The sequence below is a fragment of the Gemella haemolysans genome (assembly GCF_001553035.1).
Lineage (GTDB): Bacteria > Bacillota > Bacilli > Staphylococcales > Gemellaceae > Gemella > Gemella haemolysans_B.
The window spans coordinates 1-48,286 of sequence record NZ_KQ959917.1; the positions used below are offsets into that span (position 1 = coordinate 1).

At 30.1% G+C, this 48,286-nt stretch carries 44 protein-coding genes, 1 tRNA gene and 1 other annotated feature; of the genes, 31 read left to right on the forward strand and 14 right to left on the reverse strand.

Annotated features, from left to right (window positions below; genetic code table 11):
* Positions 1-2: 2 nt before the first annotated feature.
* From HMPREF3186_RS00065 to dnaA, 6 genes are all read right to left on the reverse strand, one after another.
* Positions 3-76: transfer RNA gene (locus tag HMPREF3186_RS00065), tRNA-Gly, on the reverse strand.
* Between the two features lie 352 nt (positions 77-428).
* Complete coding sequence (locus HMPREF3186_RS00070; RefSeq protein WP_060913355.1) at positions 429-1,469, reverse strand: LacI family DNA-binding transcriptional regulator; 1,041 nt, start codon at positions 1,467-1,469, stop codon at positions 429-431.
* A gap of 260 nt (positions 1,470-1,729) precedes the next feature.
* Positions 1,730-2,683, reverse strand: coding sequence for an L-lactate dehydrogenase (locus HMPREF3186_RS00075; RefSeq protein WP_060913356.1), 954 nt, complete (start codon positions 2,681-2,683; stop codon positions 1,730-1,732).
* A gap of 570 nt (positions 2,684-3,253) precedes the next feature.
* On the reverse strand, positions 3,254-4,444 hold the full coding sequence (locus HMPREF3186_RS00080) for an MFS transporter (protein WP_060913357.1): 1,191 nt from the start codon (positions 4,442-4,444) through the stop codon (positions 3,254-3,256).
* Between the two features lie 368 nt (positions 4,445-4,812).
* Positions 4,813-5,952 (reverse strand): DNA polymerase III subunit beta, encoded by a 1,140-nt coding sequence (dnaN, locus tag HMPREF3186_RS00085; protein ID WP_060913358.1) that lies wholly within the window; start codon positions 5,950-5,952, stop codon positions 4,813-4,815.
* A gap of 157 nt (positions 5,953-6,109) precedes the next feature.
* Positions 6,110-7,594: a chromosomal replication initiator protein DnaA gene (gene dnaA / locus HMPREF3186_RS00090; RefSeq protein ID WP_060913359.1), complete on the reverse strand. Its 1,485-nt coding sequence runs from the start codon at positions 7,592-7,594 to the stop codon at positions 6,110-6,112.
* A gap of 827 nt (positions 7,595-8,421) precedes the next feature.
* Here dnaA and rpmH point away from each other — a divergent pair.
* The 10 genes from rpmH to HMPREF3186_RS00140 all read left to right on the forward strand — a co-directional run bounded on the left by rpmH (position 8,422) and on the right by HMPREF3186_RS00140 (position 15,753).
* Positions 8,422-8,556, forward strand: coding sequence for a 50S ribosomal protein L34 (gene rpmH, locus HMPREF3186_RS00095; protein ID WP_003144116.1), 135 nt, complete (start codon positions 8,422-8,424; stop codon positions 8,554-8,556).
* A 125-nt stretch (positions 8,557-8,681) separates the two neighbouring features.
* Positions 8,682-9,026 (forward strand): ribonuclease P protein component, encoded by a 345-nt coding sequence (rnpA, locus tag HMPREF3186_RS00100; RefSeq protein WP_060913360.1) that lies wholly within the window; start codon positions 8,682-8,684, stop codon positions 9,024-9,026.
* Between the two features lie 2 nt (positions 9,027-9,028).
* Complete coding sequence (gene jag, locus HMPREF3186_RS00105; RefSeq protein ID WP_060913361.1) at positions 9,029-9,910, forward strand: RNA-binding cell elongation regulator Jag/EloR; 882 nt, start codon at positions 9,029-9,031, stop codon at positions 9,908-9,910.
* Positions 9,911-9,918: 8 nt separating this feature from the next.
* Positions 9,919-10,284 carry a response regulator gene (locus tag HMPREF3186_RS00110; protein ID WP_003144242.1) on the forward strand — a complete coding sequence of 122 codons (366 nt, stop codon included), beginning with the start codon at positions 9,919-9,921 and terminating at the stop codon, positions 10,282-10,284.
* Between the two features lie 391 nt (positions 10,285-10,675).
* A complete protein-coding gene (locus tag HMPREF3186_RS00115) occupies positions 10,676-10,939 on the forward strand; it encodes a SemiSWEET family transporter (RefSeq protein WP_060913362.1) in 264 nt (87 codons plus the stop codon).
* 294 nt (positions 10,940-11,233) lie between these two features.
* Positions 11,234-12,616, forward strand: coding sequence for a tRNA uridine-5-carboxymethylaminomethyl(34) synthesis GTPase MnmE (mnmE, locus tag HMPREF3186_RS00120; protein ID WP_060913363.1), 1,383 nt, complete (start codon positions 11,234-11,236; stop codon positions 12,614-12,616).
* A 39-nt stretch (positions 12,617-12,655) separates the two neighbouring features.
* Positions 12,656-13,420: an exodeoxyribonuclease III gene (locus HMPREF3186_RS00125; protein ID WP_060913364.1), complete on the forward strand. Its 765-nt coding sequence runs from the start codon at positions 12,656-12,658 to the stop codon at positions 13,418-13,420.
* Between the two features lie 208 nt (positions 13,421-13,628).
* Positions 13,629-14,120 carry a hypothetical protein gene (locus HMPREF3186_RS00130; RefSeq protein ID WP_060913365.1) on the forward strand — a complete coding sequence of 164 codons (492 nt, stop codon included), beginning with the start codon at positions 13,629-13,631 and terminating at the stop codon, positions 14,118-14,120.
* Between the two features lie 539 nt (positions 14,121-14,659).
* Positions 14,660-15,121 carry a DUF3290 family protein gene (locus tag HMPREF3186_RS00135; protein WP_231724124.1) on the forward strand — a complete coding sequence of 154 codons (462 nt, stop codon included), beginning with the start codon at positions 14,660-14,662 and terminating at the stop codon, positions 15,119-15,121.
* Positions 15,121-15,753 carry a DUF421 domain-containing protein gene (locus HMPREF3186_RS00140; RefSeq protein ID WP_060913367.1) on the forward strand — a complete coding sequence of 211 codons (633 nt, stop codon included), beginning with the start codon at positions 15,121-15,123 and terminating at the stop codon, positions 15,751-15,753. The genes HMPREF3186_RS00135 and HMPREF3186_RS00140 overlap by 1 nt, the downstream gene beginning before the upstream one ends.
* A gap of 140 nt (positions 15,754-15,893) precedes the next feature.
* Here HMPREF3186_RS00140 and HMPREF3186_RS00145 read toward each other — a convergent pair whose 3' ends face one another.
* Entirely contained in the window at positions 15,894-16,175 is a 282-nt protein-coding gene (locus HMPREF3186_RS00145) for a GNAT family N-acetyltransferase (protein WP_060913368.1), read from the reverse strand.
* A 713-nt stretch (positions 16,176-16,888) separates the two neighbouring features.
* Positions 16,889-17,126: a binding site (T-box leader), on the forward strand.
* Between the two features lie 75 nt (positions 17,127-17,201).
* Here HMPREF3186_RS00145 and HMPREF3186_RS00150 point away from each other — a divergent pair.
* The 3 genes from HMPREF3186_RS00150 to HMPREF3186_RS00160 all read left to right on the forward strand — a co-directional run bounded on the left by HMPREF3186_RS00150 (position 17,202) and on the right by HMPREF3186_RS00160 (position 20,511).
* A complete protein-coding gene (locus HMPREF3186_RS00150; protein WP_060913369.1) occupies positions 17,202-18,479 on the forward strand; it encodes an O-acetylhomoserine aminocarboxypropyltransferase/cysteine synthase family protein in 1,278 nt (425 codons plus the stop codon).
* A 377-nt stretch (positions 18,480-18,856) separates the two neighbouring features.
* Positions 18,857-19,525: a response regulator transcription factor gene (locus HMPREF3186_RS00155; protein ID WP_060913370.1), complete on the forward strand. Its 669-nt coding sequence runs from the start codon at positions 18,857-18,859 to the stop codon at positions 19,523-19,525.
* A complete protein-coding gene (locus tag HMPREF3186_RS00160; RefSeq protein ID WP_060913371.1) occupies positions 19,525-20,511 on the forward strand; it encodes a sensor histidine kinase in 987 nt (328 codons plus the stop codon). The genes HMPREF3186_RS00155 and HMPREF3186_RS00160 overlap by 1 nt, the downstream gene beginning before the upstream one ends.
* 101 nt (positions 20,512-20,612) lie before the next feature.
* Here HMPREF3186_RS00160 and HMPREF3186_RS00165 read toward each other — a convergent pair whose 3' ends face one another.
* Positions 20,613-21,029, reverse strand: coding sequence for an Lrp/AsnC family transcriptional regulator (locus tag HMPREF3186_RS00165; RefSeq protein WP_060913372.1), 417 nt, complete (start codon positions 21,027-21,029; stop codon positions 20,613-20,615).
* A gap of 263 nt (positions 21,030-21,292) precedes the next feature.
* Between HMPREF3186_RS00165 and HMPREF3186_RS00170 the strand changes: the two genes are divergently transcribed.
* From HMPREF3186_RS00170 to HMPREF3186_RS00205, 8 genes are all read left to right on the forward strand, one after another.
* Complete coding sequence (locus HMPREF3186_RS00170; protein WP_060913373.1) at positions 21,293-22,078, forward strand: MBL fold metallo-hydrolase; 786 nt, start codon at positions 21,293-21,295, stop codon at positions 22,076-22,078.
* A 519-nt stretch (positions 22,079-22,597) separates the two neighbouring features.
* Positions 22,598-24,205: an ATP-binding cassette domain-containing protein gene (locus HMPREF3186_RS00175; protein WP_060913374.1), complete on the forward strand. Its 1,608-nt coding sequence runs from the start codon at positions 22,598-22,600 to the stop codon at positions 24,203-24,205.
* A 214-nt stretch (positions 24,206-24,419) separates the two neighbouring features.
* Positions 24,420-25,172 carry an ABC transporter ATP-binding protein gene (locus HMPREF3186_RS00180; RefSeq protein WP_003147441.1) on the forward strand — a complete coding sequence of 251 codons (753 nt, stop codon included), beginning with the start codon at positions 24,420-24,422 and terminating at the stop codon, positions 25,170-25,172.
* A gap of 1 nt (position 25,173) precedes the next feature.
* Positions 25,174-27,186, forward strand: coding sequence for an ABC transporter permease (locus HMPREF3186_RS00185; protein ID WP_060913375.1), 2,013 nt, complete (start codon positions 25,174-25,176; stop codon positions 27,184-27,186).
* 198 nt (positions 27,187-27,384) lie between these two features.
* The gene (locus HMPREF3186_RS00190) at positions 27,385-28,377 is read left to right on the forward strand and encodes a PD-(D/E)XK nuclease family transposase (protein WP_060913376.1); all 993 of its coding nucleotides are present in this window, start codon (positions 27,385-27,387) and stop codon (positions 28,375-28,377) included.
* A 604-nt stretch (positions 28,378-28,981) separates the two neighbouring features.
* The gene (locus tag HMPREF3186_RS00195) at positions 28,982-30,553 is read left to right on the forward strand and encodes an ATP-binding cassette domain-containing protein (protein WP_060913377.1); all 1,572 of its coding nucleotides are present in this window, start codon (positions 28,982-28,984) and stop codon (positions 30,551-30,553) included.
* A gap of 966 nt (positions 30,554-31,519) precedes the next feature.
* Positions 31,520-33,241, forward strand: a complete 1,722-nt coding sequence (locus HMPREF3186_RS00200; protein WP_060913378.1) for an ABC transporter ATP-binding protein/permease — start codon at positions 31,520-31,522, stop codon at positions 33,239-33,241.
* Positions 33,241-34,851, forward strand: a complete 1,611-nt coding sequence (locus HMPREF3186_RS00205; protein ID WP_060913379.1) for an ABC transporter ATP-binding protein — start codon at positions 33,241-33,243, stop codon at positions 34,849-34,851. Before HMPREF3186_RS00200 ends, HMPREF3186_RS00205 begins: the two co-directional genes overlap by 1 nt.
* A gap of 40 nt (positions 34,852-34,891) precedes the next feature.
* On the opposite strand, the gene HMPREF3186_RS00210 is transcribed toward HMPREF3186_RS00205, so the two are convergent.
* Genes HMPREF3186_RS00210 through HMPREF3186_RS00220 form a run of 3 tightly spaced genes read right to left on the reverse strand, consistent with a single transcriptional unit; the run spans position 34,892 to position 37,351 of the window.
* Entirely contained in the window at positions 34,892-35,530 is a 639-nt protein-coding gene (locus HMPREF3186_RS00210) for a TetR/AcrR family transcriptional regulator (protein ID WP_060913380.1), read from the reverse strand.
* A gap of 20 nt (positions 35,531-35,550) precedes the next feature.
* Positions 35,551-36,633: an ABC transporter permease gene (locus tag HMPREF3186_RS00215; RefSeq protein ID WP_060913381.1), complete on the reverse strand. Its 1,083-nt coding sequence runs from the start codon at positions 36,631-36,633 to the stop codon at positions 35,551-35,553.
* 1 nt (position 36,634) lies between these two features.
* Entirely contained in the window at positions 36,635-37,351 is a 717-nt protein-coding gene (locus HMPREF3186_RS00220; protein ID WP_060913382.1) for an ABC transporter ATP-binding protein, read from the reverse strand.
* 376 nt (positions 37,352-37,727) lie between these two features.
* On the opposite strand from HMPREF3186_RS00220, the gene HMPREF3186_RS00225 reads away from it, so the two are divergent.
* From HMPREF3186_RS00225 to HMPREF3186_RS09575, 6 genes are all read left to right on the forward strand, one after another.
* Positions 37,728-38,078 carry a PBECR3 domain-containing polyvalent protein gene (locus tag HMPREF3186_RS00225; RefSeq protein WP_060913383.1) on the forward strand — a complete coding sequence of 117 codons (351 nt, stop codon included), beginning with the start codon at positions 37,728-37,730 and terminating at the stop codon, positions 38,076-38,078.
* Positions 38,079-38,675: 597 nt separating this feature from the next.
* The gene (locus tag HMPREF3186_RS00230; protein WP_060913384.1) at positions 38,676-39,110 is read left to right on the forward strand and encodes a MepB family protein; all 435 of its coding nucleotides are present in this window, start codon (positions 38,676-38,678) and stop codon (positions 39,108-39,110) included.
* 263 nt (positions 39,111-39,373) lie between these two features.
* Positions 39,374-39,664, forward strand: a complete 291-nt coding sequence (locus HMPREF3186_RS00235; protein ID WP_060913385.1) for a PspC domain-containing protein — start codon at positions 39,374-39,376, stop codon at positions 39,662-39,664.
* A gap of 114 nt (positions 39,665-39,778) precedes the next feature.
* Positions 39,779-40,021 carry a type II toxin-antitoxin system Phd/YefM family antitoxin gene (locus tag HMPREF3186_RS00240; RefSeq protein ID WP_060913386.1) on the forward strand — a complete coding sequence of 81 codons (243 nt, stop codon included), beginning with the start codon at positions 39,779-39,781 and terminating at the stop codon, positions 40,019-40,021.
* Positions 40,018-40,140 carry a hypothetical protein gene (locus HMPREF3186_RS09485; RefSeq protein ID WP_269446623.1) on the forward strand — a complete coding sequence of 41 codons (123 nt, stop codon included), beginning with the start codon at positions 40,018-40,020 and terminating at the stop codon, positions 40,138-40,140. Before HMPREF3186_RS00240 ends, HMPREF3186_RS09485 begins: the two co-directional genes overlap by 4 nt.
* A gap of 18 nt (positions 40,141-40,158) precedes the next feature.
* Positions 40,159-40,296: a type II toxin-antitoxin system death-on-curing family toxin gene (locus HMPREF3186_RS09575; protein ID WP_197415003.1), complete on the forward strand. Its 138-nt coding sequence runs from the start codon at positions 40,159-40,161 to the stop codon at positions 40,294-40,296.
* Between the two features lie 149 nt (positions 40,297-40,445).
* Here HMPREF3186_RS09575 and HMPREF3186_RS00250 read toward each other — a convergent pair whose 3' ends face one another.
* The 3 genes from HMPREF3186_RS00250 to HMPREF3186_RS00260 form a co-directional block, all read right to left on the reverse strand.
* On the reverse strand, positions 40,446-41,144 hold the full coding sequence (locus HMPREF3186_RS00250; protein ID WP_060913387.1) for an N-acetylmannosamine-6-phosphate 2-epimerase: 699 nt from the start codon (positions 41,142-41,144) through the stop codon (positions 40,446-40,448).
* Between the two features lie 20 nt (positions 41,145-41,164).
* Positions 41,165-41,869, reverse strand: coding sequence for a GntR family transcriptional regulator (locus tag HMPREF3186_RS00255; protein WP_060913388.1), 705 nt, complete (start codon positions 41,867-41,869; stop codon positions 41,165-41,167).
* Positions 41,870-42,101: 232 nt separating this feature from the next.
* On the reverse strand, positions 42,102-42,965 hold the full coding sequence (locus HMPREF3186_RS00260; RefSeq protein WP_060913389.1) for an ROK family protein: 864 nt from the start codon (positions 42,963-42,965) through the stop codon (positions 42,102-42,104).
* 197 nt (positions 42,966-43,162) lie between these two features.
* Between HMPREF3186_RS00260 and manA the strand changes: the two genes are divergently transcribed.
* From manA to HMPREF3186_RS00280, 4 genes are all read left to right on the forward strand, one after another.
* A complete protein-coding gene (manA, locus tag HMPREF3186_RS00265; RefSeq protein WP_060913390.1) occupies positions 43,163-44,110 on the forward strand; it encodes a mannose-6-phosphate isomerase, class I in 948 nt (315 codons plus the stop codon).
* 432 nt (positions 44,111-44,542) lie between these two features.
* On the forward strand, positions 44,543-45,421 hold the full coding sequence (locus HMPREF3186_RS00270; RefSeq protein ID WP_060913391.1) for an N-acetylneuraminate lyase: 879 nt from the start codon (positions 44,543-44,545) through the stop codon (positions 45,419-45,421).
* Positions 45,422-45,526: 105 nt separating this feature from the next.
* Positions 45,527-47,080: a sodium:solute symporter family protein gene (locus tag HMPREF3186_RS00275; protein ID WP_060913392.1), complete on the forward strand. Its 1,554-nt coding sequence runs from the start codon at positions 45,527-45,529 to the stop codon at positions 47,078-47,080.
* A gap of 237 nt (positions 47,081-47,317) precedes the next feature.
* Positions 47,318-48,154 (forward strand): acetylxylan esterase, encoded by an 837-nt coding sequence (locus HMPREF3186_RS00280; RefSeq protein ID WP_060913393.1) that lies wholly within the window; start codon positions 47,318-47,320, stop codon positions 48,152-48,154.
* Positions 48,155-48,286 lie beyond the last annotated feature (132 nt).

Genomic DNA, 48,286 nt, shown 5'->3' on the forward strand with positions numbered 1-48,286 from the left:
AATGGAGCGGGTGATGAGAATCGAACTCACAACATCAGTTTGGAAGACTGAGGTTTTACCACTAAACTACACCCGCGTTATTTAATTTTTAATCTTAAATGTTTCTTCAACACTTAAATTATTTTATCATTTTTAGATGTCTTTGTCAAGAACTTTTTTTATTTTTTTAAAAGTTTTTTTTGAAGCAGCGCTTCGTTTTAAGACTTTATTAGTTTAACATTATTGTTTTGTTTTGTCAAGAGTTATTTTTAAATTTCTTAACATTTCTTTTTAATTAATGTTTGATTGTTCGGCTTCTCTATCAGAAGACTTTTATTATTCTATCATCACTTATACATTATGTCAATAGAAAATGAAAAAAAAGTTTAGAAAATTTCATTTTTTCTATTTCTAAACTTTTTCTTCTATAAAATAGTGTTTTTTATTTTTTATTTTGTTGTTTGTCTATGAACTATTCTATAAGGTAAATTCATCTCTTTTTCTTGAGCTTTTAATTCTGCTAACTCTTCTTCATCAATTTCTTCACCTTTACGTTTTGCTTTTTCTATATCGATAATCTTAGTTAAGACACGCATAGAAACTGCACCTATATCAAAAATTGGTTGGAATACAGATGAAATTTTTGGTCTTGTCATATTTATTAGTTTTGTATTTTCTAATGAAAGAATTTGTAAATCACCTGGGATACTCATTCCAAGATCTAGTGCTTGTTGCATAGTTGCTAAAGCTACTTCATCGAACATTGTAATTACAACTTCTGCTTCAATATTACTAACAGCTTTATATAGTTTATTACTTTCTTTATATGTTCTATATCCATCAATTATATTTTGAGGTTTAAATTCAACTTTTGCTGATGCTAGGGCATCTTTGTAACCTTTGATTAATCTTTGAGTTTTTTGACTTTCGTATTTATCTATTATTAATGAGATATTCTTAGTACCTTTTGATAAAAATTCTTTCGTAATATCATATGTTGCTTTTTCATAATCAATATTTACTGAATAAAACTCAGAATCTGTTCCTAAATTCCCAGCTAGTACTACTGGTATTTGAATGTCTTGTAAATAATTTTTAGAACTATCTGATAATGAGTGTCCTAAATAGATGATTCCATCCACTTGTTTACTTACGAATGAAGCAAAAATATTTTTTTCGATTTCTTGATCATCACATGAATTTGCTAAAATGATATTGTATTTATACATATTAGCTACTGATTCAATACCACTTACTATTTCTGCAGAAGATAAGTCTGCTATATCTGGTAATACTATACCGATTGTTGTTGTTTTCTTACTAGCAAGTCCTCTGGCAACAGCGTTAGGTGTATATCTTAATTTCTTAATAACCTCTTGGACACGTAGTCTTGTATCTTCTTTTACATTAGGGTTATTGTTAACAACCCTAGATACAGTTGCCATCGATACTTTTGCTTCTTTTGCTACGTCATATATCGTTATTGTCATAGTCTATCTCCTCTATTTTTTATTGTTTATTTATTTTGATAACTTTTAAAACCTTTTCATCCTTTTATATTGTAACAAATTTTTTAATATAAGTCTAGTACTTGAAAACAAAATTATTCATATTTTTTTATTTTCAAAAAACGTTTACTTATTTATAAATATAGTATTTCCTTTACTTAAGTTTTACAAAAAAAAGAAGAATTAAATTCTTCTTTAAATTAAAGATTTGAATCTAATTCTTCTATAATTTTTTAATTGAATTAAGCTTCTAAAGCTGCGTATGCTTTTTCTAAAGTTTCTTTTAGAACTTTAGCTGAATGTTGCATTTTAGCTGTTTCTTCTTCAGTTAAGTCTAATTCTACCACTTCACGAACACCTTCGCGTCCAACGATAGCTGGAGTTCCGATGTATAATCCGTCGATTCCGTAGTGTCCATCACAGTATCCACTTACTGCTAATTCCACGTTTTCGTCACGTAAGATAGCTTTTACGATTGTGAATAATGCAAGTCCGATTGCGTAGTAAGTAGCACGTTTACGATTAATTACTTCGTATGCAGCACGCATAACTTTTTCTTCTACATCAGCGAAGTCTTCTTTAGTGTATTTAGAAGTTTCTAAGAATCTGTCGAATTGTTTTCCGTAAACATTTACGTTACTCCATGCAGCAAGTTGAGTGTCTCCGTGTTCCCCAATGATATATCCACGAACACTGCTTGGTGCTAATCCTAATTTTTCTCCTAAGATGTAACGGAATCTTGAAGAGTCAAGAGTAGTTCCTGATCCAACGATTTTGTTTCTTGGGAATCCAGTGAATTTTTGTAAAGCGTTAGTTAATACGTCTACTGGGTTAGATGCGATAACGATAACTCCATCAAATCCTGAAGCTACGATTTGCTCAGACATATCTTTAACTACTTTCATGTTTTTGTCAACTAAGTCAAGACGAGTTTCACCTGGTTTTTGTGGAAGACCTCCAGCGATTACGATTACGTCTGCATCAGCACATTGTTCGTATCCACCTGAAGTTACTTTAATAGGTGGTACTAAAGCTCCACCGTGGTTAAGGTCCATTGCTTCACCTTCTGCTTTTTCAGCGAAGAAGTCAATTAATCCTAGTTCTTCACAAAGTCCGCTTGAATATAATTGATAAGCAAAGCTCATCCCTACCATTCCTGCTCCTATTAAAACAACTTTTCTATTTTTCGCTTTCATAAGAAAACCTCCATATATTATATATAATTTTAGATATTTTAAAGTAATTATTTTTACTATTTTATATTTATGAAACAAAATACTATAATATTTAAATTAAAGTATAAATATCTCATTTCCTCTAGAATTATATCATATTATTGTAAAAAAAGAAAGTGTTTTTATTACTTTAAATTATACAATCTTGTTATTAATCTAAACAAATTTTCATATATTTTTTACAATTTATTATGTATTATTTCAATATTAGTTAAAACGTTTTCTTATTTTATTCTTAATTTTTACTTATAACTAATATTATAAGATAATTTTTCAATTTTATTTTAATTTTTTTTTAAGCACCTTAATTTTTTATTAAAATTCTTATTCTTGTACTATTATTTTTCTCTAAACTGTATTTATAATAGATTAACATATTATATATTATATCAATTACTTCTTCTTTCTGTATTATTCATATACTTATTTTTGTTTCTTTAAACTTTTCTTTATGAAAACTTGATATTATAAAAAAGGAGTAACTAATCTATACTATTTTCAGAGAAATAGCTAGTTAGTTACTCTTATTTATTATTTTTCTATAATATTTCCTTTTGAACTACAGTGAATTAATGTCACTAGTAATACAGCTGACGTCGCTATTAATACATATAGCGCTTTATTCCAATCAGAGATATCTCTGATATATCCTAATAATGGTGGGAATATTGCCGCTAACAAGTATCCCCCTGATTGTGCTAAACCTGAGATATCTGCCGCTTCACTTTCATTTCTTGATTTAGCTGAGAATAGATACATAACATATGAGAATGATCCTCCTCCAGCTAACGCGAAGATAACTATAAATGTTAGCATTAATACGAAGTTTCCACTTGTCGAAAGCATTCCAACAAGTGACACGATATATCCAATCGTAATTACTGTAGGAATAATTAATTTATTATGTAATTTATCAGCTAAAATCGGTACTATAAAAGTAGATGGAAATTGAGCGAATTGACTAATTGATAATAATAGTCCTGCTGTTTCAGGTGAGAAATCTTTACTAATCATAATTTCAGCAAACCATGAAACACTACAATAGAATAATGCAGATTGTAATCCCATACTCAACATAATCGTCCACATTTTAGAATGTTTAAAGTATCCATGGACTTTTTCATGAGTATCTTTAACATCACTTACTACGTTATTTTTTGACATAGCTGCGTAGATAAAGATATTGATAATCGCAATAACAATCCAAATATTAACCGCAAGTCCAGTTGAGAATTTCTCTCCACCTATATTTGTACTTAATAGTGGATAACTTACCCCAGCAGCAAACGCAGCCCCTACATTCATAACAACTGCATAAAAACCAGTCATAACTCCTAGTTTTTCTGGGTAGTATTTCTTAACTAATCCTGGTAATAATACATTACCTACTGTTATTCCTACTCCTACGATAAATGTCGTAAGGAAGAATACATAAGTATTAATGTAAAATCTAAAACCTAAACCTACAGTTATAATAACTGCAGCTAATAATATCGTCTTTTCTAAGCCTACTTTATTTGATAATTTTGCTACCATTGGACTGAATATTGCAAATGCAATTAATGGTATTGTTGTGATAAATCCAGCAACCGTGTTGTTAATATCTAAGATAGACTTTAATGGTCCAACGATTGCTCCTACTGCTGTAATAGGTGTTCTAAGAATAAGTCCTAAAAAGATAACACCTAATAAAATTAATATGCTAGTTTTTTTCTTTGTCATTGTTCCTCCTAAATTTAACCTTGAAAAGGGAGTAACTCAAAAATACTGATTTTATATAAATCATATTTACAAAGTCACCCCCGTATAGTTAATAGATATTCTAAAAATTATTGGGAGTGACTCAAAAATCATAATTTCGTAGAAATCGATTTTGTCGAGCCATCCCCGCACAGTTTATTAGATATCTAAAAAGCTTTTCTAAAGCGCATTTAGATATCAATAAACCACTGCGTCTATGAGTTTTCTTGTAAACTTTTTTTTAAATTTAGTACTTTTGGGTCATCCCCTTATCTATAAACCATTACGTTTTAAATTTAATAATTGATTTTACGGATCTTTTTATTTCAATCCGCTTACCCTATTTATTATTAGTAAGTTCTTACTGGTAAAATTAATTCAATAATTTCTCTGTGGTAATCACTTGGTTGAATAATAAACGCTGTTAGCTCACCTGAGAACTTAACGATAATTTCTTCCGCAGCAACCGCAGATACCGCGTCTTTTAGATATTTGCCAGATACAGAAATTTCGAATTTTTCATCTTCTAATGTAGAAGAAACTTTTAATTCCTCTACAGCACTTCCTAACTCTTTAGACTGAGAAGAAACTTCTAATAGATTATCAGTTACTACTAATTTAATAATATCATCTTTATCTTCTCTACTCATTAATGCAACCCTATCAACTGCACTAAAGAATTCTCTACTGTTCGCTACGAATGTACATTCAAAAACAGTAGGAATAAGTTTATTAGTATTTGGATAGTTTCCGCTAATTAATAATACTGTATAAACTACATTTTGGTAGTAAAGAACTATTCTATTATTTTCATAGAAGATTTCTACTTGATCTTTTCCATTTTCAATCATTCTTTGGAAGTAAGTCAGAGCTTTTCTAGGAATAATTAAGTTAAACTCTTTATTACTATCTTCATCATTTAGTGTAACTTGTCTTCTACTTAGACGATATGAGTCAGTTGCAGTAGCTGTTAAGATTTTGTTACTTAATGAGAAGTTAACCCCCTCAAGAATAGGTCTTTGATCGTTAGGTGCAGTACAGAATACTGTTTCTTTAATAATATCATTAAAAACATTAGCTTCTAATTTAAGACTGTTTTCTTTAGAGATAACTGGGAATTCTGGATAATCATTTGCATCATATCCTTTTACGTTAAATTCACTTTTACCTGATTTAACTAAAATATTGTTACCAATTGTTTCTATCTCTATTAAATCTGTTGGTGCTTTTCTAATTATTTCTATAAAATTACGAGAAGGTAATACTACTTGTCCTTCGTCTTCTATAGTAATAACTTCTTTATCATCTTCGTAACTATCTACAGAATATTCTACAGATACTAAAGAATCACTTGCTTTTAATATAAGTTTATCTTTTTCTAATTCTATTTTAATTCCTTTTAGAATTTCAAAAAGAGAATTAGGGGCAATAACTCTTGATACGTGATTTAAACCATCAAGAAAATTTGATTTAGTTATAGTAAATTTCATTTTTTCTCCTTATATATAATATATATTTAATAAAATAATAATAATAAGGCCTGTAAAAACTGTGGAAAACTAAAGAATACTCAAAAATAATGAATTTTTCCTTGTTAATAACTTGTGAAAAAACATAGTAATATCTTTAGTAGATTTTAACAGCCTCTTATATTTTTCCTAAACGTTCTTTTATTACTTCTATATCTTCAAAAATCTCAGGATTTTCATCTTTACTTAGTTTTGCTATTTTATTGAATGAATAAAGAATAGAAGTATGATCTTTATTAAAACAATCACCTATAGAAGGAAATGATAATGTAGTAAGTTCCCTACATAAGTAGATAGCTATATTTCTAACCTGTACGACTTCTTTTTTACGAGAAGATGAAAGAATATCATCAACCTTGATTTTATAGAAGTCTGCACAAACATTAATAATGTTGTCAGGTGAGATATTTTTTCTAGGTGAAGTTTTCGCGCTTTTTAGTATTTCCTCGGCAATACTAAGTGAAGGTTGTTCATGTTTAGAAGTTGCTGTGAACTTAATACGTTTAAGAACACCTTCAAGCTCTCTTATATTAGATGATACATTACTAGAAATATAAGTAAGTGTCTCTTCATCTAGTTTAATATCGAACTGTTCACATTTGAATTTAATAATGGCCATACGTGTTTCGAAGTCAGGTGGTGTAATGTCCGCAGTTATCCCCTGACTGAATCTAGTAACTAATCTATCTTCCAAATCATTAAGTTGAGATGGAGAGCGATCACTAATAAGGACGATTTGTTTCTGATTCATTTGAAGCTCGTTAAATGTATGGAAAAATGCATTTTGTGTTTCAGTTTTACCTGATAAGAATTGAATATCATCGATTAAAAGAGCATCAACATCGCGATATTTTCTTCTAAAGTCTTCATCTGCATTAGTATAGTTGTTTTTATCTTTCATCGGTTTAATAGAAGCAAGAAATTCATTTAAAAACTTCTCAGATGAAATACATTCAATTTTAAAATCAGGAAAATTAGCTTCCATTTCATTACCAATAGCGTGAAGTAAGTGAGTTTTTCCTAATCCAACTCCTCCGTAAATAAATAGAGGGTTATAGATACCACCAGGAGAAACTGCAACATTCCATGCTATATTATGTGTAAAAGCATTACCTTCCCCTACTACGAAATTTTCAAAAGTGTAGTTTTTATTAAGCGTAGGATTCTTTTTACTCGCTGTAATATTTTTATTAGGGACAGGATGTTTATAATCTTCTAGAGGAAAAGTTTGTTTTTGGTAAAAATGTTGAGCCCCAGAAGGTTTATCACCTTGAAGAAAGTTCTGTCTAATTAGATTTTCAGCTGCTGGCTTCTCATCAACAACATGAGGTGTAATTAGAGGAATATCAGTGTCAAGGGAAGTATAGTCTATATTAAAATCAAATCCAGTATTTTTCTTTAGTATTTCTTTTAATTTTTGATCATAAGCACCTTGAATAAATTGAGAAATAAGAGCTTCTTTACTAGTAATAACTATTGATTTTTTCATAAAATCGACGTTATCTATAGAAGCACCAGAAAACCAAGTATCAAATACATGAGGATCAACGGTACTCTTTAGTTCACGAAGAATTATTTCCCATAAGAAATTAGAATTACTCAATGAAATACCTCCTTAAAAAAATATATAAATAATTATAACATAGATTGTTAATAAAATAAAATATAAGTTATTCACAAGTTGTTAACAGAAGTTATTAACTATGTGAAAAAAAGATTAGAAAAAAGTTGTGAATATGTTAAAAAGAAAAAAAATAAAATAAATAATCAAGATAATTTAAAAGGTTATTAACACCTTTTATGATTGATATAAATATACTGAAAGAGTTTTTCACACACAATTAACAGCTGTGAATAACTTTTAAATGTGAAATTGTGAATAACTTTATAAATCTGTTAAAAACTTAAGAAAAAAGAAAATATTTTCTATATGTTAATAAAGTTATTCACAAAGATATGTGGATAACTTATAATAAATTGTGAAAAAATCTTCAAAAGAGATACTTAAATATTTTCTTATACTGTAAAATAAAAATTAACAGCTTATTAACAATATTATCTATTAGTACATGGAGTATTATTTTTATCTATAATGAAAGAAATAAGAATTTTAATCGGTGTTTATCCAAAAGTTCTAAAATTCTTAAAAGTTCATAAAAAAACTCATAGACGCAGTAATTTATTGATATCTAAATTCGCTTTATAAAAGCTTTTTAGATATCTAATAAACTGTGCGGGGATGACTCGACAAAATCGATTTCTACGAAATCACGATTTTTGAGTCACTCCCATTTTATCGCATATTTGCGCCTGTCTAGATTTTTTTTAGAAAAAATGAGGTTTTTACTTGATAAATTATTTTAGATATGTTAAACTAATTCAGTTATTACATCTATCTAAGTAAAGAAAAGAAAACTCGAGGAGGACAAAATGAAACGTACGTATCAACCAAATAAAAGAAAACATTCAAAAGTACACGGATTTAGAGCTAGAATGAGCACTAAAAACGGAAGAAATGTATTAGCAAGACGTAGAGCTAAAGGAAGAAAAGTTCTTTCAGCTTAATGTTTGCACTGAGGGTATCGCGAAAGTGGTACCCTTTTTTTATTAGACAGTCCTAAAAAATAAGAAAGATAGTTGTAAAAAGTTAAATAAACTGTTAAAATATTAGTGTTAAGAAAGGTTTTAAAATGAAAAAAGAATATAGAGTAAAAAGAAGTCAAGATTTTGATAATATTATTAGAAAAAAACAATCTTTTGCGAATAGACAGTTTGTTATTTATTATCAAAAAAATAATTTAGACCATATGCGTTTGGGGATTTCTGTTAGTAAAAAATTAGGAAAAGCCTTTGAACGTAATAAAATAAAAAGATACATACGAGAAACTTTTAAAACAAGAAAAGAACTTGTTAAAAACTATGATATTATAGTGATAGTAAGACCAGGTGCTAAAGATATGCCATTCTTAGAGTTCGGCAGCAGCATCGATCATGTTTTAAAAAGATCAAAACTTATGAAAGCGAAGAGGAGTTAAGAATGGAAAAAGAATATTATTATGTTGGAGTTACTGTAGATGAAGCTATAAAAAAAGGATTAAAAGACCTAGCTTTAACAGAAGACGCAGTAAAAATTGAAGTAATCGAAGGTGGGAGCGCAGGTATTTTCGGTTTATTTAAAAAAGAAGCAAAAGTAAAATTAGTTCCATTAGATGAAGATTATAATAAGGAAGATGCTGTTGAATTAGCTAAAGCTACTGTAGAAGTAGTTGAAGTTGAGAAAGTAGCAGAAAAAGAGCAAGAAGTTGAAGTTAAAACAATAGAACAAGAAGAAGTTGTTGTAGAAAAAGTGGTTGAACAAGATGTTCATACTGAAGAAACAAAACCAGCAGAAGAAGAAGAACCTGTTGTAGAAGCTGAACAAAATGAAGAACAGGTTAAAAAAGCTAAAAGAGAAGATTACATCGTAAAAAATCAAGATCGTATTGTAAATTATCTACAAAATATTGTTGTTGCAATGGGATATCCTGATGCGACTGTAGATTTTAGAGAAGATGGTAATCGTCATTTTACTTTAAATATTAAAACAGAAGAAAATACTAGTTTAATAATTGGTAAACGTGGAATCACTTTAAACAGTTTACAATTTTTAGTTAATAACTATGCTAAAAAATTCAGCTCACACTACTTCAGAATAGAAGTTGATTGTGATGATTATAGAGAAAATCGTAAGAAAACATTAGAAGAATTAGCGTTAAACTTAGCTAAAAAATCTAAAAAAATTGGAAAACCTGTAGAATTAGAACCAATGACAAGCATTGAAAGAAAAATTATTCACAATGCCTTAACAGGAATTAAAAATGTTGAAACAGAATCACGTGGTGAAGAGCCACATAGATATTTAGTTATTACAGCTAAATAGGAGGCCTAATGAAGTCAGTATTAATAGTTGATGATAGTTCATATTATAGAAGTCGTGGAGCAGAAATTGCTAGTCGTGCAGGATATAAGTGTCATTTTGCAGAAAATGGCGAACAAGCTGTGAGAATGTATAGAAGGTTAAAACCAGATTTCGTGACGATGGATATTTGTATGCCGATAATGGATGGTTTAGAGGCGACGAAGGAAATTTGTACAAAGTTTCCTGATGCAAAAGTGCTTATCTGCAGTAGTGTTGGTGAAGTACCCGTATATAAAAGACAGGCATTTGCTAATGGAGCATGCGGTGTACTGCCAAAAGAGTATGATTTAGATGATTTGGAATTTGCGATTTCAGAAATAGAACTTATGAAATAGAAGGAGTGACTCAAAAATCGTGATTTCGGAGAAATCGATTTTGTCGAGTCACCCTCGCACAGTTTATTAGATATCTAAAAAGCTTTTCTAAAGCGCATTTAGATATCAATAAACCACTGCGTCTATGAGTTTTCATATACACTTTGTTAAAATTTAGGTCTTTTGGGGGAAGTCCCCTTTTCAATAAAATAATAAAGAATAAGTAGTTTGGAGATTTATCCAGCTACTTATTTTTTGTGGTTCTACAAAATTTAGGACTGATGAGAAGAGTCATGAGCTTAAAGCTCAGGAATCCTTTTTTTTTTGCTAGTGTATAATATTTTGTGTTTAACATAATTATTGACAGTATCTTTTCTCTTCTGATATAATGAGACCTTAGGAGGTATATTATATGTCTAAACAAAAAATTAATCGCTTTGTTGGATCTATTGGAGCTTTTATTGGGATTCTTGTTTTTATTGCATATATTCCACAAATTATCGCTAACTTACAAGGAGAAAAAGCTCAACCATTCCAACCACTATTTGCAGCAGTTTCTTGTTTAATTTGGGTAATCTATGGTTGGACAAAAGAACCTAAAAAAGACTGGATCCTTATCATTCCCAATGCAGCGGGAGTGATATTAGGTGGTATAACTTTTATTACTTCTTTATAAAAATTATATAAACAAAACCAGAAACTTCATAAAAAAGTTGCTGGTTTTTTATGCTGATTGCAAGCATTCTATTTGTTTGAACGAACTAAACTCAACAATCTTAATCGGACTGATTTTTTCCATCAGTCCGATTTTTTGATGAGCCTTTTTTGTTTATCCCCCCCTAACCTATTATTAAAAAAAAGTATATAAAATGTAACTCGGTCGTATATAGAGAAAAATTCAAAGGAATAGTGTATAATAAATAGGATATGAATTTTTTATTAATATAAAAATTTAAAAGGAGTTTGAACAATGAGTGAAACAATTTGCGCTATATCGACAGCTCTAGGAGAAGGAGCTATAGGTATTGTTAGACTTAGTGGTGACGAAGCATTTAGCATTGCTGAAAAAATAGTTAGATTACCAAAAGGAAAAACTGTAGAAAGTCTAGCTAGTCACACCATAAATTATGGAAATGTAGTTGATCCAGCTACGAATGAGAAAATCGAAGAAATTATGCTTGTGAAAATGGTAGGTCCTCGTACATATACTACAGAAGATGTTATAGAAATCAACTGTCACGGTGGTATTGTAACGATTCAAAAAGTACTTGCACTTTGCTTAGAACATGGAGCTAGAATGGCTGAACCAGGTGAATTTACAAAACGTGCCTTCTTAAATGGTCGTATCGATTTAACGCAAGCAGAGGCTGTAATCGACTTTATTAAGAGTAAAACAGATGAGGCTAGTCAAATAGCTAACAACCAAATGCAAGGACGTTTATCGACGCTTATTAAACGTCTACGAGCTGAAATTTTGGATATACTAACAGTTGTTGAGGTAAATATCGACTACCCTGAATATGATGATTTAGAAATAGAAACGACAAAAACTATTCTTGAAAAATCAACAAGTATAAGAAATAGTTTAGAGAGTTTACTAGAAACATCAAAACAAGGGAAAATTATTAAAGAAGGTATAAACACAGCTATTATCGGACGACCTAACGTTGGTAAGAGCTCACTGTTAAATAACCTACTACAAGAAAATAAAGCTATCGTAACAGATATTGCTGGAACAACTCGTGACGTTCTAGAAGAGTATGTAAACATTAAAGGAGTACCGATTAAATTAATAGATACGGCTGGTATTCGTGAAACAGATGATATCGTGGAACAAATCGGGGTAAAACGTAGTAAAGAAGCTTTAGAAAAAGCCGATTTAGTATTATTTTTATTAAACAGTAGTGAAGAATTAACTGAAGATGATAAAGAATTATTAAAGTTAACTGAAGGAAAAACAACTATAGTAATATTAAACAAACTAGATTTAGAGACGAAAATTGATATTGCTGAAGTTGAAAAATTAGCATACAACCACCCTATTATAAAAACATCTATGACAACATATAAAGGAATAGATGAACTAGAGAAAAACATTAGAGATTTATTCTTTGGTGGAGCTGCTCGTCCAAAAGATGCGACGTACTTATCAAACACACGTCAAATCAACCTTATTCAACGTGCTTTAACAAGCTTAAATGATGCTATCGGAGCAGCAGAGATGGGTCTTGAAGTGGATATGGTACTTATAGACTATACGAATACATTCAATCTATTAGGAGAAGTTATCGGAGAAAACTCTGGTGATGAACTGATAAATGAATTATTCAGTAGATTCTGTCTAGGAAAATAAAATGTTTCACATGAAACATGAAACAAAAAGGAGAACGAAATGAAATGTATAAGTTTTAATGTCAATGGTCTAAGAGCGATCGTTGGTAAAAATTTTGAAGAAGATTTTAAACAATTAGATGCTGATTTCTTCTGTTTACAAGAGACGAAGATGCAGGCAGGACAATTAGATTTACAATTCGAGGGGTATTATAGCTATTTTAACTATGCTGAGCGTAAAGGATACTCAGGAACTGCGATATATACTAAACACGAGCCATTAAATGTAACTTATGGAATAGGAATTGAAGAACATGATACAGAAGGTCGTGTAATTACTCTAGAATATGATAAATTCTTCTTTATTACAGTGTATACGCCAAATTCAGGTAGTGAGCTTAAGAGATTAGAATACCGTATGAGTTGGGAAGAAGATTTTAAAAACTATTTATTAGAATTAAATAAAACAAAAGGTGTTGTTGTTTGTGGAGATTTAAATGTTGCACATACAGAAATAGATCTAAAAAATCCGAAATCAAACACGAAAAATGCAGGATTCACACCAGAAGAAAGAGAAAAATTCACGAAGTTATTAGATGCTGGCTTTATCGATACATTTAGATATTATAATCCAGACTTAACAGGTGCCTACTCTTGGTGGAGTTATCGTTTTAACGCACGTAAAAATAATGCAGGATGGAGAATTGATTACTTCTTAGTAAGTCGTGATTTAGAAGAGTACTTAGAAAGTGCTGCTATTCACAATGAAATATTTGGTAGTGATCATTGTCCTGTAGAGCTTGTATTAAAAGACAATTTGTTGTAAAATATAATATGCGTTGTGGATAAACCATGACGTATATTTTTATCTTTAGCATGACTGACAAAAGTAATATCTTATTTAAAATCATGCTTAATGATTAAAAATACTTATTAAAAAATAAAATTAGCGGGGGTGACTTAATAAAAATAAATTTCTATGAGATTATGGGTTTAAGTTGTTCCTGTATTAATTTTAAGAAAAGAGGTAATTTATGGGACCAAAATTTTATATAGAAGATGTAAATGAATGGGACACAAAATATTCTATCGATTACATTAAATTCGATGAGTTTGGAGTGATTGATGTTGTAAGAGTAACAGAAGAGAAAGATTATCTAGTTCACGGGAATATTAAGTTACCAATCTTTGATTCGGAAAATGAGTATATAGATTACTTGAAAAAAGAAGATATAATAGATCCATACTTGGCAGGTATTCTTCGCAAATTAATAGGATACAAGCCTGAAAGAATGATAATAGACGAAGTTTCACTAAATAATGTACTATTTATAGGTGATCCTAGAGGTGCAGAAAGAGAAACAGGTTTTAAAGATGCATTTGAACTTATGATGGAAGCTACGATGAGATGGGAATTCTCAGCTTTAGAGGCACTTAGAAGAACGATGCAGGTTATAAGAATATTAATGCGGGACAAAGAGCATAAATTGAGTGATGGGCCTATTAGAATAAAAAAGGCGAGCTAATGCTAAGAAAAACAAAATTAGAAAAATAATAGCAAGTAATGAAGAGAATAGCAGATGGTCGTGTTTTTTAAAGAATAAGCTATAAAAATGAGTGGGAACATGGAAAAACTAGTAAAGTGACGACTAGTAATGATATAAATGAAGGTATTTCTTATGTCTTAGAAAAACTGGGAGAAACAGTAGAAACAATGACACTCACTACTTTTTATGAAGATTATGAGAAATACCCTACTATTTTGCTGAAAATATCAATTATTTAGTTATTCATCATTTAGCTATGATAAAATATCTTCGAAATCAGTGGAGTGCACGTGAAATTTTACAATCTATTTAGCTCTGTGCTAAAATTAAAAACATAGAATTTTCATAAATGAATACTCATTTAAACAACAATACGATAAGAAAATATTTAAGTAACTTTAAAATTGTATGGAAATAAACAACAAAACTATCTATGAAAAATATTTTAGATGATAAAGATAGAATAGCGTAGGAGTTAAAAATAGAATAATATAAATGTTTCACGTAAAACAAAAGGAGTGATAGGTTTGAAATTTTATTCTTATGAATATTTATTAAATAAAATAGATCAGAGTAATACTATAACATATGTAGTAGGAGGATTCTTACTATTACTAATAATAGTGTCACTATTTAAGTATTATAAAAATAGACAAGATAGCAAGTATAGAGAATTAGCTATCATAATGATATTAGGTATTTTTTTATTAATCGGGATACAAGCATGTGATTATCAAAGTAATAGTATATCAGCTAATCAGTATAAAAGCTCTATTGAATTTATTGAGGGAGTTTCAGAAAAATTAAATATTGACAAAACACATATCTATATAAATAGTGAAGCCTCTATAGAAAATTCATTTTTAAAAATAGATGATAACTACTATAGAGTAATAAGTAACGGAAAAAAGGGTGATTATTTACTAGAGAAAATAGAATTGGTAGAACCAATTGTTGAAAAAGTGGAGGTGAAAAGATAATGCAACTTTCATATATAGATATAGCAATAAAACTAGCTTTAGGTTTATTATCGCTTGTAATAGTAATTAATATATCAGGAAAAGGAAATTTAGCACCAACTTCAGCGAGTGATCAAGTTCAAAACTATGTACTCGGGGGAATATTAGGAGGGGTAATATATAGTCCATCAATTTCTATTTTACAATACTTCAATATATTATTAATATGGATAATTTTGGTATTAGGTCTAAAGTGGTTAAAAACAAATAACTCATACTTAAAAAAAATGATAGACGGAGAACCTACAACAATAATAAAAAAAGGAAAAATAGATGTAGAAGCAACAAGAAAAGCTGGTTTAACAGCACAAGACATAGCTTTTAAATTAAGAACACAAGGTGTTTATAGTATTCAAAAAGTAAAAAGAGCGGTTTTAGAACAAAATGGACAACTAATTATAATACAACAAGGTGATGAAAATCCTAAATATCCGGTAATTACTGATGGAACTATCCAACATAGTACATTAGAATCGATGGATAAAACAGAAGAATGGTTAAAAGAAACTTTATTGGAATTAGGATATGAAGACACATCTAAAATATTCTTAGCAGAGTATGACAAAGGACAATTACATATAATTAAATACTAATATAATTTGTTTTTTAAATGAAATTAAAAATTTTAACAAGACAATAACAAATAGATTAAATAAAAAAATAATAACATCGATTAATATATAATAAAGTGAAAGCAGAAAATTGAAAAATCAATTTTCTGCTTTTTTAAATATTATTTTTCGGCATTAATAAAGTCGTAAGAAGAATCTTCTTGGAATTTTTTAACGACATAAGAGCAAGTTGCGATAATTTTTTTATTTTGTTCTTGCATATCTTTAACAAGAGCGTCTAATAGCTTACCTGCAACACCTTGACCTCGAAGTGAAGGATCAACAAAAGTATGATCAGCAACAACAATATTAGGGTCATTAGTAGGGAAATAGGTGATTTCGGCGATAACTCTGCCATTTTCATCGTATTTAACGAAACCATCATTTGTTTTAGTAAATTCCATATAAACCTCCTGGGATAATCATATAGTGATATGAGTGTTAATACTGCTATTATATCATAAAAAGGACAGAAGGATGATGATTTAGGTTAAGGAAAAAAAGGAGGAAAAGAGATATAAAGTGTAGAAATATATTTAAAAGTGTAATAAGAGGCGTAAAATATGATTAATAGTAGTAATTTGTTGAAAGAAATGTGTAAATTACTATCTTTTTCAAGACATGCACCTACTCTTTTTATTATGTGTATTATTAACGTTTGGTAGTTTTTTATCAGTATTCCATTGTTTTATTCGATATCAAATTGTCCATTATATCTACGTTGATTACTCCTGTTTTTAAGTTATCTAGGTTTATTATTTTCTTCGATACTTCTAGTTTTTTTTCTAACTATTTCCATTATTTTTCGTTTTAGTAGTCTCTATTCTTTTTTTATTAGTTGTTTCTTTTATTTATTACGTCTTTTTCTTGATATTTTTCTTTGTTTTTTATCCCCCTGTTTTCCCTTTTTATATTTTACAGTTGAGAAAATTACTATTTCTTAAATTAAAATAAATAATTTCACTAAATTTTTATTTCTAGAATAATAAATAGATTAAAATATTTTCATAAAATTTTTTATTTAACATCTTATAGAAGAAAAATAAAACGTTTTAATTTTTTTAAAAAAAGTTATTGACAAATATGAAAAACAGGTGTACAATTAGTTTAATTTAATACACAAACGTTGAAAAGATAAGTAAATTAATACGTAGCTACAACAGAGAGTTATTGGTTGGTGCGAAGTAACATGGTGAAGATTAGTTGAAAATGGTCTTAGAGTTTTGTTTATCTAATAGGTAAACACGTGAGCTGCACGATATAGCACACAGTATAAACATGTACTGAATAAGGTACTAATCGCAAGATTAGTATAAACTAGAGTGGTAACGCGAATTAAGATGATCGCCTCTATTGCATAAGCAATAGGGGTGTTTTTTATTACCTAAAAACACAGAACTCACAGAAACGAAGAAAAGAGGAAATATATTATGACAAGAAAATTTAGTTTTGAAACATTACAACTACACGCAGGACAAACAGTTGGAGATACAAAAGCAAGAGCTGTCCCTATTTATCAAACAACATCATTTGTTTTTGATGATACTCAAGATGCAGCTGATTCATTTGCATTAAGAAAAGCTGGGAATATTTATACACGTATTACTAACCCTACTACTGCAGTCTTTGAAGAAAGAATTAATGCATTAGAAGGTGGAGTTGGTGCATTAGCTGTAGCTTCAGGAATGGCGGCAATTACATACGTATTTTTAACATTAGCACATGCTGGAGATCACATTGTATCTTCTAAAAATGTATATGGAGGAACATATAACCTGTTAAAACTTACCCTACCACGCTATGGTGTAGAGTCAACTTTTGTTGATCCAGATAATTTTGAAGAAATTGAGCAAGCAATTACTGATAAAACTAAAGCTCTATTTGTAGAAACTTTAGGAAACCCATTAGCAAATATTGCTGACTTAGAAAAATGGGCTGAAATTGCTCACAAACACAAAATTCCATTAGTAGTAGATAACACATTTGCTAGTCCATACTTAATTAATGCATTTAGTCATGGTGTAGATATTATTATTCATTCTGCGACTAAATTCATTGGGGGACACGGTACATCAATTGGTGGAGTTATCGTTGATAGTGGTAAATTTGATTGGGAAGGTAGTGGAAAATTCCCACAATTAGTTGATGAAGACCCAAGTTACCATAACTTAAGTTATACAAGAGATGTAGGACCTGCGGCGTTCATTACAAATGTGAGAACACAGTTATTACGTGATACAGGAGCAGCATTATCACCATTTAATGCATTCTTATTATTACAAGGTTTAGAAACATTATCTTTACGAGTAGAGCGTCACGTAGAAAATACTCAAAAAGTAATCGACTTCTTAGTGAAACATCCTAAAGTAGCTTCAATCAACTATCCAGGATTAGAAGGAAACAAATATTATGAATTAGCTAAGAAATATCTACCTAAAGGTAGTGGATCAATCTTCTCATTCGATGTAGTTGGAGGAGAAGAAGCAGCGCGTAAAGTAATTGATAGTTTAGAAATCTTTTCAAACTTAGCGAATGTAGCAGATGCGAAAAGTTTAGCAATTCATCCAGCGTCAACAACACATGGTCAATTAAGTCCAGAGGAATTACAGTACACTGGAATTACTCCGGAGCAAATTAGATTATCAATTGGGTTAGAAAATGCGGATGATTTAATTGAAGATTTACGTTTAGCATTAGAAAATATTTAATAGAGAAAAAGTTTCACAAGAAACATTTAATTAAAATAATTAATATTTTATTAAAATTTGTGGATTAAGACAGATTATTAAAAACCCTTGACAGCCATTTATTTTAATACTAACATATAAAAAATATCTTAATCCACAATTTTCTCTTTTTGAGTAGAGATTGTTTAGGAGCATGAAATAGAAGCGAGGCAGCGCAAAAATTTCATATAAACTCCTTCCTAGGCAATCTCTGCTTTTTGTTTGTGTAAAAAATCTGCAAGAGGGAGATTGACTCGACCAAAACTTGTTTTTTCCAAAATCAGGATTTTTGAATCACTCCCATAAGAGGGCTATTTATGATATAATTTTAGTAATAATAGTAGCTAAGGGGTGAAAGTATGTATAAAGTAATGATAGTAGAAGATGATGAGATAATTTCAAATTCAATAGCTGGATATTTGCAAAAGTGGCAGTATGCTACACATGAAGTTATAGATTTTCAAAATGTAGTTAAAGAATTTGTAGAACAATCACCGGATTTAGTATTAATGGATATTAATCTCCCCTACTTTGATGGTTATTATTTCTGTGAGGAGATTAGGAAATTGTCGAAAGTGCCTATAATTTTTATTTCATCTGCGAATGATGATATGAATATTGTTATGGCTATGAATATCGGTGCTGATGATTTTATAGAAAAGTCATTTAAGTTAGTTGTCCTAAAGGCAAAAATCGAAGCCCTACTCCGCCGTGTCTATAATTTTAGCGGATCTTCGAATCTTGTAGTGTATAAGGATGTAATTTTTGATATGAGCCGTGATGAGGTAAAATATCAAGATAATCAAGTTGAACTAACAAAAAATGAAGGTAAAATTCTTACAGTATTATTAGAAAATAGAGAAAAAATAGTAACGAGAGAAGAAATAATTACTGCATTGTGGCAAAGTGATAACTTTATAGATGAAAATACTTTGTCTGTTAATATAAACAGACTTCGTTCTAAGTTGAAAAGTATAGGAATAGATGAATTTATTACTACTAAAAAAGGTAAAGGATATATCGTCTAATGGAAATATTAAAAAGTTATTTAAAGAAAAACATAAAAGTTTATATTTTATTTGTAGTTTTTATTGCTATATTTTTCATTATGTTTTATTTGTATAATTTGCCACTAGAAGCTCTAATATATACAGGAAGTTTCTGTTTTTTAGCATCACTTATAGCTAGCTTTTTAGATTTTGTTAATTATAAAGAAAGTTATAAAAAATTAAAATTTCTAGAGGAAAATATTCTAAATGATCTTGAAGATTTACCGAAAAGCTTGGATATTAGGATTGATTATTATCATAAAATCATAGAGAAGTTATATGAAGAGTTAGAAAAATTAACTCAGGAAAATCGACAAAAAAATACAGATATGGTTGATTATTATAGTATGTGGGTTCATCAGATAAAAACTCCGATTGCGGCGATGAATTTTCTATTAGACAATGAAGAAGTAGATCAAAAAATCTTACAGCAAGAATTGTTCAAAATAGAACGTTATGTTGAGATGGTTCTGACGTATATAAGATTAGATAGCATATCATCAGATTACGTTATAACTAAGATTAATCTTGATGAAGTGGTGAAAGATAGTGTGAAAAAATATGCAACTATCTTCATTAACAAAAAAATAAAATTAAACTATGTTTCACATGAAACAATGGTAATTAGTGATAAAAAATGGTTGAGCTTCGCTTTCGAACAAATACTAGGTAATAGTGTGAAGTACTCTAGCGCCGGTGGAGAAATTACAATAGAAACCTGTGAAAATAAACTGGTTATAGAAGATAACGGTATAGGTATTAAAGAAGAAGACTTACCTCGAATTTTTGAAAAAGGTTTTACAGGTTTTAATGGAAGATACGAAAAAAAATCTAGTGGTCTAGGTTTGTATTTATGTAAAAAAACTCTAGATAAACTAGGTCATCATATTGAAATTTCTTCAAAAGTAGGCGAAGGAACTAGGATAGAAATCACATTCCCGAAAGAAGATACTTTAAGGGATTAGATAAAAAAATCAATAAGGAATCCTCTTGAGAGTTAGATTAATTTAATTCTCAAGAGGACTATTTTGCTTTACGCTATCTAATAGTTATCTACTAAAATTCATTAATCAAAATGTTTAATAACATTTAAAACACTATAATTTGCATATTTATTAAGATGCTCAAGAAATAGGTTTAGCTGTTCGTTAGTTTTGAAGCGTGATTCCAAGAGATAACAAGAAATCCCAGATGTACGGTAGTGATTAAGAATATGTTTTTTATTTTTTTCTATATAAGATAAATATTGTGTATGAATAGATGAAGTCATGGTTGTTAAAATAAAGACATGAATGGGGTAATCTGTTTTTGATAAATTTGTTTGAATTGTATACTTCTTAATAATTTCATCTTCTTCCAATTTTATTAAGCGTTGAGACACAGTTGGGGCAGAAAGATGAACCTGCTCAGCAATATCTTTAACTTTAATTCGAGAATTCGTCTCTAAAAGTTTCAAAATTTCTTTATCTGTATGATCAATCATGAACTTCCTCCTAAAATGTAAAAATTAATGCCTTTTTCCTTTTTTTTCGTAAAGACTTCCTGATTATTATACTGTAAAATAATAGAGTAATCAACTTAATAGCAAGTAAGGAAAAAATTTACATAGAAATTAATGCAGTAGTGTTGTTTTAATTTGGGATAAATTAATCTTGAAAAATATGAGATTACTAGAAATAATATTCGGTTAGAATACAAATAGCATACTAACTAGAAACAGTATAAATAGAAAGTGAGAATAGATATATGAAAATAAGACAAATACGAAATGCTACATTGAAAATCAATTTTTCAGGTAAAACAATCCTAGTAGACCCTATGCTTTCTAAAAAAGGAGAACTTCCTCCTTTTGGACCACCGATTCTTCCTTTATATCCTGCATCAGGAAATATGGAAAATAATCCTTTAGTGGAATTACCTATTCCAGTTGAAGAGTTGTTAGATAATGTTGATGCAGTGATTATAACACACTTACACGAGGATCATTGGGATGCTGCAGCTGTGGAGTTAATAGATAAAAATATGCCTTTATACGTGCAAAATGAAGAAGATGCCGAAAAATTAGGAGAACAAGGATTTAAAAATATTTATGTTTTAGGACACCAAACTGCTCTTGATGATGTTCTATTAACTTACGTAGAAGCTAAGCATGCGAGTAATGATCAAATGCTTGCTGTTGCTGGTAAGTCTTGTGGTGTAATCTTCGAGCATAAAGACGAACCTACTACTTATCTTTTAGGGGATACAGTATGGTATGAGAATGTAGAAAATACGTTGAAAAAATATCAACCTAAAGTAGCTATAATAAACGCAGGAAACAATCAGTTCTCAGAAGGTGGTCCACTTGTTATGGGAGCTGAAGGTGTTCATGAAGTACACAAAACTCTTCCATCTACTATGCTTTTTGCTACGCATATGGAAGCTGTTAATCATGCTTTCTTGACTCGTGAAGAATTAGCTAATTATGCAGAGAAACATGGTTTCAGCAATCAGTTAACTATTCCAGCTGATGGGGAAGAAATTATTTATTAAAGAGAAGTAGGGTTAACTTATAAATCTATAAGCTGTTAGGAGTGACTCAAAAATCGCGATTTTGAAAATCGATTTTGTCGAGTCATCCCCGCACAGTTTATTAGATATATAAAAAGCTTTTATAAAGCGAATTTAGATATCAATAAACCACTGCGTCTATGAGTTTTCATATAAACCTTGTTAAAATTTAGGGCTTTTGGGTCAGATCCAACAGCTCTTTTATATTTTTTAGATAAGGTATTTATAAACTATTGCGTTCATGTTTTTTATATAAACTTTTTTAAATTTAGGATCAGCTTCTTACTTTGAGAATTAACTCCAGTTACAAATTCAACAAAAATTCAAAAAGATACTTGAAGTAGTGGTTTGATAAACCTTAAAAAGCCACTTGATATATATATATATATATTATAATAAAGAAAAGATATTTTCTAACTAATAAAAGAAATTATCTGAAAATTATCTTGTTAAAAATTATTTTATTTGATAGAATAGTAGTAAGGTATAAGGAGGGAAAAGATGAAGCAGTATTTAAAGAAAAGATATTTAGAAAATAGTTTGTTACTTTTACTAATTATTTTTGGAGGAGCATGTAAGGTTGTTGCTGCGTATTTTATAGGGGATGGATTTAACGAATTAATTAAGTCGAATACCGATGGATTTTTCTATAATATAGCCTATGCAGGTATAGTGTTTTTATTATATTTGGTTTCTATTTATATAAAAATTCCGTATGAAAACTATGTAGTGCAAAAGATGATAACTGACATTCGATGTGATGTCGTGGATGCAATTTCTAAAAATAACTATGCTAATTTCAATAAGAAAAATAGCGGAGATTACATATCATGGCTTAGTAATGACTTGATGATTGTTGAGGAAAAAGGATTTGGCAATTTTTATCAAAGTATTACAGCAATTATAGAGACTCTTTTAGCTATAGTTGGACTGTTTGCATTCCACTGGTCGATTATCGTCTTTTCTATAGTAATGAGTGTTATTACATTAGTATTACCAGCTCTTGCGCAAAAATCTATTCAGAATAAAGCTCAGAGCTACTCAGGCTCATTAGAAAAATTAATAAGTAAAAATACGAATTACTTACAAGGATTCGATAGTTTACTATCTTTCAATAAATTAGGAATTTTGAAAAAAATTGTAGCAGCTTCTTCTAATGAAGTACTAAAAGAATCTGTGTCTCTAAGAAAAAGTGTCGGATTAGCCGGAGTCCTAGGTGGCTTAGGAAATTTAGTAGGGCAAGTTGGTGTAGTATTACTAACAGGAATACTGGCTCTAAAAAATATTGTAGGCTTTGGATCTATTTTAACCGTAGAATCACTAACATCTACGATTTTTAATTCAGTAGGAAATATTATGAATATTACGGTAGAGTTAAATATCGTAGTGCCAATCTTTGAGAAATTCGAGAAATTTAAAGAAGAGGCTAAGGTTATTAATGATAAAGATACTGGCAAAAAATCATTAAATGAAGAAATTGAAACTATAGTATTAGAAGATGTTTCTTATAAATATGAAGAAAAAAGTATATTAAAAAATATTTCGTATGCATTTAATAAATATGGTAAATACGCTATTGTCGGAGAAAGTGGTAGTGGAAAATCTACATTGTTAAAATTATTGACTGGAAGAACAGAAAATTACGAAGGTGCAATTAAATTTAATGGTGAAGAACTAGGAAGTCTTAATAAGCATAGCCTGTATGATAAGATGCTATATATTCCACAAGAACCGTATATTTTCACAGAAAGTCTAAGATTTAATATAACACTAGGTGATGATTATGCTGATGAAAAAGTTAAAGACGTGTTGGAAAGTGTAGGACTAGGAGAGTTTCTGATAAGTCTTGAGGATGGCTTAGATACTGAACTTGTAGAGGGTGGTAAGAATTTATCGGGTGGTCAAAAACAAAGAATAGCCCTAGCTCGTGGAATAATTAGAGAGAAAAAAGTAGTGCTGTTAGATGAGATAACTTCTAATTTAGATAAGGATAATGCAGAGAAAATAGAAGAACTTCTATTAACTAATCCAGAATTAACGGTAATTCTAATCACACACAGACTAGATAGCAACTCTGAACAAAGATTCACAGATATATTAAAATTATAATTTCCTAGGAAATAAAGTCGCTAGACATTCTTGAAATAAAATAAAAAGTAATAAATATCCCAATCTTACAAAAGTGTAAGGTTGGGAGCTTTTTTGTAAGGAAAATCGATAGAATCTGTAAGAAAAGTAAGGTAGAATATAAATATAAACAACGAGGAAGTTGTAGAAAAGTTCGAACTAGGAAATTAGATAAAAGAATTTAGGAGTGATAAAAATGTTATTAGAAGTCAACAATGTAAGAAAAGTTTATACAACAAGATTAAGTACACAAAGTACAGAAGCGTTAAAAAACGTAAATTTCGCAGTAGATAATGGTGAATATGTAGCGATTATGGGGGAGAGCGGAAGCGGTAAAACTACTTTATTAAATATTATTGCAACATTCGATAAAGCAACATCAGGAAATGTGAATTTAAACAATTTAGATTTAAGCAAGTTGAAAGATAAAGATTTAGCGAATTTCCGTCGAGACAATCTAGGATTTGTCTTCCAAGATTTCAACCTACTGGATAATTTTTCTATAAAAGATAATATTTTATTGCCGTTAGTGTTAGCAAATAAAAAATATAAAGATATGGAAAAAAGATTAGAAAAAGTAACTAAACCTTTAGGAATTGATAAATTAATCAACAAGTTTCCATATGAAGTATCTGGTGGTCAACGTCAAAGGGTAGCGGTAGCGCGTGCGATTATTACGAACCCTGCTCTAATTTTAGCGGACGAACCGACAGGTGCACTAGATTCAAAATCAACAGATCAACTGTTAGAAGTTTTTGAAAAACTTAATAACGCAGGACAAACAATAATTATGGTTACGCACTCTGTGAAAACAGCAGCTCGTGCTAAACGTGTATTATTTATTAAAGATGGGGTAGTTTTCCATGAACTTAGAAAAGGAAATGCGACTACGAGTGAGATGTTCCAAAAAATTAATGACACGTTAACTTTAATGCAGGCAGGTGAGTAAGATGAGCTTCTTTTATAGCAAATTTGCTTTAAACAACCTTGTAAAAAACAAAAGATTTATAGTACCTTATGTGTTATCAGCAATTTTTACAATAATGTCATTTTATATACTTTCATCTTTAGCCTTTGGGGATAATTTAAACAAACTTCCAAACGGTATTGAGGCAACTAAACAGGTGTTAAGTTTGGGAATAATTGTTATAGCAATTTTTTCTACAATATTCTTATTTTACACTTACAGTTTTTTAGTAAAACGTAGGGTAAAAGAATTTGGATTGTATTCTGTTTTAGGTATGACGAAAAAACAAATAGCTAAAATCTTAGTGTTAGAAACAATTTTTATCGCTGTAACTACAATAGTGTTAGGAATTGGATTAGGAATAATTTTTGATAAACTTATGTTGTTAGTATTATTAAAATTATTCTCAGCGGGAGTTAGCTTTGGGTTCAGCATAACACCGATAGCTATAGTATTCTCAGTATTATTATTCGGAGGAATATACTTCTTATTATTACTTTATACTGTTATAAAAATAGCTAGACTTAGAATTGTAGCTTTATTAAAAGATGAAAATAAAGGTGAAAAAGAACCGAAATCTAGATGGATTTTAGCGATAATCGGTTTAGCATTAATCGGCTATGGTTATTACACAGCACAAACGGTACAAAATCCTATAAAAGCATTATTAGTATTCTTTTATGCTGTAATTGCGGTAATTATAGGTACATATCTAGTATTTATGGCAGTTAGTATCACAGTACTAAAAATCATGAAAAATAATAAAAACTTCTACTATAAACCTAAAAACTTCATCAGTGTTTCTGGTTTATTGTACAGAATGAAGAGAAATGCAGTAGGATTAGCGAATATCTGTATATTATCTACAATGGTTCTTGTAACTATGGGATCAACATCAGCATTATATGCAGGTATGGAAAAATCTTACAACGAAAGATTCCCAAGACAATTAATGATTGCAGGTTATCATTCTACTAGTGATAAACTAAAAGAAATTGAAAATAATGCAAAATTATCAGCTAAAGAAGCAGGAACTGAAGTGGAAGATATGGTCTCATATAATTCATTACCTATGGTAGGAAGATTAGTTGAAGATAAGTTCAATTTTGAATCAAATGTAGGTGTAGACTTAAGTAATGTTAAAATGATAGTTGTTTTACAATTAAAAGATTATAATAAATTCGCTAATAAAAATAAAACATTAGAAAGTAATGAGATTTTATTACATATCGATAAAAAAGGAGATTACAATTATAATAGTATTTCTCTAAATGGTAGTGACTATAAAATTAAAGAAAAATTATCAGAGTTTCCAGGAACAATAGGCTCTGCAACAGCGAATATTATGGATACATATTATGCTGTTGTTAAAGATGAAAAAGAAGCAACTAAATTAGCTACAAAACTAACAGAGTTAAGTAGTAAAGAGTTAGAAAAAAGAGGAATTAGTATACAAACAGGTACTCCTACACTTCAAAACTACGTTGCCTTCAATATTAAAGACACTACTAAAGAAGCTAAGGTAATCGAAAGTTTTAAAAAATTAGAAAAACAAAGTGGTATAGAAATAGAAGGTAAAGAAGAAAATAAACTTACATTTAGAGGAGTGTTCGCATCATTCCTATTCATCGGGGTGTTCATAAGCTTTATCTTCGTAATAAGCCAAGTGGTAATCATGTACTACAAACAAATCTCAGAAGGATATGAAGATAAAGGAAACTTTGAAATCATGAGAAAAGTAGGTATTACAGATAAACAGATTAAACAATCAATAAGATCACAAGTATTGTTAATCTTCTTCTCACCGCTAATTATAGCAACATTGCACACGATAGTAGCATATCCATTTATCGAAAAAATCTTGAGATTATTCTTAATAACAGATAATAGCATATTCTTACAGGCGCTTGCTGTGACAATCGTAGTCTTCGCAATCTTCTATCTAATAGTTTATGCAATAACATCAAAAATTTACTATAGAATTATAAAAGAATAGACGAAAATAAACTCCAGAGGAAAATTCTGGAGTTTTTTTATTTTGTGAAATAGCAGGGTTTTGGAAAACTTGTGGTAAGACTAATGTTATTATTAGAAAAAATAATCTCCGTAGAGTATAATGAAGGTAAGAAATTAACTGGGATTATGAAAAATTAAATTAATTATGAAAAAAATAATAAATAGGGAGGTTTTCAAAATGGAAAACATAAGAAATAAAGATACACGTCCAATGATGGATTTAGTAGCGAAAAAAGTATTTAGTAATACTGAGGTGACGGCTCAATTTGTTAGAGATTTATTGGATTTACCAGTAACTAATGTAAAAATTCTAGATGGAACTCAGATACATGCTAAGCCATATAAAGAGCTTCTCCCATATGTAACGCATGTAGATGTACTAGCAGAATTAGATGATGGAACACAGGTTATTATAGAAATCCAAGTGGCTATGCAGGTTGATTTTATAAAAAGATTGTGGTTGTACATTTGCGAACAAGTATCGCAAAACTTAGATGAGTATAAGAAAGAGGGGGTAAATACGCATTATTTATCTCAAGAATTAATACCAGTTTATGCGATAGCGATAACAGAGAAATCGTATTTTAATGACAATCGAGCGATTCATTCATTTAGTATGAGAGATGATGATAATTGTGAAGAATTAAAAGTTAAATTTAAAGGTATAGAAGAGAAAAGAAATTTAGTTAAAATGGTGTTTTTAGAAATAGAAAAATATACTGAAAACACAACGGAAAATTACAAAAAAGTACGTTGGATAGAATTTTTTGGAAATAAACCATTTACACATGAACCAGAAAAAATAATGAAACAAGCAGACAGTATAATAAATCCGAAAGAATGGACTAAGGAGGAGAAGAGTATGTTTGACGAGAGAAGAAGAGACTTTGATGGATATTATGCTCACCTAGCTTATGTTAGAGAAGAAAAAGAACAGGCAATAGCGGAAGGACTTGAACAAGGACTTCAACAAGGACTTCAACAAGGACTTGAACAAGGACTTGAACAAGGACGTGAAGAAGGAATAGAGCAGGGTATCGCACAAGAAAGAGTAAAAACAATAAGTATGTTCGTAGATTTAGTAAAAGAAGGGCACCTGACGAAAGAAATGGGGGCAAGTAAATTGAATTTAAGTGAGCAAGAATTTGAAAAATATCTAAAGTCGAAGTAGCAAAATAATACTTAAGCTAAATTGCAATAATAATGTAAATTTGATAGAATTATTTTTTAAGGTTAAAGAAATTAGACTGAAATATAATACACGCCAAAAGGATAGGATAATCTAAAAGCTTTAAATTTTTAAGAAAAGTTTATATGAGAACTTATAGAAGAGATGGTTTATTGTTATCTAAATTTACTTTATAAAAGTTTTTTAGATATGTAATAAACTGTGCGAGAGTAACTCTAAAAAATCAATTTCTACGAAATCGAGATTTTTGAGTCACACCCAATTACCTTTTTTAAAGTTGTATATATATTTTAGATGTTTGATAAATAAGATAAAACTCCAGAGGAAAATTCTGGAGTTTATTTTATTTGTATTTGGACTTTTGTTCTTACAAAGTGAAAAGTGTAAGAACAAAAATCCATTTTAGAAACTATTTTAAAGTAAAAATAATATCCACTTTTAAAAATCTGAAAATTAGAAAATAAAATGTGACAATTCCCATAAATTGTATTGATTATATTTGTTATCTCTGATAAAATTTACATAATAAATATATTTTTAAAGTCAGAAAAAAAGACTTTAAAATATAGTGTTAGGGGTGAAGAGCATGTTTAAGTTATTATTTAAACAAAAATATAGCATACTAGTATTTATTATTACGGTATTATGCGCAGCAACACAGGTTGCGACGTCTTATGGATTTAGTTTGATTATCCAGGCGACGGTAGATAAAAACTTAAGATTTATGGTGTCGGCAACTATTGCAGTTATGTTGATATATGTTGTTTTAAATACATTGGGTTATTTCAGAGCGATATACGTTGAAAAATTGATTCAAAATTTTTCCACAAGGCTTAGAAAAATAGCAATTGCGGATTTCAAGAAAAAGTTAGTCTATAACGAGAAACACAATAATGGAGCAGAATGTATAGCTTTAAATACTACTGATATTCAGCAGTTTGAGCAATATGCGGCTAATTGTTTATTTGCGATTTACAGTATATCTTTAGTTGTTATCTCAACAATTGTATTACTTAAGGTGAATATTACGTTATTTATTATCTCACTTGCATTGTCTTTATTAATGATGGTTCTACCTAAGTATTTCAATAAAGCGATAAAAACAACGACAAAAGACATTTCAAAATCTACAGAAGATTTCAATAAGGATTTAGAGAATGCGCTGGCTAGTTCAGAAATGCTAAACAATTTCTCTGCGTTGAATTTATTAGATAGAATTGTAAATGTGGGTTCAAAAAATATAAAAAATGCAAAAGTTAATAGAAAAAAATCTATTATGACTTTACAAGGATTGAATGTGACATTAAATGCAGGAAACCAAATCGCGTTGATTTTTATTGCGGGATATTTCGCATATAAAGGGTATATTGAATTTGCGATGATATTTGCGATATCAGGTTATACAGGAGAATTCTTTGGAGGATTGACAAAAGTAATCGAGCTATATCCGAATTTCGCTTCTGCAAATGAGTTGTTGAATAAGTACCCAGAAATTAAAGAAGAGAAAAGATTACCGAGAGTCGAAAAATTAGATAAGGAAATTGTAGTTTCTAATGTTAAATATAACTATCCAGATAAAACGGTAGAATTTCCTAATTTAACTTTTGAGAAAAACAAGAAGTATTTAATAAAAGGTAAAAGTGGTAGTGGAAAATCAACATTGATAAATATTTTAAATGGTGATTTGAAGAACTATGAAGGTAGTGTAGAATGGGACAATAGAGAATTAAAACAATTTGATATTAAATCAGCAATTTCTACGATGAATCAAAAAGTACAATTATTAAATTTATCGATCAAGGATAATATTATTTTAAACAAAGAATATAACGGCAAGTTGTTTAGAGAAGTTTTGGAAAATTGTAAGTTAGTTGATGTGATTGATAATTTAGAAGAAAAAGAAAATACAATACTAGACAATAAAAACTTAGCTTTATCGGGTGGACAGTTGCAACGATTAGGACTAGCGAGAAGTTTATATCATAAAAAAGATGTATTCATAATCGATGAAGGTACAGCTAATTTAGATAGTAAGTTGGCAGATGATATTGAGGAAATAATATTAAAAGATAAAGACTCTACAGTTATTATGATAACTCATAGAAATAGTGAGAAAATCGAAAACTTAGCAGATAAAGTTATAACATTAGGTAGCTAGATGAAAAAGAGGGTAAGATTTTAAAAAATCTTAAACCTTCTTTTTTATTGTGTAGACATGGACTTTTGTTTTTACAAAATGAGTGATGTAAGAATGAAAGGGAGATGATCAGATATTTTTATTTAGTTAGAAATATTTATATAAAATAAAGTGTTTTATTGGTGTTTGTATGGTATTGTGTTAAAATGAATATGTAAGTTTGAAAAGCTTACACCCGATAAAGGAACACTACCTAATTATAGGAAGTGAAGGGGGTGGAAGTATGGAAGAGTTAACTTATCTTTTAACTATTGTTAATATTTTTAAAGGTATAATTGATATTTTAAAATATTTTCAGGAGCAAAAGAAAAACGCTAAGGGCGGCAACCCTAAGCGTAAGTAATCTTTAATATTTCCCAAAAGGGTGGACGATGTCCCAACCGTTCGCCCTTCCTTTGAAGATATTATATCATATAACTATAGAAAAAGAAAGAAATAAATGTGAGAAGTTATTACAAGAAGCGTTAAAAGAAGAATTTAGTATGTAAATATAGAGACAACAATTCAGAAAAATAGAAAAACTGAGTTGTTGTCTTTTTCTAATGGACAAACAACGAGTAAAGCGGCAGAAGAGTGTCTGTTCAAGAAAGACAACCTAAAAAAGATTTTTCAGAACTTGTCCTCTTACAGAGGACAACAAGGTGAAAATTATAAGAATCTAGGAGTGAACCTAAAACCTCGTTTTCCGAACATTCTTTGTAATTTTGAACATTTTCGTAACAATAAACATTAAAGCTATCTTTTAATTTATCTATATAGTATAATAAAAAAAGTATAATTGATAATTAATATCAATACAGGTAACTAGAACCTTTTTCATAAAAAGAGCGAATGTTGGATTGCTATAAAAATAACAAAAATCCTTCGTCACTGTTTTACTCTTTTTGTGTAAATAAATCTAAATTTGAAATTAAATAAGGAGATATTATGAAGATAGATGGTAGAGCGATGGCTCTCTTCAATATCAAAAAAGAAGTATATCTCGTAGCGATTCTTAAACTTGTTGCCTTTTGGTGCTCGCTATTTTTCATCTACAACTTCGTAGATTTTCTATTTTATTCACTAGGTGAAGAGAGTAGAAGCGGTGCTATATTAGGATTTATCCTGAAGACAGTGATAGGTTTAGTAGTGTATTACGGAGCTACAACAGGAGATAATTACTTCAGTCACAAAATTTCTAAACAGGTTAGAAATACATTAAGGAAAGAGATTTACAACAAAGTAGAAAAACTTTCACTAAATTACACAGAAGCAGTAAATACTGGTAGTCTTCTTGTGATGAATTCTTCATCGATTGTGAACATCGAGTTTTATTTCAATAAGTTTGTACCGCAGATGTTTGCGACATTATTTATAGTACTTAGCTCGTTTGTGATTTATGGGAAGATTCATATCTTACTATTTATAGCAATGTTATTACTATATCCACTTATTCCTGTGTCTATTATGATTATTATTAAGAAGTCGAAAAAGGCTAATAAAAAGAACTTCAGCGATTTTTTAAGTTTATCTGAAGTATTCTACGATAGATTATCAGGTTTTACAACGGCAAAAATTTACGGTAAAGAAGATAATGTAGCGGGTGATGTTGATACTCGTAGTGCAAAATATAGAAAATCAACGATGGCGTTACTTCGTCATCAACTTAATTCTATTAATGTGATGGACGCTATTACTTATATTTCTATATTTGTTTTATCGATTATTGCTATTTTTGCGGTAAAAGATCAGAAACTTATTGTTTTCGTAATCGTAGCTTCTCTAGAATGTTTTAAACCGTTACGTGCTTTAGGTGGCTTGTTCCATATTTCGATGAAAGGGAATGTTGAGTTAGATAATATCTATAAACTTCTTGATTATCCGGAACAAGAAAAAGACGAGACTATCGAGGTAGAAGCTGGAAAGAATATTGTTCTGAACAATGTAAGCTTCTCTTATGGTGAAGAGACGACTTTAGAAAATATCAATATGATATTTAAACCTGGTACGAAAACAGCATTAGTAGGAGAAAGTGGAAGTGGTAAGTCTACTATTATCAAATTAATCTTAGGTTTAAATTCTAACTATAGCGGAAGTATAAAATATGATAACTTCAATATCGATAGTATTTCTACTAGAGAAATGGCTAAAATTACGACACTTATTACTAATGATAGTTATTTAGTTAAAGGTACTGTAAGAGAGCATTTAAGCGTTCGTAAAAATATAACCGAAGAAGAAATGTACAATGCATTAGAAAAAGTTAATCTTAGAGATTTCGTAGAAGAACACGGTGGTCTAGATTATGAGCTTGCGATAGGAGCTGCGAATCTTTCTGGAGGTCAAAAACAAAGACTACTTGCAGCAAAAGCAATTTTGAAAGATTCTTACTTATATATACTTGATGAAGCTGTATCGAATATTGATGATTACAGTAAGGAAATCGTGCTTAATGCCTTCGATTCAATTAAAGAAGGAAAAATTATCATCGTTATTTCTCACGATTTAGAGACTGTGACAAATTCAGATAATATCTATGTTCTAAAAGATAAGAAGATTATTGAAGAAGGAACACATGATGAGCTGATTGAAGAAAATTCTCTGTATAGAAAATTATTCACAGATCAACAACAACTGAAATCGAAATTTTTAGCTAAGGAGGTAGAGTAATGACATCATTAAGAGAATTAAAACAACTGTTAGCTATTGCTCAGGATTTTAAACGTCCATTGCTTAGAGCGACTTTATTCGGAAGCTTAGGACACTTGACACTTGTTGTATTTACCTACTTCATCTCGTTATTCTTTTTAACAAAAATAACGACAATAGCTGTAATTTTATTTGTAGTAATCTTTGCTTTAGCCGTGTTAAAAGGGTTATTCAGCTATACTGAGCAACTTTTAAATCACTACGTAGCTTTCAAAGTATTACATGCTTTACGTGTTAAAGTTTTAGAAAAATTCAAACGCATTTCTGTCGATAATTTCACGAAAAATACTTCAGGTGATTACATGACGATGATTACGACTGATATTGAATTATTAGAAGTTTTCTATGCACATACGATAACACCATTTATGATTTATATCGTACAAAGTTTAGTGGTTAGTTTCTTCCTATTATTCTTTAGCGTGAAACTAGCATTAGTAGCTTTAATAGTCTATATCGTAATCGGACTTGTGTATCCATTAAGTTTTAGAAATGTGGGGCAAGATGTTGGTGAAAATTATCGCCGTAAACTAACTCAAGTAAACAACAATTCATCAGAAGAAGCTTACGGGATTTTTGAAACATTGCAATATGGAAAAATCGATGAAGCAAAACGTAATATCGATATGGAAACTGAAGAACTGACAAGAAGTTCATATCTAAAAAATAAATTTTTAGTAGATCTGAATGTTCTAAATGTTGTAACTTATAATATCGGGGTGTTGGCATTTATCTATGTGGCATCTTCGCTTGATAGTCAGTTTGTAACTGTTTCATTAGTTGCGATGTTTATCGTATCGTTTATTCCTATTTTATACATGGGGAACCTTGCTTCAACATTAAGTCAGACGATGGCTAGTGGAAAGAGATTTTTAGAGCTTATGAATACGCCGGAAGAAGCGGAAAATAGTGGTGTAGTTGTTGATTTTAACGAACTTAAAGTTGATAATTTAACATATCGATATGCTGATAATACTGTAGTGGATAATCTAAGCTTCGACGTGAAAAAAGGTGAAATTATCGGATTAAGTGGACCTAGTGGATGTGGTAAATCTACAATAGCGAAACTTATTATGAAATTCATCTCAGATGAAAACATGGAAGGTAATATCACTATCGATGGTATTAATCTAAGAGACATAGATAACCGTTACTTTAGAGAAAATAGCTCGATAATTCTGCAAGATAGTTACTTGTTCAATGCAAAAATTAAAGATAATATCACATTCTTCGAAAAAGATTTAGATAAAGAAGAATTGGATGCATCATTAAGAAAAACTAATTTAAGAGGTTTTGTGGATAACTTAAAACGCCGTGAAAATGAAATCGTTGGTGAGAGAAGTTCGAACATAAGTTCAGGCCAGAAACAACGTTTATCAGTAGCACGTTCATTCTACAATGATAGTAAACTTCTGATTCTTGATGAAGCGACAGCAAACATCGATATCTTCAGTGAAATTGAAGTGCTAAAAGCTTTAGAAGAAAGTAAAAAAGACAAGATAACAATAATAATTTCACATAATAAATCAACATTATCAATTTGTGATAAGGTAATTAGATTAGGTGAATAGTAAAAAGAGGAACTTGGAAAATACCAAGCTCCTCTTTTTCTTACCTTGTTAAGTTTTTATAAATTTGTTGTTTAATAAATTGTAGATCATGCTCTTCAGTAGGGCAAGGAACATCTTCAAAAAGAATAAATCTTTGAGCTGAGTAGGTCATGATAGGTCCTGCGAATGAACGAATAACTTCAGCTGAGGATAAGCCCTCGTTAATTTCAGGATTATTTTCTTTATGTTTTTGTAATATGTCTTTAAAGTTTATTTCCGCAAAGACCACTTTTAAAGAATCGATAAGCTGGGTTTTTAGATTCTCGTTCGTTAATATTTCTGAGAATACTATTTTTACAGTGTTCTTATTTTCTTTTAGGAACATCATACGATCTTCGACAGCATAACTGATTAATTCTTCAAGTGAATTAGTATTTTGAGTTCTTTTTAGAAAATTTAAAAATAATTTAGGAATAATAGGGACTATTATTGAATATAATAAATCTTCTTTAGTTTTAAAGTACTTGAATACTGTTGCTTGACTAACGCCGGCTTCTTTAGCGATTTGAAGTGTAGATGTACCATGGTATCCTTGTTTTGCGAATAAATTAATCGCAGCTTCTATTGTTTTTTTCTTACCAGGTGGGAAGGTTTCGTCATGAGATATGCTAAAGTAAGATTGTAAGATATTTTCAGTCATAAGAGTCTCCTATTGTTTTTTTAAACTTTTCTATATCGTTTTAAGCCCAGAATATTAAGAATTATTAGAAGGATGCAAAGTGCAAGTAGAATTATTATATCATTTGTAATTGCAAGAAGATTTTTACCTTCTAAAATTATTTTGCTTAAACCGTCACTAGCATAGGTAACAGGTAAGATTTTACTAATATAGACAGCGATTTTTCCCATACTCTCAACAGATACTATTCCTGAAAAGAACATTTGTGGAATAACTATTACCGGAACGAACTGCATCATTTGAAATTCTGATTTTGCAACTGTTGAGATCAGTAAACCTAATGTTAAGGCAACCATTGCTAATAATACATTAACTATTATAACATAAAATGGATTTCCAGCAACTTCAATATTTAATAAATATACAGATGATAAAGTGACGATAATAGTTTGAATTATAGCTAATGAGCTATAAGATAATACATAACCTAGGACAACCTCGCTTCTTTTTACTGGAGTTGCCAAAAGTCTATCTAAAGTTCCGCTATTACGTTCTTTTAATAGTGCCATACCAGAGATTAGAAATACGTAGAAGAATATGATATAGCCGATTAAAGTAGGTGCAACTTTATTGAAAAATGTTGAATCTGCATTACCATAATTATAATATTCTTTAACTTCAGGTTCTTGTTTATTTTCACTTAACTTAGGATTTACTTTTTTAACAACTTCCACCAAGCTTTTTGCTTCTGATGTTTTTATAGAACTTTTTAAAACTTGTTGGGCTTGCATAGTTTTAGTAGAATCTATATTAGCGTGAGTTACCGTATAAGTATTGTTATCGTAAAAAATTACCGTATCTATCTCGTTATTTTTTAATTTCTCTTCAGCAGCTTCTTTTGATTGATATTCTTCTAGATGAACGTTGTCAATATCTTTCATTACAGAAACCACACTTTGAGGAGTGTTTACAGAAGCAACAGTAATTTCAGAATTTGTGTTTGCTGAAAAGACTATGCTGATTAACCACATTATAAAAATCGGTGCAACGAACATCATAGCTAAAGTCCTTTTATCTCTAAAAAATTCTTTAAATACTCTTTTTGAAATAGTTAAAATTCTCATGTTATTTTTCCTCCACTTTTAAGAATACTTCTTCGATAGTAGTAACATTATTTTTTTCTTTTAGATTTTTTGGTGTGTCGAAGTCTATAATATCTCCACGAAGAAGAAGTCCGACTTTGTCTGTAAGTTCTGCTTCGTCCATTACATGAGTCGTTACTAGAATGCCAACACCGTTATCCCTTTGCTTGAACAATTCTTTCCAAATGCTACGACGAAGGCTAGGGTCTATGCCGACAGTAGGTTCATCGAGTATAAGTAACTTAGGACTACCGATTAATGCAATGGCGAGAGAAAGTCTTCGCTTCATCCCACCCGAATAATTTGATACTGATTTTTTTAAGTGATCGGTTAGGTCAACTATTTTTGCTACACAAGCTATTTCTTCTTTTAGTTGTTTTGAAGGAACACCTTTCATTTTTCCAAAAAATTCTAAATTTTCATAGCCAGTAAGTATTTCATAAAGAGCATCGCTTTGTGCCATATATCCAATATTAGAAAGAATTTCTCTTTTTGGCATTTTGTTATCTAGAACAAGGGCTTCACCTTTATCTGCTTTTTCCATACCGAGCATTGTTTTTATTAATGTTGATTTTCCCGATCCAGAAGGGCCGATAAGACCTACAATTTCACCTTTTTCTAGGTTGAAATCAATGTTATCAAGGACTTTTTGATCCCCGAAATTTTTTGATAATGAAGTAATTTGTATTAATTTTTTCATAAGAATCACCTTTCTTTTTAAAGTGAGTAAACACTCACTTTAAAATTAAAAAAATATATAGATAAGATTATTTGAGGGATATTAATTCACCTAATGTTTTTGGAACTGTGATTATTAAAGAACAGTTTCACGATAGGTGCTAAGAAATATCCCATTAGAAATAAGATTTCAAACTTTCGGTAAGTAAACACTCACCTTATAATCAATATTATAGTGAGTGAACACTCACTTGTCAAGAAGAAAATTTGAAAAATTTTAAAAAGGGGATAGAATAAAAAATCAAGAAAAATAAAGATTGAATTATTGAAATAAGTTAGCGAATGGTGGTAAGAATGCTCTATAATATGATAAAATTAAATAGATGGGAGAGATTAAAGTGAAAATTAATAATAAGATAAAACAGCAGTTAGATATTAATATTGATGTCGATGAGGTAATAATTTCTAGAGGATTAGAAACTCATATGAAAAAGAGTAGACATAAACATGCGATTAAGTATATTTCTTATATAGAAAATATTATAGAAACTCCAGATTATGTAGGAATTAATCCAAGAGAAAAAGGTGTTAGTTTAGAATGTATAAAATTATTTGAAGATAATATACTATTAGCAATAAAACTTGATATGAAAAACAATTATTTTTATACAGCTTCTATGTATGATATTACTGATGCGAAATTAAAGAGTATGATAAGAAGTGGACGTATTAAGAAGTATAATAATTGACAAACCAACATATTTGTTATAACATAAAGATAGAAAAAAGTCTTATTGAAGTAGAAAAGGCTCTCTACACACTCTTTTATAGAGTACCTGAGATGATGGGTACGCCGTCCATCCTTTAAGACTCTTGTAAAAAATGAAAGAACATTCTTCGTAGTGTTCTTTTATTTTTTGACAAGATAAATATTTTACGAACAATATAAATGGGGCTGATCTAAAAGTCCTAAATATTAACAAAGTTTATATGAGAGCTTATAGACACAGTGGCTTAGTTGATATCTGAATTCGCTTTATAAAAGTTTTCTAGATATCTAATAAATTGTGCGGGAGTGACTCGATAAAATCTTATTTTTTAAGAGATCTTGATTTTTAAGTCATTCCCTTTTTTATAAAAAACATTAATAATATAAACTTAATTAAAAGGCGCTTGAGTACTTTATAAATATGATATAATATTCATAAAGTAAGGATAGTAAAATATGGAATAAATTTCTTAATTTGTTAGAAGAGAAAAACTATAAATCATATGAAGAGATTATAATATCATTAGTATGCAGTGATTTGAATGAAAAATTTTTGTTAAGGAGGACATATATTAAAATGAAAATACTTGGGGTTCTTAATGAGTTTTATGATGATTTTGAATTCATTAAAGAAAAGTGGAATGAAAAATACGAAGGTATCCTTATCAAAATAAAGGAAGAGCAAGGATATAAAAGATGTCGCTTGGCAAAAAAAACACCAAAAAAAGAAGGATATTTTACAGCCTTTTGGAAAAAAGACTCAAGAAATAAGAACATTCCATATACTAATGAAGATCTAGGGAATGAACTCGTTATTGTTGTGATTGATAACGATAAGAGAGGACTGTTTATTATTCCAAATGAGGAGGCTATCCGTAGAAAAATTCTCTCGACAAAAGATAGTAAAGGAAAAATGTCTATGCGATTTTATCCGCCTTGGAGCGTAAATTTGAATACAACGGCTCTAGAAACACAAAAATGGCAATTGAAATTTTTTAGAAAAATTGAATAACAAGAATGATTTTTGGTACTCTTGGAGAAAAATATTTATGAAATCTTTAGTGGATTCATATATATGCAAACGATTTGGTTTTTATGCTCGATAAGAATTTCACTGTTAATGTCATTTTTAAGATGTTTATTAAAAATCTTATAATATAAACTTAGTTTAAAGTAACTTGAGTACAATAGTTAATATATATCATAGAAATGTGATATAATATTTATAAAGTCAGAATAATAAAATATCAACAATAAAGTCAGGAGGAATTTATTATGATAGATGGATTAAATAAAATTTGGAATAAATTTCTTAATTTTTTAGAAGATAAAGAGATGTATAAATCATACGAAGGAGCTTTAATCTCTGGGGTATGTAGTGGTTTAAGTAAAAGATTTGGAATAAGTGCTAGTTTCTTACGAGTACTATTCTTATTAGCGAGTATTTTCTCATTTGGTAGTCCAATATTGATATATATATTGTTATCAATAATAATGCCGGTAAAACCGATGAAAGAAAACTATAGAAATTCAAGTTACATCGATGGACGTGCTTGGGAAAAGTAACATAAAGAAAAGTTCTAATTGATTAACTGTCAATTAGAACTTTTTAATCACATAAAATAGGTTGAATTAATCCTATTTTTTTTATTATAATAATATGAAAAGGAGGTGTCATGTATGAATATAGACACAAATAATTTGGTTTCAATAACAGAAGCAAATCAGAACTTCTCTAAGATAGCAAGAATGGTAGATGAAAATGGATCAGTTGTTATATTGAAAAATAATGCACCAAGATATGTTTTAGTAGAATTTAATGAATTTGAAAAAACTCAACAAGCCTCGGATGAAGATGTATTAGCACTTTCTAAAAGTTTAATGGAAAAAAATAAAAAGGCTTATGAGGTGTTGGCGAAATGATAAAATTATCAACTAATCAAATACTTTTACTTCATAAAGATTTGATTTCTGAGTTCGGAGGATTAGATGGTGTAAAGGATTTGGGAATGTTAGAATCTGCAATTAATGCGCCGTTTTAGACATTTAATTATCAGGATATGTATCCAACAATTCAACAAAAAGCAGCGAGATTATGCTATGGATTGGTAAAAAATCATCCATTTATTGATGGGAATAAACGGATAGGAGTCCACGCTATGTTAGTCTTTTTGGCTCTAAACAGAATAGAATTGTAATATTCACAAGAAGAATTATATACTATTATTTTAAAGATTGCTTCAAGTCAAGCAACTATTGAAGATTTATCAACTTGGATAATAAATCATCAATTATAGCTAAAAAATGAAACCAACTCTGAAAACAGTTTTTCAGAGTTGGTTTTTTCTTATTTCACTGCATTAATAAACCTAGCTGCGATTTCTTTTGGACGAGTGATAGCTCCGCCAACTACTACGCTAAATGCCCCTGCATCATAAGCTGCTTTTGCATGTTCAGGGTAGTGGATACGACCTTCTGCGATTATAGGCACAGAAATAGTTTCAGATAGTTTTTTGATAAGACCTAAGTCTACTTCGTTCGGTCTATCTTTTGTATTTTCTGTATAACCACTTAATGTAGTTCCAACAAAGTCAAGACCGATGTTAGCCGCATTTACGCCTTCTTCGAATGTAGCAATATCTGCCATTAAAATAATGTCAGGGTACTTAGCTTTGATTTCTGCGATAAAATCATTGATTGTTGTACCATCAAAACGAGGGCGTAAAGTACAGTCTAAGGCGATTATTTCACAACCTGTTTCTACAAGAGCATCTACTTCTTTCATAGTTGCTGTGATGAATTGTGACATACCTTCATAACTTTGTTTAATAATTCCGATAACAGGCAGATCAACTGTTTCTTTGATTTGAACTATATCAGTAACTCCTTGTGCACGAATACCAACAGCTCCAGCTTCTTTAGCAGCTAGTGCCATAAGTTTCATAATTCCACCTTCTTCAACGTAAAGTGGTTCTCCAGGTAATGCTTGGCAAGAAACGATAATTCCGCCTTTAATTTGGTTTAAGATTTCTTCTTTTTTGTTCATAGTTAGCTCCAATCCAACGCTTAATCTTTAATTGTTAAGCTGTAGTATTTGTAATTTATAAAGATTTTTACATATTCAAAAATTTTACCGTCTGCGAAGTAGGTGTACCTATCAAATTCAAAACAAGGTTCACCATCTTTTGCGATGAAATTGGCAATTTCTTCAGGAGTATCAACTATAACTTTCATAGTTTTTTTAGATTTTTCTTGGTGAATATCTATACGATATTTTTTTCTAATCATAGTAGCAAGCTCTTTGAAACTGTCGATATCATCGATATTAACATCAGGTAAATATTTAATTGGAATATAGTTAGTTTGGTGAGCCCAAGCAACATTACCGATATATTTTATACGAGCCACTTTTAGAAGTTTTTGATTTTTTAGTTTTAATTTTGAGCAAAGCTCTTTATCTTGAATAATTTCAGCTTCTACAACTTCAGAGTGTTCAGATACTGATTCTTTAAAGTGTTTATGGAAATTGTTGTTTTCTGTAACGAAGACTTTTTTATTAACTAGAGTTTTGTTAACGAAACTTCCTTTACCTTGAATTCTAAAAATATATCCTGCTGACTCTAGTTCATTTAGCACGCGAACAGCAGTAGTACTACTAACATTATATATTTCTTTTATCTCTTTTTCTGTATAGAGTTGCTCACCTTCTTTAAAAATACCAGTTTGTATTTTTAAGATGATATCGTTTATAATCTTTTCGTATTTTTTCAAGTTGATCCCTCCTTGACTTAATTATTATTTGTTTATCAAAATTTAATGTGTTAACTTAAATTTATATTATCACTTATACAGGACTTTGTAAAGAAAAAACTTAAAAAATATTAGAAAAAAATTTAAACGGTTGCAAAAATTATAAATTAACTTAGAACAGAGTTTGAAGTTCTGTTGAAAAATGGAAACCCCTCCTTACTTTTTAAGTAAAGAGGGGGTAAAGTTTAATATCTTATTTTTCTACAAATGGGCTAATAGCTCCGTATAGAGCTGCATCATTTCCTAACTCAGCTGCTAGGAATTTAGTTTGGTTGTTTTCGATTGGGTGAAGTTCACGTACTTTTGCTTCTAGTTTATTTAATAAATAATCTCCTTGAGCAGAAACAGCCCCACCGATTACGATATACTTAGGATCTAGGATACATAGTAAGTTAACAATACCACGAGCAAGTTCGAATAACCATTCGTCTAGCACTTTTAGTGCAGTTGTGTCTTCACGTTTACAAAGATCGAAGAATTCGATAACGCTAATTCCTTCGTACATTTCGGCTTTGATTTTTCTATCTAAAGCGATAGTAGAAGCACGTTGTTCGTAAGTAGTTTTAGTGTCGAAATCGTAAAGAGATTGTCCGATTTCACCTACACCGAAGTTAGATCCGAAAGGAAGACTAGTAAGGTAGTAAGCACCACCGATTCCAGTTCCTAAAGCCATACAGAATACTTCATCTAAACCTTTTGCTCCACCAAGCCATTGTTCACCAAGTAAGGCACAGTTAACATCGTTATCTGCGTATACTGGGATACCTAGTCTATCTCCAAAATCACGTTTGAAGTTAGTTCCAAGATAGTTCTTAATAGTTGGAGCTGAACGGATAACTTCCATGTTAACATTGTCGATAACACCAGCCGCAGAGATACCAGCTGCAGAGAAGTTATAGCTTTCACGGATTTTGCTTGCGATTCTGAACATTTCATCAGTAATTTTTACAGTTACATTGTCAGGTGTTTTACAAGTTTCGTAATGTACGATTTTGTAGTTATCATCAATTACAGCAAATTTTATACTTGTACCACCAATATCAATACCTAATAACATATTATACCTACTTTCTTAATAAAGACATGATTATCTTTAATGTTAATGATTTTTTTAATTTCTATACAACGATATATTACCATAAAATTAAATTTTTGAAAACTGTTTCTAGAAAAAAATTAAAAGGTATATGCTGTATAAAAAATAGTGACTGGTGTATAATAAACTAGAAGTTAGAATTGTTTAAGGAGAATAAAATGGATAAAATAGTATTTTTAGAGCCTGTATTTTGTGAAAGAATTTGGGGTGGACGTAATTTAGAGAAGTTTGATTTTTCTATTCCACAAGGAAATATTGGAGAAGCGTGGGTTATTGCGGCTCATGATAACGGAAGTTCAAAAATAACAAACGGTGAGTTAGCAGGTTTAACATTAAAAGAAGCTTATGAGAAACAACCTACTTTATTTACTGAGAAAGTGTATGATAAGTTTCCATTATTAATTAAAATTTTAGATGCTAGTGATAATCTATCAGTTCAAGTACATCCTGAAGATGATTATGCGCGTGAAAATGAGAATGGTGAACTTGGTAAAACTGAATGTTGGTATGTACTAGATGCTAAAGAAGGTGCGAAGTTAGTATATGGACATACTGCTAAAACAAAAGAGGAGTTCAATGATAAAATTAATCGTGAACAATGGCAAGAATTGTTTATAGAAGAAGAAGTAAAAGCGGGAGATTTCTTCTATATTCCAGCAGGAACTCTTCATGCGATTGGAGAGGGAATATTAATATATGAAGTGCAACAAAATTCTGATACGACATATCGAGTATATGATTATGATCGTGTCGACAAAGATGGTAATAAACGTGAACTTCATATAGAGAAAACAAAAGATGTGACAAAAGTTCCATTTCAAAAAGTTACTACAAGCCCTAAAACGGAAAAATTAGAAGGGGCTACAGTAACATACTTAGCCGATGAAAGGTACTTCTCTGTGTTTAAAGTTGAAGTGGAGGGGCAAGTTTCCCTAGAGAAAACTCGAACAGGAAATCTATTTACCGTCCTTAATGGTAGTGGAAGTGTAGAAATAGACGATAACATTTATGATGTGAAAAAAGGAGATAGTTTTATCTTAACAACAGATTGCAGTAAATACACATTAAAAGGAAATATGTTCTTAGTAGGAAGTTATGATAGATAGGTATTAAAAGTAAAGATAATCAATTTAATGTTAAATTTTTTGTATTTAGTTGTTACTTGATAACGTTCGATTTAAAGGTTTTTAAGTAATAAATAAAGGTTAATAGAAGCGACTGCATAAGTCTGATTTTTATAAAATGATGACTTGTGAGTCGTTTTTTATTTTTAAAAAGAGGAGTTTAATGTATTAAATAGAGACAATAAGACTAGACAATAGATTTACATATACTATATAAACGTCAACTGAATTAACTGTTAGCATATAGTCTAAATATGATAACAGCAGTAAAGGTTAAAAGGTTTTCAAAAAAATAAAATTTTTAAGATTCTTCTATTGACAAACTAAAGAAAACGTTTTAAAATATAAGTGTATTAAAATTTAATGTGTTAAATAAATGCACAATATTAAAAACAAATAACGGAGGTTATTATAATGAAAGATTTAAAAGGATTATATTCGGCTTTACTTATTCCATTTGACGAAAATGGTGAGGTTAAAGAAGAGGGGCTAAGACAGGTTATCGAACATAACATCAATGTAAGTAAAATTGATGGTTTATATGTTAATGGAAGTAGCGGGGAGAACTTCTTATTAAACACTGCTCAAAAGAAACAAATTTTTAAATTTGTAAAAGAAGTAGTTGGGGATAGAGTTAAACTTATCGCTCAAGTTGGATCTTTAGATTTAAATGAAGCGGTAGAATTAGCAAAATACGCTACAGAATTAGGATATGATTCATTATCAGCAGTTACTCCATTCTACTATCCATTATCATTTAATGAAATCAAACACTACTACAAAACAATCATTGATGCTACAGATAACAGCATGATTCTTTACTACATTCCATTCTTAACAGGGGTTAAAATTAGTTTAGATCAATTTGCTGAATTACTAGAAGATGAAAAAGTTATCGGTGTTAAATACACTGCTGCAGACTTCTATCAATTAGAAAGATTCAGAAAACGATTCCCTAACAAACTAATTTGGTCTGGATTCGATGAAATGTTAGTTCAAGCGGCTATTACAGGAGTAGACGGAGCTATCGGTTCTACATACAATGTTAACGGACAAAGAAGCCAAGAAATCTTCAGACTTGCTAAAGAAGGTAAAGTTGCTGAAGCTTACGAACTTCAACATGAAGCAAATGATGTAATTGAAAAAGTATTAGAATTAGGATTATATCAAACTCTTAAAGAAATCTTAAAAGTTAAAGGGATTGATGCAGGATACTGTAAACAACCTATGAAAGTATTTGATCCAGCTAAATTACCTGAAGTAGAAAAATTAGTTAAAGATTACAACCTATAATTTAACAAATAAGGGGTAAAAAATTAGGGGTGGAAAGAGGAGAATTTTTCCTCTTTCCTAGATATTAGAAAAAATATTATTAAGAAAAAATAGGAGGGGAGTACCATGGATAAAATTGGATTTGGTACACTTAACAGTATAGTTTTAGCGATTTACTTGTTAGCTATGCTAGCGATAGGGGTGTATTTCACTAAAAAAGCAGGTGAAAGCACGGATGAATTCTTTAAAGCCGGAGGAAACATTCCATCTTGGGCAGTAGGATTCTCGATATACGCAACAACATTATCTGCCATTACATTTATGGCAACACCGGAAAAAGCATTTAACGGGGACTGGACATACGCAGCAGGGAACTTCTCGATTATCGCGATTATTCCGATATTAATTCACTACTATATTCCATTCTTTAGAAAATTAAATGTAACGACAGCATATGAATATTTAGAAGAACGTTTTAATCCTAGTGTACGTGTAGTAGGAAGTGTGTTATTCTCACTATTCCATATTGGACGTGTAGCTATCGTTATTTACTTACCAACAGTTGCTATCACATCAGTATCGACACTTAACCCATTCTTAGTGTGTGCGATTATCGGGTTACTTTGCGTAGTTTACTCATTCTTAGGAGGGGTAGAAGGAGTTATCTGGACAGACGTTATCCAAGGTATCATTTTACTTGGAGGAGCTGTTTTAGTAATCATCTTAGGAGCATACCACGTAGGTGGATTTGGGCAAATTACTCAAGATGCTTTAGCTAATGGTAAAATTGTAACTGCTGAAAAATTTAGCTGGTCATTAACAGCGTCAACTATTCCAATTATCTTCATTGGATCAGTATTTAACAGTTTACAACAATACACAGCTTCTCAAGACGTAGTTCAACGTTATAGTACTACTGAATCTGTAAAAGAAACTAACAAATCAATCTGGACTAACGGATTATTAGCATTCATCTCTATTCCAATCTTCTACGGAATGGGAACAGTTTTATACAGCTTCTACAAAGGTAGTCACGCTGTAACAAAATTACCAGACTTCATGAACGCTGAAGTAGTAGGTAAAGCAGCTAATACAACAGCTTTAGTACCTTACTTCATCTTAACAGCATTACCTGCAGGGGTTGCTGGATTAGTTATCGCAGCTATCTTAGCAGCGGCTCAATCAACAATCGCATCAAGCTTAAACTCAATTTCAGCTTGTATCACAGTTGATATTAAACAACGTTTCTTCGGATTAAGTAAAGATGCTAAACAAGACGTTCTGTTAGCTCGTATTATCATCATCATAGCAGGTGTATTAGGAACAATCGCAGCATTATACTTCGTAAACTCTAACCAAAAAGAAACTTGGGATTTATTCCTTAAATATATCGGACTTCTAGGGGTGCCTTTAGCTGGTACATTCGCACTTGGTATCTTCACTAAACGTGCAAATGGAGCTGGAGCATTATTAGGATTAGTAGTTGCAGGGCTTGTATGTTGGTACATCCAAGACTTCACAACTTATGCTAAACAAAGTCCATTTATCTTCTCAGGATTCTCATTCTTAAGTGCATTAGTATTCGGTTATATCTGTAGTTTCTTCTTCAAATCTACTAAAAATATCACTGGACTTACTATTCACACTAAAGATCAAGAATACGTAAAAGAAGCAAAATAATAAAGTCAGATCTCAAAAAATATAACGAACTTACAAAAATGGTCCTCAACCTAGTGTTGGGGATTGTTTTTTTGTTTAATAAATTGTAGGTGTTGTGCGTAATATGTTTAAAAAACTGAGAGTTAAATGTTTGTAATAGAAATTAATATATTTTGATGTAATAAAGCTATACATTATCTTTATCAAGGATAATAAGATATAATTAAAAGGAAAAATGTGTGCTGGAGAGATAGAAAAATGAATTTAGTAAAAGAAAGAGAACTGAACTATAAGATTAGTGTAGTAAGAGACGATGACGATATTCAATTATTAATGTTAGAGTTTGAAGCAATAGATTATTCAAAAATTTATGCAGAGATAGTTGTGAAAAAAATAGGTAGTAAGGGGATAATATTAGAGTTTCCAGATTATGAAGAGGCACCGAGAGGTTTTTTAGGACTTATGAATTACTATGCGTTAGGATACAGCGGTGCAACACTTCATGTTAGAGGAGATAGGGGGAGAAGTGAAAATAAGCAGCCAGCTTCAATATACTTTCCTTTTTTAAATAATAATAAGGATGAGGAGTTATATTATAATTATGTCTATCAAGATGGGCTAGATTTGGTAAATATTCTAGAAAAAGAGTTTCCTGATATAGAGGTGATTGTAGTAGCAAAAGGACAAGGTGCTGCAATAGGTCTTGCAGTAGCGGCAATTTCTCAGAAAATAGCGAAATTATTTATTTCAAATGTTCAAAACTTTGATTTTAAATATATTTTTGATAATAACCTTGATGTTGGAGTTTATGATGGAATAAGAGAATATGCACGTAATTATCCTGAGAAAGAAGAGTATCTGCTTATGAGATTAGGGGAAATAGACGTGATCCAATATTGCGATGAGATTAGTGTGGAAGTGAACTTTGGATATTCAAAATTAGACGAAAAGAATATTGTTATTAATAAAAAGTTAGAAAGTATGTTTAAACGAAAAGAAGTTACCATTTTTGAGTGTGAAGAAGAGGATCTTCATGTGAAGTTGTTGGAAAAGTGGTTGCTTGGAGATTTGAAGCCAGGGGGCAAGTTAGATTAAGACAAAATCCGAATCTAATAGTTATATAAATTTATAGGAGATATGAAGGCTTCCCCTATAAGGGGTTGATAAAAAGGTCCTAAAATGTAACAAAGTTCAGATGATAACTCATAGACGCAGTGGTTTATTGAT

Bases quoted from the DNA above. Each gene is read 5' to 3' on its own strand.
- HMPREF3186_RS00160 (WP_060913371.1), top strand. From the start codon at position 19,525: ATGGAAATATTAAAAAGTTATTTAAAGAAAAACATAAAAGTTTATATT.
- HMPREF3186_RS00075 (WP_060913356.1), bottom strand. From the start codon at position 2,683: ATGAAAGCGAAAAATAGAAAAGTTGTTTTAATAGGAGCAGGAATGGTA.
- HMPREF3186_RS00145 (WP_060913368.1), bottom strand. From the start codon at position 16,175: ATGGAATTTACTAAAACAAATGATGGTTTCGTTAAATACGATGAAAAT.
- HMPREF3186_RS00170 (WP_060913373.1), top strand. From the start codon at position 21,293: ATGAAAATAAGACAAATACGAAATGCTACATTGAAAATCAATTTTTCA.
- HMPREF3186_RS00195 (WP_060913377.1), top strand. From the start codon at position 28,982: ATGTTTAAGTTATTATTTAAACAAAAATATAGCATACTAGTATTTATT.
- rnpA (WP_060913360.1), top strand. From the start codon at position 8,682: ATGAAAAAAGAATATAGAGTAAAAAGAAGTCAAGATTTTGATAATATT.
- HMPREF3186_RS00240 (WP_060913386.1), top strand. From the start codon at position 39,779: ATGAATATAGACACAAATAATTTGGTTTCAATAACAGAAGCAAATCAG.
- HMPREF3186_RS09485 (WP_269446623.1), top strand. From the start codon at position 40,018: ATGATAAAATTATCAACTAATCAAATACTTTTACTTCATAAAGATTTG.
- mnmE (WP_060913363.1), top strand. From the start codon at position 11,234: ATGAGTGAAACAATTTGCGCTATATCGACAGCTCTAGGAGAAGGAGCT.
- HMPREF3186_RS00275 (WP_060913392.1), top strand. From the start codon at position 45,527: ATGGATAAAATTGGATTTGGTACACTTAACAGTATAGTTTTAGCGATT.
- HMPREF3186_RS00250 (WP_060913387.1), bottom strand. From the start codon at position 41,144: ATGAACAAAAAAGAAGAAATCTTAAACCAAATTAAAGGCGGAATTATC.
- HMPREF3186_RS00185 (WP_060913375.1), top strand. From the start codon at position 25,174: ATGAGCTTCTTTTATAGCAAATTTGCTTTAAACAACCTTGTAAAAAAC.
- HMPREF3186_RS00200 (WP_060913378.1), top strand. From the start codon at position 31,520: ATGAAGATAGATGGTAGAGCGATGGCTCTCTTCAATATCAAAAAAGAA.
- HMPREF3186_RS00220 (WP_060913382.1), bottom strand. From the start codon at position 37,351: ATGAAAAAATTAATACAAATTACTTCATTATCAAAAAATTTCGGGGAT.
- HMPREF3186_RS00235 (WP_060913385.1), top strand. From the start codon at position 39,374: ATGATAGATGGATTAAATAAAATTTGGAATAAATTTCTTAATTTTTTA.
- HMPREF3186_RS09575 (WP_197415003.1), top strand. From the start codon at position 40,159: ATGTATCCAACAATTCAACAAAAAGCAGCGAGATTATGCTATGGATTG.
- HMPREF3186_RS00205 (WP_060913379.1), top strand. From the start codon at position 33,241: ATGACATCATTAAGAGAATTAAAACAACTGTTAGCTATTGCTCAGGAT.
- jag (WP_060913361.1), top strand. From the start codon at position 9,029: ATGGAAAAAGAATATTATTATGTTGGAGTTACTGTAGATGAAGCTATA.
- HMPREF3186_RS00150 (WP_060913369.1), top strand. From the start codon at position 17,202: ATGACAAGAAAATTTAGTTTTGAAACATTACAACTACACGCAGGACAA.
- HMPREF3186_RS00130 (WP_060913365.1), top strand. From the start codon at position 13,629: ATGGGACCAAAATTTTATATAGAAGATGTAAATGAATGGGACACAAAA.
- HMPREF3186_RS00190 (WP_060913376.1), top strand. From the start codon at position 27,385: ATGGAAAACATAAGAAATAAAGATACACGTCCAATGATGGATTTAGTA.
- HMPREF3186_RS00080 (WP_060913357.1), bottom strand. From the start codon at position 4,444: ATGACAAAGAAAAAAACTAGCATATTAATTTTATTAGGTGTTATCTTT.
- HMPREF3186_RS00270 (WP_060913391.1), top strand. From the start codon at position 44,543: ATGAAAGATTTAAAAGGATTATATTCGGCTTTACTTATTCCATTTGAC.
- rpmH (WP_003144116.1), top strand. From the start codon at position 8,422: ATGAAACGTACGTATCAACCAAATAAAAGAAAACATTCAAAAGTACAC.
- HMPREF3186_RS00215 (WP_060913381.1), bottom strand. From the start codon at position 36,633: ATGAGAATTTTAACTATTTCAAAAAGAGTATTTAAAGAATTTTTTAGA.
- HMPREF3186_RS00070 (WP_060913355.1), bottom strand. From the start codon at position 1,469: ATGACAATAACGATATATGACGTAGCAAAAGAAGCAAAAGTATCGATG.
- HMPREF3186_RS00180 (WP_003147441.1), top strand. From the start codon at position 24,420: ATGTTATTAGAAGTCAACAATGTAAGAAAAGTTTATACAACAAGATTA.
- HMPREF3186_RS00260 (WP_060913389.1), bottom strand. From the start codon at position 42,965: ATGTTATTAGGTATTGATATTGGTGGTACAAGTATAAAATTTGCTGTA.
- HMPREF3186_RS00210 (WP_060913380.1), bottom strand. From the start codon at position 35,530: ATGACTGAAAATATCTTACAATCTTACTTTAGCATATCTCATGACGAA.
- HMPREF3186_RS00140 (WP_060913367.1), top strand. From the start codon at position 15,121: ATGCAACTTTCATATATAGATATAGCAATAAAACTAGCTTTAGGTTTA.
- HMPREF3186_RS00155 (WP_060913370.1), top strand. From the start codon at position 18,857: ATGTATAAAGTAATGATAGTAGAAGATGATGAGATAATTTCAAATTCA.
- HMPREF3186_RS00125 (WP_060913364.1), top strand. From the start codon at position 12,656: ATGAAATGTATAAGTTTTAATGTCAATGGTCTAAGAGCGATCGTTGGT.
- HMPREF3186_RS00165 (WP_060913372.1), bottom strand. From the start codon at position 21,029: ATGATTGATCATACAGATAAAGAAATTTTGAAACTTTTAGAGACGAAT.
- HMPREF3186_RS00115 (WP_060913362.1), top strand. From the start codon at position 10,676: ATGTCTAAACAAAAAATTAATCGCTTTGTTGGATCTATTGGAGCTTTT.
- manA (WP_060913390.1), top strand. From the start codon at position 43,163: ATGGATAAAATAGTATTTTTAGAGCCTGTATTTTGTGAAAGAATTTGG.
- dnaN (WP_060913358.1), bottom strand. From the start codon at position 5,952: ATGAAATTTACTATAACTAAATCAAATTTTCTTGATGGTTTAAATCAC.
- HMPREF3186_RS00175 (WP_060913374.1), top strand. From the start codon at position 22,598: ATGAAGCAGTATTTAAAGAAAAGATATTTAGAAAATAGTTTGTTACTT.
- HMPREF3186_RS00230 (WP_060913384.1), top strand. From the start codon at position 38,676: ATGAAAATACTTGGGGTTCTTAATGAGTTTTATGATGATTTTGAATTC.
- HMPREF3186_RS00110 (WP_003144242.1), top strand. From the start codon at position 9,919: ATGAAGTCAGTATTAATAGTTGATGATAGTTCATATTATAGAAGTCGT.
- HMPREF3186_RS00280 (WP_060913393.1), top strand. From the start codon at position 47,318: ATGAATTTAGTAAAAGAAAGAGAACTGAACTATAAGATTAGTGTAGTA.